Annotated in this window: 49 protein-coding genes and 2 pseudogenes (1 of these 51 only partly in view); 20 read left to right on the top strand and 31 right to left on the bottom strand. The window is 68.8% G+C overall.

Going from position 1 to position 43,865, the window contains the following annotated elements; all coding sequences use genetic code 11:
* Window positions 1-27: 27 nt before the first annotated feature.
* The 4 genes from AB0F15_RS23775 to AB0F15_RS23760 all read right to left on the bottom strand — a co-directional run bounded on the left by AB0F15_RS23775 (window position 28) and on the right by AB0F15_RS23760 (window position 3,567).
* On the bottom strand, window positions 28-669 hold the full coding sequence (locus AB0F15_RS23775) for an alpha/beta hydrolase (RefSeq protein ID WP_360274071.1): 642 nt from the start codon (window positions 667-669) through the stop codon (window positions 28-30).
* Window positions 670-919: 250 nt separating this feature from the next.
* Entirely contained in the window at window positions 920-1,609 is a 690-nt protein-coding gene (locus tag AB0F15_RS23770) for an NAD(P)-binding domain-containing protein (RefSeq protein WP_360274068.1), read from the bottom strand.
* Between the two features lie 75 nt (window positions 1,610-1,684).
* Complete coding sequence (locus AB0F15_RS23765; protein ID WP_360274064.1) at window positions 1,685-2,827, bottom strand: MFS transporter; 1,143 nt, start codon at window positions 2,825-2,827, stop codon at window positions 1,685-1,687.
* 56 nt (window positions 2,828-2,883) lie between these two features.
* Window positions 2,884-3,567, bottom strand: a complete 684-nt coding sequence (locus AB0F15_RS23760; RefSeq protein ID WP_360274062.1) for an SDR family NAD(P)-dependent oxidoreductase — start codon at window positions 3,565-3,567, stop codon at window positions 2,884-2,886.
* Window positions 3,568-3,697: 130 nt separating this feature from the next.
* Here AB0F15_RS23760 and AB0F15_RS23755 point away from each other — a divergent pair, with 130 nt between their 5' ends.
* Entirely contained in the window at window positions 3,698-4,351 is a 654-nt protein-coding gene (locus AB0F15_RS23755; protein WP_360274059.1) for a TetR/AcrR family transcriptional regulator, read from the top strand.
* A 4-nt stretch (window positions 4,352-4,355) separates the two neighbouring features.
* Here the strand turns inward: AB0F15_RS23755 and AB0F15_RS23750 are convergent, their stop codons facing one another.
* Window positions 4,356-4,505 (bottom strand): hypothetical protein, encoded by a 150-nt coding sequence (locus tag AB0F15_RS23750; RefSeq protein WP_360274056.1) that lies wholly within the window; start codon window positions 4,503-4,505, stop codon window positions 4,356-4,358.
* A gap of 230 nt (window positions 4,506-4,735) precedes the next feature.
* Here AB0F15_RS23750 and AB0F15_RS23745 point away from each other — a divergent pair, with 230 nt between their 5' ends.
* Both AB0F15_RS23745 and AB0F15_RS23740 read left to right on the top strand, forming a co-directional pair.
* Window positions 4,736-4,933, top strand: coding sequence for a hypothetical protein (locus tag AB0F15_RS23745; RefSeq protein WP_360274053.1), 198 nt, complete (start codon window positions 4,736-4,738; stop codon window positions 4,931-4,933).
* On the top strand, window positions 4,933-5,670 hold the full coding sequence (locus tag AB0F15_RS23740; protein WP_360274051.1) for a spermidine synthase: 738 nt from the start codon (window positions 4,933-4,935) through the stop codon (window positions 5,668-5,670). The genes AB0F15_RS23745 and AB0F15_RS23740 overlap by 1 nt, the downstream gene beginning before the upstream one ends.
* Window positions 5,671-6,290: 620 nt before the next feature.
* Here the strand turns inward: AB0F15_RS23740 and AB0F15_RS23735 are convergent.
* Entirely contained in the window at window positions 6,291-6,959 is a 669-nt protein-coding gene (locus AB0F15_RS23735; protein ID WP_360274048.1) for a TetR/AcrR family transcriptional regulator, read from the bottom strand.
* An 81-nt stretch (window positions 6,960-7,040) separates the two neighbouring features.
* Here AB0F15_RS23735 and AB0F15_RS23730 point away from each other — a divergent pair, with 81 nt between their 5' ends.
* Window positions 7,041-7,775 (top strand): alpha/beta hydrolase, encoded by a 735-nt coding sequence (locus tag AB0F15_RS23730; protein ID WP_360274046.1) that lies wholly within the window; start codon window positions 7,041-7,043, stop codon window positions 7,773-7,775.
* On the opposite strand, the gene AB0F15_RS23725 is transcribed toward AB0F15_RS23730, so the two are convergent.
* The 3 genes from AB0F15_RS23725 to AB0F15_RS23715 all read right to left on the bottom strand — a co-directional run bounded on the left by AB0F15_RS23725 (window position 7,699) and on the right by AB0F15_RS23715 (window position 10,983).
* Window positions 7,699-8,688 carry a recombinase family protein gene (locus AB0F15_RS23725; RefSeq protein WP_360274043.1) on the bottom strand — a complete coding sequence of 330 codons (990 nt, stop codon included), beginning with the start codon at window positions 8,686-8,688 and terminating at the stop codon, window positions 7,699-7,701. The genes AB0F15_RS23730 and AB0F15_RS23725 overlap by 77 nt on opposite strands.
* A 608-nt stretch (window positions 8,689-9,296) precedes the next feature.
* Window positions 9,297-9,980, bottom strand: a complete 684-nt coding sequence (locus tag AB0F15_RS23720) for an EthD domain-containing protein (protein ID WP_360274040.1) — start codon at window positions 9,978-9,980, stop codon at window positions 9,297-9,299.
* Window positions 9,981-10,242: 262 nt separating this feature from the next.
* Window positions 10,243-10,983 carry an SDR family NAD(P)-dependent oxidoreductase gene (locus tag AB0F15_RS23715; RefSeq protein WP_360274037.1) on the bottom strand — a complete coding sequence of 247 codons (741 nt, stop codon included), beginning with the start codon at window positions 10,981-10,983 and terminating at the stop codon, window positions 10,243-10,245.
* A 120-nt stretch (window positions 10,984-11,103) separates the two neighbouring features.
* Between AB0F15_RS23715 and AB0F15_RS23710 the strand changes: the two genes are divergently transcribed.
* A complete protein-coding gene (locus tag AB0F15_RS23710; RefSeq protein WP_360274034.1) occupies window positions 11,104-11,700 on the top strand; it encodes a helix-turn-helix domain-containing protein in 597 nt (198 codons plus the stop codon).
* 9 nt (window positions 11,701-11,709) lie between these two features.
* On the opposite strand, the gene AB0F15_RS23705 is transcribed toward AB0F15_RS23710, so the two are convergent.
* From AB0F15_RS23705 to AB0F15_RS23695, 3 genes are all read right to left on the bottom strand, one after another.
* Window positions 11,710-13,470, bottom strand: coding sequence for an MFS transporter (locus tag AB0F15_RS23705; RefSeq protein WP_360274031.1), 1,761 nt, complete (start codon window positions 13,468-13,470; stop codon window positions 11,710-11,712).
* Between the two features lie 4 nt (window positions 13,471-13,474).
* Window positions 13,475-13,636 (bottom strand): hypothetical protein, encoded by a 162-nt coding sequence (locus AB0F15_RS23700; protein WP_360274028.1) that lies wholly within the window; start codon window positions 13,634-13,636, stop codon window positions 13,475-13,477.
* 227 nt (window positions 13,637-13,863) lie between these two features.
* The gene (locus AB0F15_RS23695; protein WP_360274026.1) at window positions 13,864-14,877 is read right to left on the bottom strand and encodes an NAD(P)/FAD-dependent oxidoreductase; all 1,014 of its coding nucleotides are present in this window, start codon (window positions 14,875-14,877) and stop codon (window positions 13,864-13,866) included.
* A gap of 182 nt (window positions 14,878-15,059) precedes the next feature.
* On the opposite strand from AB0F15_RS23695, the gene AB0F15_RS23690 reads away from it, so the two are divergent.
* A complete protein-coding gene (locus AB0F15_RS23690; RefSeq protein WP_360274023.1) occupies window positions 15,060-15,683 on the top strand; it encodes a TetR/AcrR family transcriptional regulator in 624 nt (207 codons plus the stop codon).
* A gap of 523 nt (window positions 15,684-16,206) precedes the next feature.
* Here AB0F15_RS23690 and AB0F15_RS23685 read toward each other — a convergent pair.
* The 11 genes from AB0F15_RS23685 to AB0F15_RS23635 form a co-directional block, all read right to left on the bottom strand.
* Complete coding sequence (locus AB0F15_RS23685; RefSeq protein ID WP_360274020.1) at window positions 16,207-17,052, bottom strand: class III extradiol dioxygenase subunit beta; 846 nt, start codon at window positions 17,050-17,052, stop codon at window positions 16,207-16,209.
* On the bottom strand, window positions 17,045-17,425 hold the full coding sequence (locus AB0F15_RS23680; protein ID WP_360274017.1) for a protocatechuate 3,4-dioxygenase: 381 nt from the start codon (window positions 17,423-17,425) through the stop codon (window positions 17,045-17,047). Before AB0F15_RS23680 ends, AB0F15_RS23685 begins: the two co-directional genes overlap by 8 nt.
* A 48-nt stretch (window positions 17,426-17,473) precedes the next feature.
* The gene (locus AB0F15_RS23675) at window positions 17,474-18,487 is read right to left on the bottom strand and encodes an amidohydrolase family protein (RefSeq protein ID WP_360274014.1); all 1,014 of its coding nucleotides are present in this window, start codon (window positions 18,485-18,487) and stop codon (window positions 17,474-17,476) included.
* On the bottom strand, window positions 18,484-18,879 hold the full coding sequence (locus tag AB0F15_RS23670) for a RidA family protein (RefSeq protein WP_360274011.1): 396 nt from the start codon (window positions 18,877-18,879) through the stop codon (window positions 18,484-18,486). The genes AB0F15_RS23675 and AB0F15_RS23670 overlap by 4 nt, the downstream gene beginning before the upstream one ends.
* Window positions 18,876-19,559, bottom strand: coding sequence for an RraA family protein (locus AB0F15_RS23665; RefSeq protein ID WP_360274007.1), 684 nt, complete (start codon window positions 19,557-19,559; stop codon window positions 18,876-18,878). The genes AB0F15_RS23670 and AB0F15_RS23665 overlap by 4 nt, the downstream gene beginning before the upstream one ends.
* A gap of 5 nt (window positions 19,560-19,564) precedes the next feature.
* Window positions 19,565-20,236, bottom strand: a complete 672-nt coding sequence (locus tag AB0F15_RS23660; RefSeq protein ID WP_360274004.1) for a 4-carboxy-4-hydroxy-2-oxoadipate aldolase/oxaloacetate decarboxylase — start codon at window positions 20,234-20,236, stop codon at window positions 19,565-19,567.
* Between the two features lie 55 nt (window positions 20,237-20,291).
* Window positions 20,292-22,001, bottom strand: coding sequence for an AMP-binding protein (locus AB0F15_RS23655; RefSeq protein WP_360274001.1), 1,710 nt, complete (start codon window positions 21,999-22,001; stop codon window positions 20,292-20,294).
* Between the two features lie 67 nt (window positions 22,002-22,068).
* Window positions 22,069-23,034: a PDR/VanB family oxidoreductase gene (locus AB0F15_RS23650; RefSeq protein ID WP_360273998.1), complete on the bottom strand. Its 966-nt coding sequence runs from the start codon at window positions 23,032-23,034 to the stop codon at window positions 22,069-22,071.
* Window positions 23,035-23,086: 52 nt separating this feature from the next.
* On the bottom strand, window positions 23,087-23,287 hold the full coding sequence (locus tag AB0F15_RS23645) for a ferredoxin (protein ID WP_360273995.1): 201 nt from the start codon (window positions 23,285-23,287) through the stop codon (window positions 23,087-23,089).
* Window positions 23,288-23,353: 66 nt separating this feature from the next.
* Window positions 23,354-24,535: a cytochrome P450 gene (locus AB0F15_RS23640; RefSeq protein WP_360273992.1), complete on the bottom strand. Its 1,182-nt coding sequence runs from the start codon at window positions 24,533-24,535 to the stop codon at window positions 23,354-23,356.
* Between the two features lie 51 nt (window positions 24,536-24,586).
* On the bottom strand, window positions 24,587-26,494 hold the full coding sequence (locus AB0F15_RS23635) for an FAD-dependent monooxygenase (protein ID WP_360273989.1): 1,908 nt from the start codon (window positions 26,492-26,494) through the stop codon (window positions 24,587-24,589).
* 335 nt (window positions 26,495-26,829) lie between these two features.
* On the opposite strand from AB0F15_RS23635, the gene AB0F15_RS23630 reads away from it, so the two are divergent.
* From AB0F15_RS23630 to AB0F15_RS23610, 5 genes are all read left to right on the top strand, one after another.
* Window positions 26,830-27,960: an NAD(P)-dependent alcohol dehydrogenase gene (locus tag AB0F15_RS23630; protein WP_360273986.1), complete on the top strand. Its 1,131-nt coding sequence runs from the start codon at window positions 26,830-26,832 to the stop codon at window positions 27,958-27,960.
* Window positions 27,960-29,417 carry an aldehyde dehydrogenase family protein gene (locus AB0F15_RS23625; RefSeq protein ID WP_360273983.1) on the top strand — a complete coding sequence of 486 codons (1,458 nt, stop codon included), beginning with the start codon at window positions 27,960-27,962 and terminating at the stop codon, window positions 29,415-29,417. Before AB0F15_RS23630 ends, AB0F15_RS23625 begins: the two co-directional genes overlap by 1 nt.
* Window positions 29,418-29,476: 59 nt before the next feature.
* Window positions 29,477-30,091, top strand: coding sequence for a hypothetical protein (locus tag AB0F15_RS23620; protein ID WP_360273980.1), 615 nt, complete (start codon window positions 29,477-29,479; stop codon window positions 30,089-30,091).
* Between the two features lie 95 nt (window positions 30,092-30,186).
* A complete protein-coding gene (locus AB0F15_RS23615) occupies window positions 30,187-30,903 on the top strand; it encodes a GntR family transcriptional regulator (protein WP_360274077.1) in 717 nt (238 codons plus the stop codon).
* Window positions 30,904-31,083: 180 nt separating this feature from the next.
* Window positions 31,084-31,485, top strand: a complete 402-nt coding sequence (locus AB0F15_RS23610) for a nuclear transport factor 2 family protein (RefSeq protein ID WP_360273977.1) — start codon at window positions 31,084-31,086, stop codon at window positions 31,483-31,485.
* A gap of 336 nt (window positions 31,486-31,821) precedes the next feature.
* On the opposite strand, the gene AB0F15_RS23605 is transcribed toward AB0F15_RS23610, so the two are convergent.
* Window positions 31,822-32,586, bottom strand: a complete 765-nt coding sequence (locus AB0F15_RS23605) for an SDR family NAD(P)-dependent oxidoreductase (protein WP_360273974.1) — start codon at window positions 32,584-32,586, stop codon at window positions 31,822-31,824.
* 99 nt (window positions 32,587-32,685) lie between these two features.
* Between AB0F15_RS23605 and AB0F15_RS23600 the strand changes: the two are divergent.
* Window positions 32,686-32,835, top strand: a pseudogene (locus AB0F15_RS23600) (transcriptional regulator); the annotation flags it as partial.
* A 574-nt stretch (window positions 32,836-33,409) separates the two neighbouring features.
* Entirely contained in the window at window positions 33,410-34,573 is a 1,164-nt protein-coding gene (locus AB0F15_RS23595) for an IS110 family transposase (RefSeq protein WP_360273971.1), read from the top strand.
* A 118-nt stretch (window positions 34,574-34,691) separates the two neighbouring features.
* On the opposite strand, the gene AB0F15_RS23590 is transcribed toward AB0F15_RS23595, so the two are convergent.
* Window positions 34,692-35,513: an MBL fold metallo-hydrolase gene (locus tag AB0F15_RS23590; RefSeq protein WP_360273968.1), complete on the bottom strand. Its 822-nt coding sequence runs from the start codon at window positions 35,511-35,513 to the stop codon at window positions 34,692-34,694.
* A 54-nt stretch (window positions 35,514-35,567) separates the two neighbouring features.
* Here AB0F15_RS23590 and AB0F15_RS23585 point away from each other — a divergent pair, with 54 nt between their 5' ends.
* The 3 genes and pseudogenes from AB0F15_RS23585 to AB0F15_RS23575 form a co-directional block, all read left to right on the top strand.
* The gene (locus AB0F15_RS23585) at window positions 35,568-35,897 is read left to right on the top strand and encodes a metalloregulator ArsR/SmtB family transcription factor (RefSeq protein WP_360273965.1); all 330 of its coding nucleotides are present in this window, start codon (window positions 35,568-35,570) and stop codon (window positions 35,895-35,897) included.
* Between the two features lie 46 nt (window positions 35,898-35,943).
* Window positions 35,944-36,189, top strand: coding sequence for a hypothetical protein (locus tag AB0F15_RS23580; RefSeq protein WP_360273963.1), 246 nt, complete (start codon window positions 35,944-35,946; stop codon window positions 36,187-36,189).
* A gap of 470 nt (window positions 36,190-36,659) precedes the next feature.
* Window positions 36,660-36,821, top strand: a pseudogene (locus tag AB0F15_RS23575) (transcriptional regulator); the annotation flags it as partial.
* Window positions 36,822-37,099: 278 nt separating this feature from the next.
* Here the strand turns inward: AB0F15_RS23575 and AB0F15_RS23570 are convergent.
* Complete coding sequence (locus tag AB0F15_RS23570; protein WP_360273961.1) at window positions 37,100-37,516, bottom strand: hypothetical protein; 417 nt, start codon at window positions 37,514-37,516, stop codon at window positions 37,100-37,102.
* A 558-nt stretch (window positions 37,517-38,074) separates the two neighbouring features.
* On the bottom strand, window positions 38,075-38,266 hold the full coding sequence (locus AB0F15_RS23565) for a hypothetical protein (RefSeq protein WP_360273958.1): 192 nt from the start codon (window positions 38,264-38,266) through the stop codon (window positions 38,075-38,077).
* Window positions 38,267-38,480: 214 nt separating this feature from the next.
* On the opposite strand from AB0F15_RS23565, the gene AB0F15_RS23560 reads away from it, so the two are divergent.
* Entirely contained in the window at window positions 38,481-39,905 is a 1,425-nt protein-coding gene (locus tag AB0F15_RS23560; protein WP_360273955.1) for an MFS transporter, read from the top strand.
* 66 nt (window positions 39,906-39,971) lie between these two features.
* Here AB0F15_RS23560 and AB0F15_RS23555 read toward each other — a convergent pair whose 3' ends face one another.
* On the bottom strand, window positions 39,972-40,388 hold the full coding sequence (locus AB0F15_RS23555) for a MerR family transcriptional regulator (protein WP_360273953.1): 417 nt from the start codon (window positions 40,386-40,388) through the stop codon (window positions 39,972-39,974).
* A gap of 28 nt (window positions 40,389-40,416) precedes the next feature.
* Here AB0F15_RS23555 and AB0F15_RS23550 point away from each other — a divergent pair, with 28 nt between their 5' ends.
* Entirely contained in the window at window positions 40,417-41,184 is a 768-nt protein-coding gene (locus AB0F15_RS23550) for a methyltransferase domain-containing protein (protein ID WP_360273950.1), read from the top strand.
* A 10-nt stretch (window positions 41,185-41,194) separates the two neighbouring features.
* On the opposite strand, the gene AB0F15_RS23545 is transcribed toward AB0F15_RS23550, so the two are convergent.
* Window positions 41,195-41,776, bottom strand: coding sequence for a TetR/AcrR family transcriptional regulator (locus AB0F15_RS23545; protein WP_360273948.1), 582 nt, complete (start codon window positions 41,774-41,776; stop codon window positions 41,195-41,197).
* A gap of 99 nt (window positions 41,777-41,875) precedes the next feature.
* Here AB0F15_RS23545 and AB0F15_RS23540 point away from each other — a divergent pair, with 99 nt between their 5' ends.
* Window positions 41,876-42,490, top strand: coding sequence for a class I SAM-dependent methyltransferase (locus AB0F15_RS23540; RefSeq protein WP_360273945.1), 615 nt, complete (start codon window positions 41,876-41,878; stop codon window positions 42,488-42,490).
* Window positions 42,491-42,493: 3 nt separating this feature from the next.
* A complete protein-coding gene (locus AB0F15_RS23535; protein ID WP_360273943.1) occupies window positions 42,494-43,123 on the top strand; it encodes a DUF2218 domain-containing protein in 630 nt (209 codons plus the stop codon).
* A 36-nt stretch (window positions 43,124-43,159) separates the two neighbouring features.
* Here AB0F15_RS23535 and AB0F15_RS23530 read toward each other — a convergent pair whose 3' ends face one another.
* Both AB0F15_RS23530 and AB0F15_RS23525 read right to left on the bottom strand, forming a co-directional pair.
* A complete protein-coding gene (locus AB0F15_RS23530; RefSeq protein ID WP_360273940.1) occupies window positions 43,160-43,858 on the bottom strand; it encodes a cation transporter in 699 nt (232 codons plus the stop codon).
* Window positions 43,855-43,865: the end of a metalloregulator ArsR/SmtB family transcription factor gene (locus tag AB0F15_RS23525; RefSeq protein WP_360273937.1), read on the bottom strand. It continues 352 nt past the right edge of the window; the window shows 11 of its 363 coding nt (coding positions 353-363); the start codon falls outside the window, past its right edge; it ends in the stop codon at window positions 43,855-43,857. The genes AB0F15_RS23530 and AB0F15_RS23525 overlap by 4 nt, the downstream gene beginning before the upstream one ends.

The following is a 43,865-nucleotide window of genomic DNA, read 5'->3' as shown; positions in this document are numbered from 1 at the left end:
AGCCGGCCACCAAGCGTCACGCTACGATCAACCCTTCGAGCCTGCCCGGGCTCGGTGACAGACAACAGGACCTGCACCAGACCCGGAGCGCATCAGGTACTGGGCAGCCACGGCGTAGGCGACACCCACACCGATGTCATGACTGACCAGCTGCACGTTGCGCGTCAGACCCAGACGGTTGAGCAGCAGGTGAATGTACTCTGCCATGACGTTCGTCGTCATAGAGCGCGGCGTACCGGTCGAGTCGCCCAGTCCCGGCTGGTCGATCGCGATGACGGTACGGCCTGGGAGCAGTTGCGGCATGATGCCGCGGTAGGCGTACCAGCTCTCCGGCCATCCGTGCAGCAGCACCATCGGGTTCGGTCCGTGACCGCCGATGACGTAGTGCATCTGAACGCCGTTGATCGTGGTGAAACAATGCCGGAATGTCTCGTTGAACGCGGCGTCCTTCCGGGTGGCGGCGTCGTAGTCACGGCTGAGCGGACGCTCCGGGGCCACACAGGCCGGGGCGCTGGAAACAGTGGCCGACGTCGACACTGGCGCCGGAATGTTCGCGGAGACGCTGGTCGTGCCGCCGATCAGGGTGGCGGCAGTCAGTACGGCGGCGCGAACGATGACGCCGAGGCGTCGGAGCCGTGAAGATTTCCGGGGCATTGCGGGCTCATCCATAAGCCGAGTCCTCTCTGTTCATGTCGATCGCGACGTGTCGGCGTCGACGAGGATGTCGAGGCCGAGCGGGTGCCGCGAAGCGTTGTGACCGCGGATCTGGTGGGGCGGGTGATGATTGGAAGCGCCCGTCCCGTCGGCGGCCGCGACACGCGAGCATGCGCGGACCGTCGCAACACGTTTCTGACACTCGTCGAAGGAGGGGCGGGTCTTCGAATCGGGATCGCGCCGGCCGGCGGCTACGTCCGGCTCATCAGAGGACGCGCTGTGCGCGTTGCAGGTTTTTGACCAGCTCTGCTCGGCTCTGTCCGTCGACGTGGTGACGCCACATCGGCGTGCCGGGGGCGCTACGCCACGACTCGCTCAGCGGGCTGTTGTCGACCGCGTCGAACCCGAGATCGTTGTAGAACCGGGTCGCCACCTCGACGGCCTCCGGGTAGTCGCTCGAGACGACCAGCGCCTTGCGGTCGGCTGCGCCGGCCGGCCTGGCCAGCCGGAAAACGGCAGGTAGCAGGTCACCGGGAACGCGGATCTCGGAGCGCTCGTGGAACTGGATGTGGGTGAACGCCTTCGCCACCTTCGAGGTGGGCAGCTGCTCCTGACGCAACTCGTGAATCGTCTTGAGGCCGGAGTCGACGTCGGGATAGTTCCCGTCGCGCCAGCTCATGTAGTTGTTGGTGTCGAGCACGACCTTCCCGGCGAGTTCCTCGACCGGCAGCCGGTCTGCGGGTCTGTACGGGAATGCCGTGACCGCGATATCGGCTGCCGCCGCGGCCTGCGCCGCGTAGGCGGCGCGCGCCCGCGGGCCCAGCTGGGCGACCAGCTCCTGCAGTGTTTCGGGGGCTCGCGAGTTGGCTATGACGACGTCGTAGCCTGCCGCGATCGAGGCACGGGCCAGCGTGCTTCCCGCCTGGCCGGCACCGAGAATGCCAACAGTAGTCATGAAAACTCCCCACTTTGAGACCGATCCGGCGCGGCTTGCTGCCTCGGCCGTCCGGGCCGGGGCGACGTATGAGCGTCAGTGCTGCCGCCGCAGGGACACCAGCACGGCGGCGCCGACGACGGCTGCGACACCACCGACCGCCAGCGGTGTCCCGGCCGACACTCCGTCGACCAGAAGGCCGCCACCGACCGCACCGAGCGCTATCCCGATGTTGCACACCATCACGATGAGCCCGCCTATCTGCTCCAACCGGACCGGCTCGGTCCTGGCGCCCCAGCTCAAGACCGTGGTCGGCACACCGCCGAATCCGAATCCCCACACCGCGGCGGCGACGAACAGGCCGACGAACGAGCCTCCGGTCAGGTACATCATGAGCATCCCGGCGCCCAGCACGGCCGGGAACAACAACATGCCCGCCCGCGGGGCCCGGTCGGCGACAGGGCCGCTGAGCACCGTGCCCAACAGGCCGGCGACACCGAAGACGACCAGCAGCATGGCGAAGCCGGCGCTGTCGATGCCGGACAGGCCCTGCGCGGCGATCCGGACGTACGTGAATCCGGTGAAGTGGCCGCCGAAGGCCAGCAGGAGGGCGAACAGACCGGCCAGGACGACACCGGAGCGCAGGACCGCTGCGAACGCACCCAGCGCGCTGGCCGCTTCGGCCGCGACGCTCGGCAGCGTCGCCGCCTGCGCGATCACGGCGAGTACGGCAACGCCCGCAGCCAGGAGGAAGACACCACGCCAGCCCCACACGCCGCCGAGCCAGGCGCCGAGCGGCACGGCGGCGACGGTGGCTGCCGCGACGCCGGAGTTGATGATGGTCAGGGCTCGGCCGACGTGGTCCGCGGGCACCAGTTTCGCGGCCATCGCGGTGGCCATGGCCCAGAACCCACCGATGGCCATGCCCAGCAGCAGCCGGGCGCCCAGCAGCACGTAGACGTTCGGGGCCAGGGCCACGATCAGGTTGGAGACGGCAGCCAGCAGGGTGAGGCCGATCATGACGCGGCGCCGGTCCGCCCGCGGCAGGACCACCGAGATGAGCAGCGCCGACAGGACCGCGGCGAAGGCAGTGCTGCTGACGGTCTGTCCCGCGGTGCCCTCCGACACCCGCAGGTCGCCGGCGATGACCGGCAGCAGGCTCGCCGGCAGGAACTCCGACATGACGATCGCGAAGATCCCCAGACTCAGTGAGACGACGCCGGTCCAGGACGGGCCCATCCTCTCCTCGCCGCTCCCGGGGGGCGCCTCGCACGGCCGGGCCTCGGTGCTCGGGCTCACCACGGCAGGTGTCCGGCTTCGTCCTGGAAGGTGCCGGACGGCCCGGACTCATCGAGGACGGCCAGGCCCACGACGACTCGGGCGCTCTGCTCGACCGGTCGTCCGATGCCGAAAGCGGCGGTCATATCGGTGGCGGTGGTGCCCGGTTCGACGGCGTTGAACTTGATGCCCGGCTGCGACTTGGCGTAGTGCACCGTCAGCATGGTGGCCGCGGTCTTCGATGCCGAGTACAGCGCGAGCGGGAGGTTGAACTCCGGCCGCTCAGGGTTGTTCACCGCCCAGAACGACCCAGCGCTGCTGGAGATGGTGACGACGTTGGCGTTCGAGGACCTGCGCAGCAGCGGCAGGGCCGCCTCCGTGACCCGGACGATGCTGACGGCGTTCGTATCGAAGGAACGCAGGGCCGCCGGGCCGTCGAGCGCGGTCTCGAGGACGCCCGCGTTGTGGATCAGGACGTCGAGCCGGCCCTCTGCCGCGTCGATCGTGGCCAGGGCGCTGCGCACTGAGGCGTCATCGGTCACGTCGAGCTGGACGAACCGCGCCCCGAGCTCGGCGGCGGCTTTCACGCCGCGTTCGGTGTCACGCGCGCCGACGTAGACCGTGTGTCCCAGTTCCAGCAGCTGCCGGGCGGTCTCGTAACCGATGCCTTTGCTGGCACCGGTTATCAGTGTGACAGTCATGTCTCTCCCTAAGCCGTGCGACCGCCGAACTTGCTTCTGTACCGTTCGGTTGGAGTCACGCTATCAAGGTTTTGTACCGATCGGTCGGTGAGCTGGATCATATTTTGTACCGAGCGGTAGAATGGAGTCCATGAGCACGAACTCGCCGACCACGGGACGACCACGGGCCTTCGACACGGAAGCGGTCCTCGACCGCGCCGCCGAGGTCTTCTGGCAGCGCGGCTACGAGGGTGCGTCGCTGAGCGCGCTCACCACCGCGATGGGCATCAACCGCCCCAGCCTCTACGCCGCGTTCGGCAGCAAGCAGGAGTTGTTCAGACGCACGTTCACCCGTTACCACGACGCACAGGTGGCCACCGCCCGCGCCGCGCTCGACCAGCCGACCGCGTACGCGTCCGTCGAGGCATTCCTGCGCAGCAGCGCCGACGGCCTCACCGCCACCAACCACCCACCCGGCTGCCTCTCCATCCAGGGTGGCCTGGCCTGTGCGCCGGAAAACGCCCCCATCTCCCAGGCACTGGCCACCGGCCGCGCCGCCACCGAGACCGCGCTGCGGGAACGTCTGTCCCGCGCGGCGGCCGACGGCGACCTCCCGGACGGCGTCGACCCGCACGCACTCGCCCGCTTCGTCATGGCGCTCAGCGAAGGCCACGCCGTCCACGCCGCCGCCGGCGCCAGCCGCGCCGACCTCCACGCCTCCATCGACGTCGCCATGCGCGCCCTGCACATCCCCCCGCCGCAGGCGAGCCCACCGCCCACCACAACACCGACGTCGCACCCCTGAACACTCACCACAACCGGGCACCCGAGGGGGTGTGTGGCCGGTCCGGGGCCGGGGACACCTCGGCCCGGCCGCCGTTGTCCTCGATGCGGTTCAGCCCGCCCCTGGACGACGACAACGCCGAGCCGGCCGGAGTCCTGGCCGTGACGGCGGTCACCGCGGAACAGCCGACCGACCCAGCCCGACACCGAAGCAGGCTCGCAGCGGATTGGACGACCAGGTCATTGCTGAGGGGGCTGACCCGTAGACCGGTGGCTGTAAGGCGGGATGCATCTGCACGCGCTGCCGGTGGACCTCAGATGAAGCTCCTTCGCCTGGCTCCAGAGGGACTCAACAGCGCGGCAGCTGCGAACAGCAGCCACGCGGCGTGCCGGGCACCAAGTACTGATGACCATCTCGGCGTATTCGTCGTTGTCGGTGTCGATACTCATCGGCTTCGTGCGACTCGCCACGGCGCCCAAGGGCTACCGTGCGGTCGCCGGCACGGAGGTCTGTGATGACGCGGACGCGGCGCGCCGGCTGATCCCCGACGACAGCAGCCGCACTCGCGAAACCGATCACCCCTCGCCTAGTAAGTTCATGTGATGAGCAGACGTTTCCAGGAACTCGATTGGCGTCCGACCCCGCTGGGTGAGCTGGTCCTGCGCCGCCGCCGGGATGTCACGGTGGATCGGGACGTACTGGAGATCAAGCTTGGTGACGAGTTCCTGATGTCGGACCTGTTCACCGTCGCCGAGGTGGAACTGGCACGCCGCGGACTGGCGGAACTGACCGGGACTGACCTCGATGTGGTGGTCGGTGGCCTCGGTCTCGGTTACACGGCGCAAACCGTGCTGGCTGACCCGCGGGTGCACTCGATGGTCGTGGTGGATGCGCTCGAGGCGGTGATCGAGTGGCATCGCGACGGGCTCATCCCGACCGAACCCGAGTTGACCTCGGATCGCCGGTGCACGTTCGTCCACGGCAACTTTTTCGAGCTGTTGCGCTCACCGGACGGACTCGATCCGGTCGCGCCGGGACGGCGGTTCGACGCCATCCTCGTGGACATCGACCACTCCCCGCGGCATCTCTTGCACCCGAGCCACGGGTCGTTCTACGCACCGGAGGGACTGCGCCGCCTCGCCGGGTGGCTGCACTCCGGCGGCGTGTTCGGGCTCTGGTCCAACGACCCGCCCGACGAGGAGTTCCTCACGGCACTGTCATCGGCTTTCGCTCGGGCACGAGCCGACATCATCACCTTCGCAAATCCCCTGCAGGGCAACGAAGCGACCGCCACCGTCTATCTGGCGTCAACTGCTGCCGACACGCCGCGCTCCTCCTGATTCTGACGTTACTGGTCAAACCGGCGACGCCAACACGGCCACCACGTCCGAGAGTTCGTAGGTCATCAGCTGATGACGGCCTGCCACGCCGCGCGGAAGGAGATGTTCTTGGCCAGGATGAACAGGTCCCGGGCCTCAGTGGGTCGCCTGAGCGTGCAGGCTGTGGAGAGTGCTATGTCTCGACGCCGACGCAAGGGTGGCTGCCGCGCTCTGCATCACGGCGTCCTGCAGTATGTGACACGCGGCAGCCAACGAGCGGGCCTATGATGCCCAGCGCGAGTGGAGCGCGGCGGCCAAGACCCAGCCGATCACCCAGGCGCAGCTGCGCTACCTGAGCAAGCTGATCACGAAGGCTCGTAAGGACAGGTTCAACGCCGAGTTCGCCGCGGCGATCAAGGACCCGCTCGGCCAGACGTCCGATGCTGCCCTCGGGAGCGACCGTCCGGATGGTCGGGATACCGCGGCCGCCGTGGAGGTGGCGGGGGCGTCCAACTCGAGGGCACCAAGGTGCCGTTGCCGGTTCGGTAGCGTCGCTCCGAGCGCGGTGCTGGGCGAGTGGTCTGGTGAGAAGGTAGGGCTCGGCGGCGCTACTCGTCCTGTGCTGAGATCGTGTCGATACATCACTGCAAGACAACGGAACTTTCAGGGCTTTCACCTTGTTGGGTCGGCGGGCGGAGGACTGCCGTTCGCAGTGACTCGAGCAGCCACTCCTCGGCCTTGTCGAGTGACCAGTGGTTGTCGTCGGTCAAGGTGAAGTAGGCCCCATTGCTGAGGTAGAACCACAGCGTGTCGGTGGCCGACTCGACGTCGACCCCGTCGCGCAGTGCGTTCAGGTCGGCCAGGCGCTGCGCGGTGAGGTGGAGGCCGGTGCGCAGGCTGGCGTGTGCGGAGCGCAGTGCCTGGGCCGCGGCCGGTTCGTGGGGAGCGGTGTCGATGACGACGCGCATCAGGTCTCGGGCGTTTTCGAAGCGGACGCGCGTGGCGTGGATCATGAATCGGAGCAGTGCGGTGGCGTCATCGTGGCCGGTGATGCGGGCGTAGGTCTCTTCGACGTCCGGCGCGGTCGTGCGGGCTTCGATGATCGAATTGAGGAGCCCCTGCTTCCCGCCGGCCACGGCGTACACAGAGGCGGGCGCGACCCGGGCTGCGGTGGCGATGTCGTCGACCGTGGTGGCGAAGTATCCCTTGGTGACGAACAGTTCTCGGGCGGCGTCGTGAATCGCTTGCCGGGTCGCCGCGGCGTATTCCGCTCGACGGCCGCCGATGGTCCTCGAAGGCTTGCTGGGCACGGTGGTAGCGTAGCGGCATACTCGCTGGAGTATGACTCCAGTGACTAGGTCTCTACTTCATCAACGATCTGAGGAGCAACCGTGGAGTACGTCTTCGTGCCCGGCGCATGGCACGGCGGCTGGTCTTGGCACCCCGTGGCGCAGCGAGTCGCGAGAGCGGGGGACCGGGCCGTCGCGCTGACCATGCCCGGGTTGTCGGCCGGTGACGATCCGCGCGAACTGCGGCTGGCGGACGCCGTGGCGTACCTGGTCGACCAGGTCGAGCGGCGGGACTTGACCGACGTCGTGCTGGTCGGCCACAGCTGGGGCGGCATCCCGATCGCCGGCGCCGCTCGACAGCTGGGCCGGCGGCTGCGGGCCATCGCCATGGTCAGCGCGTTCGTGCCGCGCGGTGGCGAGTCGATGGCCGAGGCCATGGGACCCGCGGTCGGTGAGTACGTCCGCGCGACGATCGAGGCGGCGCCGGACCACGCGATCGGCGTCGACTTCGCCGCGTTCCGCGAGTCGCTCATGCAGGACGAACCGGAGAACCTCCAGCGCTTGGTCCACGAGCTGCTGGTGCCGCAGCCCGGCGGCTACATGCTGGACTCCCTCGACGTGGTTGATCTCGCCGGCCTCGACGTGCCGATGACGTATCTGCTCGCCGAACGGGATCGCGCCCTTGCCGCACCGGGCGCGGAACTGGCTGCCCGCCTCGGCGTTGAGCCGGTGCTCGTGCCGGGGACGCACGAAGCGATCATCACGCACGCTGACGACGTGGCGAAGGCACTGCAGGCATCCCTGGAGAGTTGCGGGTCGGTACGCCGGCGGCGGTGAGCCGGTCTCGGTAGATCCGGTACACCTTGCGATCGGCGGGAGTCTGCTCGACGAGGTCGTCAACGGCGCGCAGCAGAGCCTGGTGGGTTCGCGGGGTGGCGGTGATGTGGAGGCTGTAGCCCTGGCCGCGGCGGACGGCCCGGCCCTGGGTGACCGCGTGCCGCTCCGCCTCGCTCAGGTCGCGGAGAGCGGGTAGCCGGTGGGCGATCTTGCCGGGGACCTCGATACGGACGAGAACCTGTTCGGTGAGCTCGGTCGTGTCGCTGGTGCTGCCGGCCGGGGTGGGTCGGCCTGGGAGGAGGTCGGCGACGGCGGTGCGGATCGCGACCCGGCTGACCTGGTGGGTACGGGCAAGCGCGGCGACGCTGGTTCCGGCGCGGAACCCGGCGCGGACCTCGTCGAAGACACCGAGCTGCTTGACCTGCGGGCGGCGACCGGAGCGCGCGCCGGCGGCGCCCGCGGCGGCTACGCCGTCGCGGGTGAGCTCGTTCTGCAGGTCGCGTTGGAACTGTCCGACCGAGACGAGCACGTTGACCAGCATCGTGGTGGTCGCGTCGGTCGCCGCGAGGTCGACGATGCTCGACAACGGTCCCGACAGCACCCGCAGCGCCACCTCGTGGCGGCGACACCAGTCGCGGACGGCGAGGATGTCGGTGAGGTCGCGGCAGAGTCGGTAGAGCTCGGAGGCGGTGATCTGGTCACCGGGGCGGGTGTAGCGGGCGAGCTCGCGGAACCCGGGCCGTTCCAGGGCAGGGATCTTCGACGAGGTGGCCGGGTCGGAGAACATCGGCACACCGGCTGCTCCGCCGCCACCGCCGGTGCCGTCGGTGAGTCCGGCGGTGGCGAGCAGGTGGGTCTGGCGCTGGGTGCTCTGCTCGTCGGTGGACACCCGTGTGGAGACCGGATCCGCCATGTTAGCGCTCTCCCCATCGCCGCCGGCGCGCCGGCAGTGGCACAGTTCGCCCGGACAGAGGGCCGCTGTCGCCAAACCCTGTCGTCAAATCGGATCGGATCCCATTGGATCGTGGCGCCGGTTTCCGCAGGATCTGACCGCTTGGTCCATCGGCTCCGTCAAGTGTCGTCATAGGACCCATTTGACGACACCGCCGGATAGATGCAGACGCACCATCACGGGTCTGCCCGAAGATTGGCCGGCGGCTGGCAGGCTCGCCACCGTGGAACCCGACGCGCGCGCCACCTAGGCCACCCTCGCCCGCCAGCGGCTCGCCGCCCTCACCGCGCTCCAGACCGGGGCTCGACCACTACCTCGGCCGCCGCTCGGGCCCGTACCTCGTCGGTGGCGAGGTTGAAGGCGCTCAGCTCGTCGTCGGGGCCCCAGTGACCCCAGTTGTCGGGCAGCGTGGGGTCCGTCCTGGTCGTCCTGGTCGTGCACGGTTCGGGCCTCTCGTCGTCCGGGCTCCGCGTCGGGCCACGCCAACCGGCCGCGGGCCGGGCGCGCGTCCTTCCTGTGGAGGAGATGCGGCCGCGATCAGGCCCCTCCGCAGGGAGGACGCCCCCGGCTCAGCGCAGGAACCGTTCCGAGACCGCCAGCATGGTGACGGCGTGACCGGCCCGGGCGAGGAGCTCGTCGAAGGCGGCCGGATCGGCGTCCACGCCGTCCTGGAACGCCGTCAGGGTAGGCCACCACAGCTGGCGGGCGCCGAGGAACGGTGCGCTGTCGCTGTGCACCTCCGCGCTCGGCCGGTTCACCGCGTGGCGCAGCGCGCCGATCCGCAGGCCGAGCTCGGCGTCGTCCGCGCCGGCCCAGCCGGGATTGCCGTCGAGGTGCACGAACTGCAGGAGATGGATGCTGGTCGGCCGCTCCAGCACGTCCCACTGCCGATCGGCCGCGGAGCCGGCGCCGATGGCGGGCCGCGAGACGATCACCTCCTCCTCGGTGATGAAGAAGACGACCCTCGGCAGGTCCTGGAACAACGGCTCGTCGGGGCGGATGTTGTCGACGAACAAGGGCTCGTCGACCAGTGCGGCGGCGTCCTTCGCGGAGTCGAACGAGGGCATGGCCACGCCGTCGAACTCGTCCTGGCCGGGGCCGAGGCGGTCGGTGTCGAACTGGTGCGCCTGGACGTAGGTGAGCATGCCCGGGATCTGGCGGCCCAGGGTGCCGTGCGGGTGGCGCCAGTGGTCGTGGAAGCGCTGGCGGTCGATGTCGGGGAGGCGGGGGATGAGGGAGAAGAAGCGGATCACGGAGAGCTCCTGACTTGGTTGATTCGGTTGACTTGGTCACGGGTGGTGATCACGGCGCGATGATCGCGAGCGGGCGAAATCTGCTGTCGTTCTGCTGCGAGCTGGTGGCCGAGGTGTCGGGCTATGCGGTGAGCAGCACCTGGGCCGCGCACGTGGAGCCCGCCGACCCCGACCGCACCGTCGGTGCCGTCGCCGCGTTCCCCGAGCTGCGCATATGCTTGTCGACCACCGGGAGACCCCACTCCACGCCGAACGTGAACGCCTACCGGGCGGCGTTGGCACCGGCGGCGCTCAGATCGAACTGGGCCGGCGGCCCAGCCAGACGAGCCTTCGCCTCGACAGCGGACTCATCGAGGATCTCGATCTCCCCGGCGGCGATCCCGTCCAGAGCTCGACGGACGAGATCCGCCGGATCGTTGAGCCGCCGCTCGGGCAACACGATCCCGGACCCGCGCGCGTAGTCGCGCAGCGTCTCGGTGTCGATGAGCCCCGGAACCAGCGCGCAAACCAGCGTGTTCTGCCCGGCCAGCTCGACACGAACCCCGTTGGTCAGCCCCCACTGCGCGGACTTCGCCGCCGCGTAGGAGGTATTGCCATCGACGGTCATCCACGCCACCGTCGACAACACGTTGAGAATCGCGCCACCGCCGTTGCGCGCCAGGACCGGGGCGAACGCACGGATCATGGCCAGCGTGCCGTAGTAGCTGGAATCCATCACCGCTCGGATCGAGTCGAGATCTCCACCGATGAAGTTCCCGCCACCGGTGAACGCAGCATTGTTGATCAGCAGGTCGACATCGGAGGCAGCCTCCGCCGCCGCGGCGACCGATTCCTGGTCGGTGATGTCCACCCGCAGCACCTCGGCACCGGGCACGTCGACGAGTTCGGGGCGGCGGGCGGACGCGTACACCTTCGCGCCCCGCTTGAGCAGCTCCACCGCGAAATGGTGGCCCAGGCCCCTGTTCGTCCCAGTGACCAGGGCTGTCGCGCCGTTCAGGTTCATCAGGTGTCCTCCCGCTTGGGGATGACCGGCCGAACCCCCTTAACTTGATCGACCGGTCACGTTAGTTCGCCGAGCTTAAGACGAAGATGACCGGGCGATCAAGTTGCTAGGCTGTGATCTGTGACCTCCTCGGCTCGCCCACTCCGCGCTGACGCAGCCCGCAATCGTGAACTCCTCCTCGCTGCGGCCGAGGAGGAGTTCGCCGCGCGCGGCATCGACGCCTCGATCGCAGATATCGCAGACCGGGCGGGTGTGGCGAAGGCGACGGTGTTCAGCCACTTCGCCTCGAAGGAGGAGCTGATCGCCGCGATCGTCGGCGGCCACTTCGCGGCGCTCACCGCTGTGGCCCGACGGTTGCTCGCGACAGCCGACCCGGAGGCCGCACTGTCGGAGTTCCTGACTGTCGCCGCCGACGGGATCAAGCAGCAGGACCTCACCTTCCTGCGAGCCGACGACGACTCCCGAGTGACCGAACTGCGCAATGACCTGCACGTGGCCGTCAGCGCACTCGTCGACCGGGCCCGTGCGGCGGGGGCCATCCGAGCCGACATCACCGGCACCGACGTCTTCCTGCTGATCTGCGCACCCGTGCACATTGCCGGCTGCCACCCCAACGCGCACCCGGACCTGTGGCGTCGCTACCAGGCCATCATCTTCGACGGATTGCGTCCCTCCGGAGCCAACCCACTGCCACAACCCCCACCAAGCTGGCCGTGATCGAGAAGTTCAGAACAGGGTGTCGCCCGCGCGCAGCGGTCGGTACCCGGTCGGGCCGAGCTGGGCGAGTTCGGCGTCGATGTCGACCTCGATGGCGCCGAAGTTCACGTTCTCGCTGTGGGCCGGGGAGATGTGCGCGAGCACCTCGTCGTCGACATGGCGGCCGCCGCGGCGCAGCAACTCGACGGCGAGCCCGAAGTGCTCCTTGAGTGCCGCCGCCAGGGCGTTCTGCCGCCCGGACGCCGAGAGCTTCCCGACCGGCAGCGACGCGGTCGCGTGCCCGAACTTCAGCGACCCGGCCAGGCGCAGCAGATCGAAGGGTCCGAAGTTGACCAAGGTCACGCCATGCGTGTCCGTCGCGTGCTCGGTGATGGGGCGATCGGTGGCGTTGCCCAGGATCTCATCGAGCACGTAGTGGGCCTTCCACCTGTGGGGTTCCAAAAGTCGGTCACCGGCGTTGACCAGTGGGTTTACGCAGCTCGTTCGTACTCGTTGACCAAGCCTCCGAGCAACCGGCGTCGCTTGATCCGCTGACAGTTGACGTCTGCCGCAGACGCGGCGCCATTGCTGCCGATCATGCCCTGGCCGTCGAATCCGCCTGTCGCCGCAGGTCAGATGCACGGGCCGGCTTCTGGAACCCCACAGGGTGGCCGTGTAGCCCTCGACCCCGGCCTGCGCCGCGGCCGGCGCGCTGGGCTTGTGCGAAGTCAGGTAGTCGGTCGTGGCCGACGAGGCAACGGTGGTCAGTAGCGCCGTACTGATGGAGCCGCCGATTTGCTGACCGGTGTTGATCAGCGTCGAGGCGACGCCCGTGTCATCGCGGTGCAGGCCTGAGGTCGCCCCCTGGAACGCGGTGGTCATCACCCCGCCGATGCCGAGACCCAGCAGGATCAGGCCGGGCATGATGTCGGCGGCGTAGGTGCTGTCCAACTTGAGCCGGGTCAGCAGGGCCATACCGGTTGCGGCGACCAGGAAGCCGGCGCTGACGACGATCTTCGGGCCGGCCTTGGGCAGCACCAGCAAAGACATCGTGGTCGACGAAACGACGACGCCCGCGACCATCGGCAGGAACGCCAGACCGGTCTTGATCGGCGAGTAGCCGAGGCTGGCCGCAAAGTAGTAGGTCAGGAACAGGAAGATCGAGAACATCTCCATGCCCAGGACGAACGCCGCCGCGAACGAACCACCGCGGGTCCGGTCCAGCACGATTCGCAGCGGCAGCAGCGGATGCGCGACCTTGGACTGCAGCCATACGAACACCACGAGCAGGACCGCGCCGACGATCATGGAGCCGAGGGCGACCGGGTCGGTCCAACTGGTGGACTCTACGTGCGCGAACCCGTAGACGATGGCGAACAGCGCGGCGCTCACCACGACGATGCCCGGAATATCGAGTTTGGGCTTCTTGGTGATCACAGGCTTGGCCAGCAGCAGCAATGCACCGATCAGGGCGGGGGCCGTGAAGGCGACGTTCACGTACATCACCCAGCGCCACGACGCCCATTCGGTGAGCATGCCGCCGAGCAGCAGCCCGATCGCGCCGCCCGCACCACCCAACGCACTGAAGATACCGAAGGCCTTCGCCCTTTCCGACGGTTCGGTGAAGGTCACGCTGAGCAGGGAGAGTGCCGCGGGCGCGAGCAGTGCCGCGAAGAGGCCTTGGGTCACACGTGCCGCGACGAGGATCTCGAAGCTGGAGGCCGAGCCGCCGAGAATGGATGCGGCCCCGAAACCTGCCAAGCCGATCACGAAGAGGGTACGTCGGCCCAACAGGTCACCGAGTCGGCCGCCGAGCAGCAGCAGGCTGCCGAACGCCAGGGCGTAAACCCGTGATGACCCACTGTCGGCTGCCGTCGCTGAAGCCGAGGTCTTGCTGCGCCTCGGGCAGCGCGATGTTCACGACGGTCGCATCGAGCATGACCATGAGCTGTGCCATGCCTAGCACGACCAGCACACGGCATGTGAGCCGCGAAGGCCCGAGTCTGTCTTTCCGGAGGCGAGTGCCCCGCGGTCGATGGTGGTGTTCATTTTTCCCCTTGCCTGCTGGGCATGGTTGAAAACCGTCTGGAAACTGATCGGTTTCCAGACGGGAAAACAGATCGGTTTCCTCACCGACGAAGGTGGGGCGAGCGGGTGAGGGGCTGGGATCTCAGGGCTTCAAGGTCATCCTGTGGCCACTTTTGGGCTTACCTCGGCGATCCCCTGGAGGGCGGCGTCGGTGTCCGCGGTGGCCAGCATCCTGTTGATGTCGGCGCCGGCCAGTGCGCCGGCCGCTGCGGAGGCCCCGACCTGGGCGACCAGATCGGTGGCGTTGCCGGCCACCCACACACCCGGCACCTCGGTGGTGCCGGCCGTGCCGGAGGCGAAACCGCGGCCCTTGTTCGGCACGTCTTGCACCGGCAGGCCCAGACCTTCCAGGCCCTGGGTGCGGGCCTGCATCGGCGCGGCGATCGCGAGGACGCGGCGGGCCACGACCTGGCCGTCGGCCAGGCGCACCCCGGCGAGGGCACCGTCCGCGTCGTTGACGACCTCGGAGACCGGAGTGTCGATGATGCGGATGCCGCGGGCGGCGAAGCGGGCGCGGCTGTCCTCGTCCAGGTCGGTGCCGTGGGTGAAGTAGGCGAGGTCCTCGGTCAGCTGACGGAACAGCAACGCGTGGCCGATGGAGACCGGTCCGGTGGCGAGGACACCGATGGGCTCATCGCGCACCTCCCAGCCGTGGCAGTACGGGCAGTGCACCACACTGTGCCCCCAGTGCTCGGCGAGCCCGGGCACCTCCGGCAGCACGTCCGTGAGGCCGGTGGCGACCAGGATGCGGCGAGTGGTGATGCTGCGGCCGTCGGCCAGGGTGACGGTGAACCGCAGGTCCCCGTCCGCCGACGGGGCGGCAGACTCGGCCGAGACCACCTCGCCGTGGACGACGCGTCCGCCGTACTGGCGCACCTGTTCCCGGCCCTGTCGAAGGATCTCCGACGGCGGGATGCCGTCCAAGACGATGAAACTGTGCACGGCCTCGGCGGGCGCGTTGCGCGGGGAGCCGCTGTCGATCACGACGACCGAGCGGCGGGAGCGGGCGAGGATCAATGCACCGTTCAGCCCTGCGGCGCCCCCGCCGATCACCACCGCGTCGACGGTTCCCTCGGCCAGTGCGTCGCTCGCGTACGGAGGAGTCGCCACAGCCATCGCCTCCTGCCTTTCCTTGTCAGTCATGGTTCGGTCGACCCTTCGAGTTCTGGGTGGTTGGAGGAGGTTCCTGCCCTGTCCGGCGAGCTCAGGGGGGTTGTGTACTGAACTGTCAGAAATCTAGCCAGTTCTGTACTGATTTGTCAACTACGGCAGGTCGGCGCTACCTTCGGGGTATGGCAAGACCACGAAGCTTCGACCGCGACCACGTCCTGCATGCCGCCGAGCGGCAGTTCCGCACCTCGGGCTACAACGGCACGAGCGTCGACGACCTCAGCGCCGCCACCGGCCTGGGCCGCGGCAGCCTCTACGCCGCGTTCGACGGCAAGCACGGCGTGCTGCTGCAGGCGATGGCCGGGTACTTCGGCCGGCTGGGGCAGTTTGCGCCGCAGGCGCTCGCCGGACCGGACGAGGGCGCCCTGGAACGACTGCACGGGTACTTGCTCCGCGCCGTCCACGGGGTGCCACTCGCCGACGACGTACCCCCCGCCCCCGACCGGGCGGCAGCGGCCTGCTTCGCCGCCAAAATGGCCCTGGAGATCGGCGCCTCCGACCCCGAAGTGCAACGCCTGGCCAACGACTGCTTCTCCGCGGTCGTGACAGCGGTGGCCGAGTGTGTGCGAGCGGCGCAGCGCAACGGCGACATCGACCCCGACGCGGATCCCGACGACCTTGCGCAGCTTCTGCTGACCATCATCCGCGGGATCGATGTCGTAGGCGCATACGGCCACAGCCCCGCCCGCCTGACCTCGATCGCGGAGAGCGCCTTCGCATTGTTGCCTCGCCCGCGCCACCGCTGAGAAGGACACGGCCGGCCTCGTTGCACAGGCATCTGATGCGGTCGGCCCACTTCGACGCCGCGGAGGACGGCCCGAAGGTTTACGCGCCGCCGGGCGGTCGTCTGGGCGATTGGCGAAGAACTGCGCCCGCATCCAATCGGGTCGCTCCACCGCCTGCGCGGTGTCGCCCGACTTGAACTGCACGGTCAGTCGCCAAACGCCTCGCCGCCAGCAGACGGTGGTACTTCGGCCCCCGCTCCGCCAACTCGGACCGCGTTTGCAGGTGCTCCGCCTCGGTGCCCTCGTATAGCTGGGTGCCTTCCCCGCGGATGCGGGCAGCAGTACGGACTCCCGCCGGGCGTCGACGAGTCGGCGACTGGCCCGATCGTCGCCATCCTGCACGAGCGACCAACACGGGCAGGATGTAGCCGTCTCCGCGGGGATGGCGGCGACCCGCCTTTGATTTCGATCGGCAAGCAGGCCCTTGCGCGGCATGCACTTCGGTGACCGGTGCGTGCCGCACCTGCCGTCGGCTTCGGACGGATCAGCGTGTGGCCGTGCGGCTATCGATGGCGATGAGGCCGGCCGCGGTGTTCGAGACCGGTACGTGGTAGGCCGAGTGCACCTCGGTCACGTTGTCGCCGAGTGCGCCGCGCATGACCAGCCACATCACCAGTTCGGCGCCCTCGGATCCCGCCTCCTGGATGAGGTCGGTGTTCGACAGCTTCGCCAGCCGCCGGGGGTTGTCCACGATGTCGGTGAGGAACGTCCTGTCGAACTCGCTGTTGATGTGTCCGGCCCTTCTGCCCTGCAGCTGGTGCGACATCCCTCCGGTACCGACGACCCCGACCCGGGTGCCGCCCGGGAAACTCGCGATGGCCCGGCCGATCGCCGCGCCGAGGTCGAGGCAGCGCTGCGCGGACGGTGTGGGCTGCTGCACCACGTTGACCTCGAGGGGGACGATCTTGACCGGCCACTCCGGTGGCGAGCCGAACAGCACCGTCAGCGGCACGGTCAGCCCGTGGTCGACGTCGAGCTTCTGGGCGACGGCCAGATCGAAGCCTTCGGGGATCACCGACTCGATCAGGTGCCACGACAGGTCGGCGTCGCCCTGGGCGACCGGTACGTTGCGGGCGCCGTAGCCCTCGTCCGCCGGCGCGTATGCCTCGGCCGCGCCGATCGCGAACGTCGGGAGCAGTTCGAGCGAAAAGGACGACGCGTGGTCGTTGTAGATCACGATGACCGTGTCGAGTTCGAGCGATCGCACCCACTCGCGGACGGGCGCGAACTTTTCGAAGACCGCTGCCGCGGGGCCTGTCCCGTCGCCTTCCATCGCGACGCCCAGTGCGGGGATGTGTGAGACCCCGAAGCCGGCGATGACCTCAGCCATGAGGGTTCCTTCCACCGTTGCGCATCATTTCGACGAACTCCTCGGTGCTCATGCCCGCCATCGTCGCGACGATGTCCGGCACCTTGAGGCCGTCGACCATGCCTATCTTGTAGATGAAGAAGATGTTCCCGCCGAGCTCGATCATGCGGTGGAAGTCCCGGTTGCGGACGGCCTCCTTCTGCTCGGCGGACAGCCCGAACCGCTCCATGAACGCCTCGGGGTCCGCGACGAACGCGTCGCGCTCGGCCTTCTTGTTCAGGGTGATCGCGAGATTGTTCAACGGCAGGCCCTCCCGCGAGCGTCGTCCGTCGAAGACGATCGTCCCGGGGATTTCCGTGGTGTCCGCCGGCGGTCCCGTAGGGTCGTCTGCCATCGACCGGGCTCCTTTCCTCCACCCGCTGGGGTACGGGTCGGCTTGCGATCAGGACTTGTCGAGTCGTGCCACGAGCCGCGGGAACAGGGCGCGGGCGTTGTCCTCGTAGATCGCCTTCCGGTCCGCGTCCGAGAGGAAGCCGATCTTGTCGATGACCGGTTTGATGTCATCGAAGTGGTGGCCGGTGTCCGGGTTCATCGCCGAGCCGCTGCCCGGGCGCTCGGTGCCGAACAGCACCCGCTCCGGCCCGACGACCCGGAGCAGCAGCTCCAGCGATGGCGGGCTGTGCAGCACGCTGTCGAACCAGAACCGCTTCAGCGAAGTCTCGAACCGTTCGGACTCCGGGCCGCCGCCCAGCAGCGGGAGCAGCCGCTCGGCCTGCCAGCGTCCGATCTGGTAGGGCACCGAGCCGCCGCCGTGCGAGACCACGATCTGCAGGTCCGGGTAGCGTTCGAACACGTCGCTGCGCAGCAGGGACAGGATCGCGATGGACTCCTCGGTGATGAAGTGTTCGCTGTAGGACTCCCGGCCCGAGTAGCAGCCCGCGGAGTGGATCTGCATCGGCACGTCGAGCTCGATGAGCTTCTCGTAGAGGGGGTACCAGTACGGCTCGTTGAGCGTCGGCGCTTGGCCGGTGCCTTCGTACGGGTCGGGGTTGACGATGACACCGACGAAGCCGAGGTCGTTGACCGCGCGCTCCAGCTCGCGGAACCCTCGCTCGACGGGTTCGCCCGGCAGGATCGGCACCCCGGCGACACCCGCGAACCGGGTCGGATGCAGCTCCACCGTGCGGGCGATGGTGTCGTTCCAGGCCGCGATCCACGGTTCGACGAGCGACGCCGGCGTCATCGAGTGACCCTGCTGGTACGGCCGCGGTGACAGCAACTGCACGTCCGTGCCGACCTCGTCGAGCGCGGCGACGTTGGCCTGCGCGCAGGCGGCCAGGGCCTCGTCGGCGATCTTCGGCTTGCCGAAGTGGTAGCCGCCGTTGGCGATCAGGTTGGCCCGGTAGGCGTAGAGGCCGTCGGGGGCGACCAGGTGGGCGTGAGAATCGATGATCACTTCGCGAGCCTCTCGATGTTGGCGACGATTTCGCACTGCAGGGCCTGCACGGTCAGTTCCTGGACCAGCGTGTGCCGCGCCGGCCGGCCGGCCGGGTCGGGGAACGCCTTGACCCAGTGCTCGTCGATCAGGGATTTCAGGGAGCGGTCGCGCACGAAGAACGTGCACTTGACGATGTCACCGAGGTCGCCGCCCGCGGCCTCCACGATTCGCCGGATGTTGTCGAAAACGAGGGCGGCCTGTCGCTCGGGCTCCTCCGGGATGGAGCCGTCCGCGGGGTCCATCCCGTTGATCCCGCTGGAGAGCAGCAGTGACCCGACGAGGCTGGCCTGCGGGATCGGGGCGCCACCGTGGTGCAGGCCCTCGACGTCGATCGAGTTGCGCCACCTCATGATCGGTCCGTCCGGGTCTGCAGGGCGTGATAGCCGTTGGCCTGCCGGGCCTCACGCAGTGACGCACCGGCCTCGACCGCCTTGCGGATGGCCTCCTCGGCCTCGCGGATGCCGGTGGCGACGTCGATCACCTCGTGCACCCGGGCAGCCGGCACGCAGACGACGCCGTCCCCGTCGCCGACGAGGTAGTCGGCCGCCTCGATGCACACACCGCCGAGGGTGACCGGCACGTCGTAGCTCTCGACCCGGACCCGGTCCTTGCCCGTGCGCATCCAGCGCGACCGGGCGTAGAGGGGGTAGTCCAGCTCGACGGCGCGGTCGGAGTCGCGGCAGACCCCGTCGATGACCGTGCCGGAGATGCCCCGGCGAGCGGCGGTCGCCGTCAGCAGGTCTCCCCACACCGTCGCGTCGAGCCGCCCGGCGTTGTCGATCACCACGACGGTGCCCGGGGCGAGGTCGTCGATGTAGTCGCCGACGGTGCCGCCGGTGCCGCTGATCGGGACGTACCGGACCGTGAACGCCCGCCCGGCCAGGCGCGAGGTCCGCTGCAGCGGCAGCAGCCCGGCGATCTGCCCGTTGATGCCGAGCTTGTCCAGTGCGTCGCTGACGTGGCTGGTGTCCAGCAGCGCCAGTTCCCGCACCGCGGGGTCCGTGGCGGACCCGGGAAGCGTCTCACTCATGTCCATCAGCCCTTCAGCAGGTTTTCGTAGTCGGCGCCCATCACGTCGACCATCGGCACGCCCTCGCGCACCCTGGCGACCATGGCGCGCTCCTTGGCCGCCACGGTCTCGGCCTTGGCGAGCACGGCCTCGATCTCGGCGGCGGGGACCACGACCACCCCGCTCCCGTCGGCGAGCACGTAGTCGCCCGGGTGCACCGGCACGCCCGCCAGCTCGACCTCGACGTTCCAGGCCCGCTCGACCACCCGCGCCCTGGCCGTGCGCGGGACCCCGGTCCGTGCGAACACCGGGAGTCCGAGATCGGTAGCCTCGTCGACGTCACGGACCGCGCCGTCGACGATCACTCCCTCGATTCCGGCCTGCCGGGCGCCCGCACTCAGCACGCCGCCCCAGCCGGCCACGGTGGTCCTGCCGTGGTGAGCGACGACAAGCACATCTCCGGGGCCCGAGGCGTCGACCGCGGCGGTTCCGAGGTGCCGCGGGCTCTCGACCTGTCCCGCGTCGACGAGATCGATCGTCACCGCCCGACCGGCCAGGCGGTGCCGTCCGGTGACCGAATGCAGGCCGAGCGCGGCGCCGTGGAGACCCAGTGCGTCGAGGGCATCGGACACCGCGCAGGTGTCGAGCGCCCCCAGACGTCGGAGCGTGTCTTCGCCGGCCGGTTGGTGTTGGTTCACGGACTGCTCCTTCGTATCGCTTCGGAAGTGGCCATGGGGCTGCCGGACGCGGACCTCACCGGCGGAGCTCGGGATACTGGTCATCGCGGTACTCGGTCACGGCGATCTCGCCGTTGGCCGCGTGTTCTTCCCGGCTGCGCAGCTCGACCCGGCGGATCTTGCCGGAGATGGTCTTGGGCAGTTCGGCGAACTCGAGGCGCCGGACGCGCTGGTACGGCGCCAGGTTTTCGCGGGCGTGCCGGAGGATCTCGAACGCCGTCTTCTCGTTCGGCTCGTACCCGGCGGCCAGGGCGACGTAGGCCTTCGGCACCGCGAGGCGCACCTCGTCCGGGGCGGGGACGACCGCGGCCTCGGCCACCGCCGGGTGCTCGATCAGCACGTTCTCGAGCTCGAACGGGGAGATCTTGTAGTCGCTGGCCTTGAACACGTCGTCGGTGCGGCCGATGTAGAAGATGTAGCCGTCGGCGTCGCGGGAGGCGACGTCACCGGTGTGGTAGTAGCCGCCGGCCATCGCCTCGGCATTGCGCTCCGGGTCGCCCGAGTACCCGGTCATCAGGCTCATCGGCCGGCGGGCGAGGTCCACGCAGATCTCGCCCTCGTCGGCGGGGCGCCCGGTGAGCGGGTCGACCAGCACGATCGGCACCCCGGGCAGCGGCAGTCCCATGGAGCCGGGTTTGACCGGCATACCGGGCACGTTGCCGATGGCCAAGGGGAGCTCGGTCTGCCCGAACCCGTCGCGGATGGTGAGCCCCCACGCCTTCTCGACCTGGTCCATCACCTCGGGATTGAGCGGCTCGCCTGCCGACATCAACTGGCGCAACCCGCCGGGGCCGCCGGACAGGTCGGCTTTGATCAGCATCCGCCACACCGTCGGCGGGGCGCAGAAGGTGTTCACCCCGGCCCGGCGGATCCGGTCGAGCAGTGCGGCCGGGTCGAAGCGGGAGTAGTTGTAGACGAAAATCGTGGCCTCGGCGATCCAGGGGGCGAAGAAACACGACCACGCGTGTTTGGCCCACCCGGGGCTGGAGATGTTCAGGTGCACGTCCCCCGGCTTGGCCCCGACCCAGAACGACGTCGCGAGGTGCCCGACGGGATAGGACACCTGGGTGTGTTCGACCAGCTTGGGCCGGCTGGTGGTGCCGGAGGTGAAGTACAGCAGCTGGGGGTCCGACGGCGCCGTCCCCGGGTGTTCGGCCGGCGGTACGACCAGCGCGTAGGCGTCCCGGTAGGCCACCCATTCCCCCGGAACCTCGGCCGTCTCGCCGACGGCGAAGCGGGCGTAGTCGCCGGGCACGGAGTCGAACTTGCCGGTGTCGGCGGCGTTGACCAGCACGTGTTTCGCGCCGCCCCGGCTGATGCGGTCCGTCAGCTCGGCCGGGCCCAGCGCAGTGGTCGTCGGGAGGACGACCGCGCCGAGCTTCATCACCGCGAGCATGGCCTCCCACAGCTCGACCTGGTTGTTCAGCATCACCAGCACCCGGTCGCCACGGCGCACACCGTGGCGGGCCAGGTGCGCGGCCACCTGGTCCGAGCGGCACGCCATCTCGTCGAAGGAGTAGCGGGCCTGCGACCCGTCCTCCTCCACGATCCACAGCGCCGTCCGGTCGACGCCTCGCGCCACGGCGTCGAACCAGTCGATCGACCAGTTGAACCGATCACCGAAATCCGGCCAGGCGAACTCCGCCACGGCTCGTGCGTAGTCGGTGGACAGGTTCTGCAGCAGATCGCGAGCAGCGCGATATTTCTGTGTGGTGTCGTGGTTCATGACGCGTCTTTCGCCTTTCGTCGGCCTCGGCGGAAGTGGCCGATCGCCCGCCGGATCGGTGCGGGGGTCACAGCTCGAGTACCAGTCGCGGGCAGGTGGCTGCGGCTCGCGAGACGCACACCATCAGCGATTCGCCTTTTTCTCGTTCGGCCGCGCTGAGGACGGCGTCGCGATGTTCGACGTCTCCGGCGAGCACGCGGGTCTCACAGGACCCGCATGTTCCTTCCTCGCAGGAGGAATCGACGTAGACGTCGTTGTCGAGCAGGACATCGAGGATCGACTCCTGTGGCGATACCGAGAGGACTCGACCGGACGAAGCCAGCTCGATGTCGAAAGCCCTGTTCTCGGACGGATTCGCCGGCTCGACGGGGGCGAAGCGCTCGACGTGGAGCTGTTCGGGACACGCGGCTGTGCGTTGGGCGAGCGCGTCGAGAAGCGGACCGGGACCGCAGGCGTAGATGTCGGTGCCGGATGAGAGCCGCGCGAGCAGCCCGTCGAGATCGATGAGGCCACAGACGTCCTGCGGGTGATATGTGACCTTTCCCGGGTAGGTCTGGCCGAGTTCGTCGGCGAACGCCATGGACTGCCTGCTGCGGCCGCCGTAGGTCAGCTGCCAGTCGACTCCGTCGCGGGTGGCCTGCGCCATCATGGGCAGGAGCGGGGTGATGCCGATCCCTCCGGCGACGAAGTGGTAGCCGGCCGCCGGCCGCAGTGGGAAATGGTTGCGCGGGCTGCGAGCGAGAATCCGTCCGCCCTCTCGGATTTCTTCGTGGATGTAACGAGACCCGCCGCGACCGTTCTCCTCCCGGAGCACCGCGATCCGCCACGTCATGCGATCAGCGGGGTCCCCGCACAGCGAGTACTGGCGTGTCACGCCCCCGGGGATGAGGAAGTCGGCGTGCGCGCCAGGCTCCCATTCCGGAAGCGGTCCTTCGTCGGCCGCGCGTAGCCCGAGCACGACGATGTCAGCCGTCACCTCACGGCGCTCGTGCACCGTGAGAGCGAACTGGGTGTCAGCTGCGAGGTGGTCCATCGCAGTGCCTCACTTGTCCTCGATGTCTTCGTCCGCAAGCGTTCTGCGTCGCCTAGCTGGTCACGTGTATCGCTGCCACGGGACACGCCAGGGCCGCCGCGGTGGCCGCGGCCTCGATCGCGTCGCCCGCGACGGATTCCTTGATCAAAACCTCGACGGCGCCCTCGTCGTGGAGCGCGAAGACGTCCGGCGCGATTCCTTCGCACAGTCCGTGGCCCTCACAACGGGACGTATCGACGACGATCCTGGGCATGGGTGCCTTTCCGGTCGGTTCGGAATGGGGAGGGGATCGCACTCCGGGAATTGCCGCGCGAACGCGTCACACCCGGACAGTCACGGGCAACGTGGCGATGCCGCGGAGGATGTTGTGGACGTTCCAGACCGGCTCGCCGGTCAGCTCGAAGCGCGTGACCTTGTCGGCGAGTGCGGTGAAAAGCGCGGTGGCTTCCAGCTTCGCGAGTCCCTGCCCGACGCAGCTGTGGATGCCGGAGCCGAAGCCGACGTGGCCCGCGGTGTCGCGGTGGATGTCGAAACGGCCGGGGTTCTCCCAGCGTCGCTCGTCGCGGTTCGCGGAGGCGTAGCTGACGAAGACCCAGTCGCCGGCGGCCAAGGTGACGCCGTCGGCGTCGAAGTCATGGGTGAGATGCCGGCCGAAGCCCCGGATCGGTGCTTCGAGCCGGACCGCTTCGTTGACCACGTTCGCGATCAGCGTGCGGTCGCTTCGCAACGCATCCCATTGGTCAGGATGGAGGGCGAACTGCCAGATCGCGGTGGACAGGGCGCTGATGGTGGTGTCGATCGAGGGGCCGAGGTAGTCGAGGAGCAGCGGGGGCAGCATCTTTTCGTCGATCTCGCCGGCGCGGGCCTCGAGCAGCATCTGGTGTCCCCAGCTGCCGGAAGCCAGCTTCTGCTCGCCGGCGACATCGGTGATGTATCCGAGGAACTCCTGCAGGTCCGGCAGGGAGGACTGGGTCCGCTCGTTCATCGGGCCCTCGGCCTGGAACGCCGCCGACGCCCACTTCAGCAGGTGCTCACGGCCGTCCTCGGGGACGCCGAGCAGATCGGGCACGACGGAGAGCGGGAATGCCGAGGAGAAGTCCGCGACCGCGTCGAAGGAACCCTTCTCGATGAGCTCGTCGACCAGCAGGTGAGCCCGCCGCAGGAAGTCCTCGCTGTGTCCGCGCAGCGCCCGGGGGGTCAGCCGGGAACCGAGAATCCGCCGCAGGTGGTCGTGCTCGGGCGGGTCGGTGCACAGGACGCTGCCGCCCTTGGTGGCCTGGTTCATCACGTCGTTGAGGCCGACACCGGAGGCGGAGGAGAAACGGTCGTGGTCGCGCAGCGCGGCGAAGACTTCGGCGTAGCGGGGGAGGAGCCAGCAGTCGTAGCGGGACATCCACAACGCGGAACCGGCGTCGCGCAGCTCGCGGTACGTCGGATGCGGGTCGGCGATCACTTCGTCGGCAAAGAGATCGATATCGGTGCTGGGCAAGGTCTGCGTCATCGTTGACTCACTCCTCGGGTTGTCGGCTGCGGTTCGATCGGCCGGTGTGGGCTAGGCCGGGGTGGTGCTGGTGAAGATCCGGGCTTCGCGGGCCCCGCCGGTGCGCAGGGCCTCGCCCGCTTCGGTGATCCCGGCCAGCGGGTCGTCGCCGGGCCGGATCTCCCGTCCGCCGCCCGCGAGCAGCAGCCGCACGATCCTGGTCAGTTCGGCCTCGGGCTCCGCCGGGCCGTCCGCGGCGCGCCATGCGACGTGCCGATCCGGGCGTACCAGCAGACATCCGCCTGGCCGGGTACCGGACACCGCGAGCCACTCGCCACCTGGGTCGGTGACGTCGCCGCCCAAGCCGATCGTCACGACTGTCACGGGGCAGCCCGTGGCGGCCGCGGCCTGTTCCGCGGCGTCGTTCCACGACGTTTCCGCGGCCACCGGCGCGAACACGGTGAAGCCGGCCGGGGCGACGAGATCGACGGTCGACACGGTCTCACCGCGGCGCTCGAGCCGGCAGTTCGGGATGTGGTGGCCGGGCCGGGCACTGGGTTCGAAGATGGTGGCCGTGTGGTGGTGGGGCGGCGGGGCGGTTCCGTCCGGAACCACGGCGCCGAACTCGTAGGCGAACCCGGCCTCGATGTTGAGCTGGCTGTAGTCCTCGGCGTTCGCCGCGACGGCCTGCGCGCTGGCGGCCCGGCGACGCTCCCCTTCGGGCGTGTCGCTCGCCCAGACGGCGATCTCGCGCCACCCCTCGTCCTCGCCGATGCCCGCACGCAGACCGAGCGACGCAGCGACCGGACCGTGGCGGCCGGCGTTGCGAAGCGAGTGCTCGATGTTGCGGGCGGCGACGGGCTTTCGCTCTGCTTCGTAGGTGTCGAGCAGCGAGTCGTCGGCGTAGCCGTCCAACACCGCGGCGAGCTTCCACGCGAGGTTGCCGACGTCGCCGATGGCCGTGTTGAGCCCCAGCCCGCCGGTCGGCGGGTGCCGGTGCGCGGCGTCGCCGACCAGCAGGACGGAGCTCACGCGGAAGCGCTCGGCGACGACACCCTCGAACTGCCAGTGGCTGATGGCGTGCAGATCGATGTCGAGGTCCGGCACACCGAGAGTGCGACGCACCCGTCCGATCAGCGAGGCTTCGTCCTCCCCGGCCGGGTCGCCGACGCGAAACGCCATCGTCATCGACCACTCCCGGCACCGGGCGCCCCACGGCCCGGGGCCGAGCCCGAGCAGTGCCCCCGAGAAGCTGCCTTGTCCCTCCGGGTTGACGAAGTAGGTGATCAGCGCTTCCTCGTCGGCGTGAGCGGCGAGGTCCGCCGAGAAGTAGACGTTGACCAGATCGAGCAGCGCGCGCGGCCCGAGCAGTTCGACGCCGAGCAGGTCGGCGCACGTCCGGCCGCCGTCGGCGGCGACGACGTACCTGGCCTGCACCTGGTAGGTCTCCTCACGCTGCGTGTCGCGGATCGTGGCCGTCACTCCCGATCCGTCGTGCTCGAGCGCGATCAGTTCGCTGTGGCCGCGCACCCGGCCGGGCCACGATCGGTCGGCGTGCTCCCACAGGATCCGATCGAGCCGGATCTGGGGCAGGTTCGCGAACGGACGCGGGCTGGCCAGCCGGTAGTTGCCGAGATCGGTTCCGCCGCCCCACGCCTGAACGTGCCCGATCTTGAGCCCGTGCTGGGGTGCCGGCCCGGCGAGGGAGGTGTACCAGGCGACGCGATGCCACTGATCCTCCGGCGGGGACTGCGCGTAGATCTCCTCGGCCACGCCGACATCGTGGAAGGTCTCCATGGTGCGCACGTTGAGCAGATGGGCACGTGGGTAGTGGTTGGTGAAACCACGCCGCTCGATGAGCAGGCCGTCTATCCCTCGCCGAGCGAGCTCGAGGGCCATGGTCAGTCCGGCAGGCCCGCCGCCGACGACGAGGACCGGTACCTGCAGCGGCTCACGAGTGCCGCCGTCGCTGTCCAGCATGGGTGCCGCCTCCTTGCGGTTCAGACCCAGGATATTATCCAATCTTGGCGCCGTGGCAAGCCCTAAGGCTGAGGCTGTTCCGGTGACGGGTGGCGCCAGGGGGTGGCGTCGATCGAGTTGCGCAGCCGAATAACACCAGTTCAAAGGCTGTTTGCGCATGATCAACTTGCCTGACGTAAGCCTTTGCCTTTGCTTCGTGGTCTGACTGAAGGCAACAAGGTTAGGCGGATCCGTCTAGCAATTCGGTCAAGATGGTTATACGATCCTGAGCCTTGCGGCACCGCGGAAGTCTCGGATCTTGCCGCCGCAACCCCACGAGCCGGACGGAGTGGTCCATGCGCACGACAGCAGCTGTCCTCGCCAGCCGAGCGGAACGGTTCACGGTCGAGGAGGTCGAGATCGACGAACCCCGGGCGGGTGAGGTACTCGTCCGCCTTGTCGCCTCGGGCGTCTGCCACACCGATGCCGTCGCGCAGCAGGGTGACCTGCCGTTCCCGGTTCCCGGAGTGCTCGGCCACGAGGGCGTCGGACGGATCGAAGCGCTGGGCGACGGCGTCACCGGTCATGCGGTCGGCGACACCGTCCTGCTCGGGTGGCCGTGGTGTGGACAGTGCCGCAACTGCCTCGCCGGGCAACCCCGTTATTGCCTGCAGCTCGCGCCGCTGCTCATCGGGGGCGGACGGGCCGACGGTTCGACGTCGCTGCGCAGGCTCGATGGCACCCCGCTGCACAGCCACTTCTTCGGCCAGTCCTCGTTCGCGCAGCACGCGATCGTCGGCCCGAGCAGCCTGGTCCCGTTCTCGACCACCGCACCGACGGAAGCCGTCGGCGTACTGGCATGCGGGATCGCGACCGGAGCGGGAGCCGTGCTCAACACCTTGAGCCTCGGTCCAGGCGACAGCCTCGTCGTCTTCGGCGCCGGCGCGGTCGGTCTCGCCGCCGTGATGGCGGCCCGGCTGACCCCGGCGACCGCGATCGTCGTCGTCGAACCGAACGCGGCTCGCCGCGCGCTGGCGTCGAAGCACGGGGCGACGGAGGTCCTCGATCCGGCCGGCGTGGACGTCGTTCCGGCGATCCACGAGATCTGCGGGGGTACCGCGGACGCGGCCCTGGACTGCACGGGCATCCCGGCCGTCATCAGGCAGGCGATCGACAGCGTCGGAATGCTCGGCACGGCCGTGCTGATCGGGGCCGCGCCGGCGGGCGCGGAATTCAGCGCCGACCATCTGAGCACCCTCTGGGGTAAGCGCATCGTGGGCACGCTCGGCGGGGAAAGCCAGAGCCCGCGACTGGTGCCCGCGCTCCTGGCACTGCACGACCAGGGCCGCTTCCCGTTCACCGACCTGATCCAGTACTTCCCCCTCGCCGAAATCAACGAGGCGATGGAGGCGTCCAGGGCGGGCGACGTCGTCAAGCCGGTGCTCCAGCTCTCAGAACCTGCTCACGACACGAAAGGCCGACACTGATGTCGCTGCTGGAACTCGCTGCCTGGCAAGGACTCATCCATTCCGATGGATGGGTCGAAGGGAGCGCGGGGCAGGCCCTCGTCGTCGAGCCCGCGACCGGAGCCGAACTGGCCCGGGTGGGCGTCGCCGCGCCATCCGACGTGAGCAGGGCAGCCCGCCTTGCCGCGAACGCCCAGCGGGACTGGGCGGCGCAGCCCTACGTCGCGCGGGCCGCGGTCCTGCGACGGGCGGGACAGCTGTTCATCGAACACGCCCAGGAGATCGCGGACTGGCTCGTGCGCGAGTCCGGTGCGGTCCGGCCGTTCGCCGAGTTCCAGACCCAGGTCGCCGCTGAGGAGTGCTTCGCGGCCGCGGCGCTGGCGGCGGAACCTTACGGGCAGCTGCTCCGCACGGCGTTGCCGCGGCTGTCGATGGCCCGTCGCGTGCCGGTCGGGGTCGCCGGGGTGATCGCGCCCTTCAACGCGCCCATCGTGCTCGCCATCCGCGCGATCGCCCCGGCGCTGGCCCTCGGCAACGCGGTGGTCTGCAAGCCCGATCCGCGGACGGCCGTCAGCGGGGGAGTCGTCTTCGCCCGCGTGTTCGAGGAGGCCGGGTTGCCCGCCGGGGTGCTGCACGTCCTGCCCGGTGACGCCGCCGTGGGCGCGGCCGTCGTCGAGGCGCCGGAGATCCGGGTGATCGCCTTCACGGGATCCACCGGAGCCGGTCGCGCCGTCGCCGGGCTCGCCGCCAAGCACCTCAAGCGGGTCCATCTCGAGCTGGGCGGCAACTCCGCCTTGATCGTGCTCGACGACGTCGACCTCGAGACCGCCGTTTCCGCCGGAGCGTTCGGCTCCTTCAACCACGCCGGACAGATCTGCATGGCCACCAGCCGGCATCTCGTCCACCACGCCGTAGCCGACGACTACGTCCGTGCCCTCGCCGCGCATGCGGAGAAGCTTCCCGTCGGTGACCCGACGGGCCCCGTGGCCCTCGGACCGATCATCGACGCGGGTCAGCGGGACCGAGTGCACGCCCTCGTCACCGGCAGCGTCGAGGCGGGCGCCGAACTGGTGACCGGCGGGACCTACGACGGCCTCTTCTACCAGCCGACCGTCCTCGCCGCGGTCACCCCGGACGTACCCGCGTTCTCCTCGGAGATCTTCGGCCCGGTCGCCCCGGTCACCGTCTTCCACGACCTCGACGAGGCCGTCCGGCTCGCGACGGCGACCCCCTACGGGCTGTCCCTCGGGATCCTGACCCGCGACGTCATGGCCGGCCTGGCGCTGGCCGAGCGCATCCCGACCGGCCTGGTCCACATCAACGACCAGACGGTCAACGACGAGTCCAACGCCCCGTTCGGCGGGCTCGGCGACTCCGGCACCGGCTCTCGGCACGGAGGCGCGGCCGCCAACCTCGAAGCGTTCACCGAGACCCAATGGGTCACGGTCCGGGGAGATCTCCCGCAGTACCCGTTCTGAGCTCGGCCGGGCGGGCATGCGCGCCCAGCACTGACACCGAAGAAAGTGAGGACTGCTCCATGCCGGATTCCGGCTCCCAGCCCAGCGGGGTCTCCTCGGCCACGGTCCACGAGGCCTCGGGCCGGCGCGGTGCGCTCCCCTCGCGCATCAAGCCGATCTCCGAGAGGATGTACGTCAACGCTCCCGCCTTCACGGTCCGGCTCGCGCCCGGTGACAACCTGGGCCTGCACCGCGCGATCCTCGCGGCGGAGCCGGGCCAGGTGCTGATCGCCGACACCGGGGGCCATCTGGAGTACGGCTACTGGGGAGAGATCCTCAACGAGGCGGCGATGGCCCGCGATCTGGCAGGTCTCGTCATCGACGGGGGAGTCCGCGACGTCGGACGCCTCCGCGCGGCCGGGTTTCCGGTGTTCGCCGCCGGGATCTGCATCCGGGGCACGGTGAAAGACGCCACTTCGGCGATCTCCCTGTCGACGACGATCCGGATCGGAGAGGTCGCGATCCGGCCTGGAGACGTCGTCGTCGGTGACACGGACGGAGTCGTGGTGATCCCGGCCGCCGAAGCGGACGACGTGCTGCGCGCGTCCACCGACCGCGATGCCCGCGAGGAAGCCATCATCGGCCGCGTCCGTGCCGGGGAGCCGACCCTGCGGATCTACGGCCTCGAGACGTGACGGGCGGGGCCGGGTATTTCGACGTGGACCGGGCAACCGGTGCACGCCAAGTATCATGGCGTCCTCCGTGGTCTGCCGGCCCGTGGGGCGCACCGATGGGAGGTCGAGTGGCAGGGGTGGAAACGTCAGCGAAGGTCGACGGAGCAGCGCCGGGTGCTGCGGGTACCGCCCTTCGAAAGCTCCGCGCCCTCGTGGTGACGGGCGAACTCAAGCCCGGTGACCAGATTCGCCAGGACGAGATGGCCGCGAGGCTGGGCGTGAGCCGGGTTCCCCTGCGCGAGGCACTCCGCGTCCTGTCGACCGAGGGCCTGCTGACCCACCGGCTCCACCAGGGCTACTTCGTCGCCGATCTGAGCACGGACGAGTTCCGCCAGATCGTGGCTCTGCTCGAGTTCCTCGAGACCGAGCTCATCCGCACGGCGCGCTGGCCCACGAACGAGGAGATCGCGCAGCTCCGCGAGATCAACGCGAGGCTCTCGACGACGGCGTTGTTGTCCGATCCCGCCGCGTCGAACGAGGCGAACCGGCTCTTCCACTTCGCGGTGTTCCAGCTGTCACCGCTCAAGGTGTTCGTCGCCGAGGCGGAACGGTACTGGGCACTGGCCGAGCCGCTGCGCCTGCTGCACGTGGTCACGACCGCCGAGGAAGAGATCAGCGACCAGCACGAGCAGCTCATCGACGCGCTGGCCGCACAGGATCGCGCCTTGTGCATCCGGGTGCTGAACGAGCATCGCCGTGCCACGCTCGCAGCCGCCCTGAACGCGGTGAGCAGACGTGATGAGCAGGTCACGGAGCAGCGTTCCGCCGGCTGACAGGACTGTGACAGCGCGGACCTGCGGTTCGATATCGACCTTGCCGGTGACCGACGGGGCGAGCTCACCCGCCGCCGCCTCGTCCACGTCGCGTACTGACCGGCTCACACAAACGGAAAAGTTGGCACGTCACCGGCACGTGCGGTGTGGGTTGCCAACCGAATATCAGAGGAGCACCACATGACGAACAACAACAACAGCACCGCCGACGCGGTCGGCGTAGTCGAGGCGTACATGCAAGCAATGCAGATCAAGGACACTGACACGATCTTGCGGCTCTACGCCGACGAGGCCGAGATCATCCCCGAGAACCGGCCCAGCCTGCGCGGCCGCGACGCCGTTGAGTCCTTCTACGCCAACACCTTCGCCGCCGTCGGGATGGAGGTCAACGTGGAGGTGGTCTCGACCGAGGTCTACGACGAGATCGCGATCGTCCGATCCGAGCAGCCCGTCACGGTGATTGCCGTGGCCGACGGCACTCGCACCCAGGCCTACTTCCGCGAGCTGTTCGTGCTGCGTCGCACCCCGGACGGGTGGCGCATCCACAAGTACATGTTCTCCCAGAACCCGGCGCAGGCCTAGCAGCCGGCGGTCACCGACCACGGTCGCGAAAGGCGCACATGCCCGAGGATATGGGCCGACTGTGGCTTGAGCGCGCCGAGGCCGGGGACACCGACGGCGTGCTCGCGCTGTACGAGCCCATCGGGGCCTCACCCTGCCCAGAGGTCCGCCGGCGGCAACGCTCGGGAACTCTGCGCGCAGGAACTCGATCGCTGCAGCGGTTCGTCACCACCTCGACCTGGGATCACGTCGAGGCCCAGTGACGCCGTGCCACCGAACTTCTCGACCGCCGGGGTCCGCCGGCCCCCGCGCGGCAGCCGGGGGCCGAAGTCAGTCTGGCCCGCCGGGCCCCTGGCCTCAGCCCTGATGCGGGTCGGTGCCGTTGAGTGCCGCGACGACCTGGTCGTAGTCGCCGCGGGCTTCGCCGTAGCGGAGGAATTTGACCCGCTCGACCTGGATTTCTGTCGCCTCCGGCTGGGTCTCGAGGATGCCCATCACCTCGGCGACGAATTCACCGAGCGGCATCGCCTGGTCGTTTTCGGCGTGGCCCGGCAGCAGGTCGGTCTGCACCGCGGGCGGTTCCAGTTCGAGGACGCTCACCGAGGTGTCGGCCAGTTGCAGCCGCAGCGACTCGCTGAGCATGTGGATCGCCGCCTTGGACGCGTTGTAGCTCGGCGTCACCTTGAGCGGGGTGAAGGCCAGTCCTGAAGAGACGGTCACGATGGTGGCGTCCGGCCGGGTGCGCAGGTGCTCGACGAAGGCGGCGATCAGGCGGATCGGACCGAGCACGTTGGTCGTCACGACGTTTTCGGCCGACTCGAGGAACGTTTCGGACTGGTGCCAGTCCTCGACGCGCATGACGCCGGCCATGGTGACGAGCACGTTCAGCCCGGGGTGGCGGGCGAGGACGTCCTTCGCGGCCACCTGAACGCTCGCGGCGTCGGCGGTGTCGATCCGGACCGTGTCGATGGCGGGGTGCTCGGCCGCGATCTTCTCCAGCAGTTCGACGCGGCGTCCGCCGACGATCACGGTGTTGCCCCGCTCCTGGAGGGCGAGTGCCAAGGCCAGGCCGATGCCGCTGGTGGCGCCGGGGATGAAGAGGATGTTTCCGGTGATGTCCATGCCCCGAGTCTCGGCGTCCCGGCCGCGTGGTGGCAGAGAGCGCTCATCGGGGGATCGGCGATCCCTGGTTCGCGCCCGGCGGCGCGGGATACTGGGGGTATGGATCGAGCGGAACTGGCGGCCTTCCTGCGGCGGCGCCGGGAGCAGCTGCAGCCCGAGGACGTCGGCCTCCTGCCGGGAGCCCGCCGCCGGACGACCGGGCTGCGGCGGGAGGAGGTTGCGTCGCTGGCCGCGATGTCGACGGACTACCTCGCGCCGGCCTCGTAGCGGGCCATCCGGACCAGTTCGTCGAATTCGGTGTCTCCGCCGGTCGGCCCGGCCGAGACGACCACTGCTTGCGGTCGCCGAGAACTACGGTGCCGTGCATCGCGCCTATCACCGGATCTCCTGGCCGGTGGAAGTTCCGGTCACCGTCATCGTGTCCGCGAAGACGCCGTTTGAAACCGCGGATGATGCGCAGCTGTGGTGTGACGCGCAGGCACGGTTCGCACGACATCCGGCCGACCCTGTCCGGACGTCGTGCTCAAGGCGGTCGGCGACCTGGTGGACAAGCTCCGCTGAACCAAGCGACCTGTCCGGCCGCGACCGCTCATCGGCTTCTTATCTACTGGTGGCACGACCGCAGCCGGGCCAGGCTTGGTCGAGGTGATCGGCAGGGTCGCTCTCTCATCGGCTGCCCGCTGCTGTCTGGTGTGGCTCTCATTTGGCATGCGTCCTGCCGGTTACCGCGGCGTGGAGAGGCTCCAGAGGGGTTTGCCCAGCTCGAAGAAGCGCTGCCCTCCTCGCTGACATCAGTATCTGTCAGATCGAGGAGAGGGACGGCGTGGCACGCGTCATCATCGGCATGGACCCGCACAAGCGGTCCGCGACCATCGAGATCATCAACAGCCGGGAGAAGGTCCTGGCCCAAGGGCGGTTCGGCACCGACCGCGACGGCTACGCCACGATGCTCAAGCTCGGCCGGCAGCACAAAGACCGGGTTTGGGCGGTGGAGGGCTGCAACGGCATCGGCCGGCACATCGCCCAACGCCTGGTCGCAGACGGCGAGATCGTGCTCGACGTACCAGCGAAGCTGTCCGCGCGAGCTCGGCTGTTCGACACCAGCCAATCCCGCAAAACCGACCCCGCCGACGCGCACTGCGTTGCGGTGGCAGCATTGCGCTCCGACGGTTTGCGGCAGGTCACCATCGATGACGTCACCGCGGCGTTGAAGCTGCTCGTCGATCGCCGCGACGGCCTGGGCCGGGCCCGGACCGAAGCGCTGAGCCGGCTGCACCACCTGCTGCTCGAGCTCGTTCCCGGCGGGGCCAAACAATTTCTGTCCGCACCGCAAGCCCGGGCCTTGCTTAACACAGTCCGGCCCCGTGACCTTGTCGGGCGCACCCGCCGGCAGCTGGCCTCTGAGCTGGTCACCGAGGTCGCGGTTATCGACAAGAAGATCAAAGCCGCCAACCAGCAACTCACCGAGCTCGTCGCCTCGACCGGCAGCACGCTGGAGCAGCTCAACGGTATCGGTCCGTCCGGCGCCGCCCGGCTTCTGGGTGACATCGGCGACATTGGGCGGTTCGCCAGCCGGGATCACTTCGCGTCCTGGAACGGCACCGCGCCGATCGACGCGTCCTCCGGCGACCACCGCCGTCATCGGCTGTCCCGGGCCGGGAACCGGCGCATCAACCGGGTCCTGCACATCATGGCCATCGTCCAGCTCCGCAACGACACCGAAGGCCGCGCCTACTACCGCCGCAAACTCGCCGCGGGCAAGAGTCCGATGGAGGCCATGCGTGCCTCGAAACGGCGACTGTCCAACGTGGTCTACCAGCGGATGATCCAGGACGACGAACGTGTCAAGACGGGCCGGGGAGGGCAGGTGGGAGCTGCTCTGCAATCCAGCGCAGTCAGCCCGATCCCGACAGTCGGCACTTCGGAGAAGCCACTTTCCGGACCCGCCGGAACCCACTTGAGAACACCGCATCCGGCGGTCTCTTGACACAGAGGGGTGCCAGAAGAGGACCTTCGGGCGGCGGTGTGGTTCTCGCAAGGTGAACGTTTGGACCGGCAACCCGCGAGTCAACCAAACGCGTGATCGATCGGCCCCGGCCCGTGGCTCACTGTGCGTCGTCGTCGAGGGCGAAGCGCAGGTAGCGTTCGGCGGAGCGGCGTACTGTGGCCGCGCCGTCGCTGGTGACGACACGTCTCCAGAAGGCGCCGTAGATGCGTTCGAAGGTGAACGGTTCGACCAGTGTGAGTGCACGGCGGATGGTGCGTGGGCGTTCCGGGATGAAGTTGGGGACGCTGTACATGAAGCTGACCGACCGCCGGTCCATCGTCACCATGAAGATGTCGCCACTGAACAGCGCGCCGCGTCCTGCGGGGTCCTGACTCCAGTGGAGCACCGTGCCGCCGGCGAAGTGGGTGCCCGCGTTGATCAGTGTCATGCCGGGGGCGATCTGGTGGGTGTCGCCCGTCCAGTACTCGATCAGCGGATCGGGCCGCGCGACCCAGTCGCGGTCCGCGGCGTGGACGTACACCGGGGCGTCGAAGATCCGGCCCCACTCGATCATCGTGCCGTAGAAGTGCGGATGGCTGACGGCGATCGCGCTGATCCCACCCAGCTTCTCGATCTCGACGGCGAGATCGTCGTCGAGGTAGCCGACGCAGTCCCACAGCACGTTGCCGGATGGTGCTCGAACCAGCAGTGCACGCTGGCCGACACCCACAGTGGGCACCGTACCGACGCCGAACACACCGGGTCCCTCCTCGTCGATCCGACCGCGGTGGCCGTCAGCGCGCAACTCGGCGAGCGTGGTCCACCGCTGGCCGTCCCAGCCGACGTACTGCCGCTCGTCCAGGCAGATCGGGCAGTCAGCGCGCGCCGCGCCGTACTGCACACCGCAGGTGCGGCAGATCGGCAGGCGGGGGTCGGCCACACGACGAATGTTAGTCATTTGCCTATATAGTCAGATGGCTAATAAGATGTCAACGTGGAGAACACAGAGGCGCGGTGGGCCGGGATGCTGCGAGCACTGGGTCATCCGGTGCGGCTGGGCATCATGCGACGACTGGCGGCTGAGCCCGAGACCTGCGCATGCGACTTCAGCGACGTGTTCACGCTGAAACAGCCCACCGTCAGCCAGCACCTCAAGGTGCTCCGCGAGGCCGGCCTGGTCACCACACGCCGCCGCGGCACACAGATCTGCTACTCTGTGCAGCCCGGCGCGATCGTCGAGATCACCGATATGCTGGGCGCGCTCACGGCCCACCCCGAACCAGGGCCGACCCACTTGCCGGAAACTGCGCGCTCGTCGGCATGACCGGACATTAGCGGCATGTGCGGACGCCGGCGAGGACACTGGCCGAGTGTCGAGCAGCGAACGAAGGAAGCGGGCGGCCACGCGCCGCGCCGCGGTCGAAGGCGTAGCGGCCTACCTTGCCGATGAGGACGCGGATGTCTACAACATCACCGATGCCGCCGCCCGGGAGGACGCGGTGATGGCTGCTCTGAACCTGACTGCGCTGGCGGCAGCGGCTGTCACGGCCCTGGCCGAGGCGACGGGCCGTACGCCGTTGGAGGCTTTGCGCTCGATCGACCGCGAAGGCCGTTGACGAGCTCCCGGCAGAGCATCAGCCAGGCGCCGGGGTACTCGCCGGAGGTCACCCGGTGCAGGCCTCCAGAAACTGAGTCGCCTCGGGGTCGTCCGCTCGTCGGCTACTTGTTGAATGGCGGTACGACCGATGCCGGGCCAGGCTTGGTCGAGGTGTTCGACGGGTGGCTCTCTCATCGGCTGCCCACCACGCTGTCGGGTGTGCTCACTCATGGCGTGCCTCCCGTCGAGCACCGTGGCGGGGTGTGGCTCAAGAGGGGTCTGCTCAGCTCGAAGTAGCGCTGCCCACCTCGCCTGATACCAACCCAGGTACAGCGAGGAGTACTACGTGACACCAGCGATCATCGGCATGGATCCGCACAAGCGGTCTGCCACCATCGAGATCATCGACGAACGCGAGACTGTGCTGCACACCGGCCGGTTCGGCACCGATCAGGACGGCTATCACCGCATGCTGGCCGCCGGTCGCCGGGACGCCGCGAAGGCACGTTCGTGTACTACTCGGCGGCCGACAACCACGTGCAAGGTCTGCTCGCGCAGGCGCTGCACCACGCGGACCACCTCGACCGCGACATATCGGGTGACGTTGAGCAGCACGCACAGGAGCATCGACCGACCAGCGCGAACGCATAGCGCCGCGTACTCCGGCCGGGTGAGAAGCACGTCGACGGGCGACGACTCGGCCTCGTTCGCCCGGACCGCGCATCGGGGAGCGGTCCGGGCGGTCGGGCGTCCTGAACGGATTGACGGGGATCGTGATCCGGCTCGGCTCGCTAGCTCCCTTCTCGAGACGAACTGTCCGAGGTGGACGGCCGGCCTACTTGAAGTCCACTGAATATGGCGCTACCCGACGTGTTTTCTTCGCCGTTGGTTCGGGCACGACCATGAGTCGCCGTCGAGGGTCCGCGCCCCTACGCCGGTTGAGGCGCTCCTGGTGCGGTCCGGAGCGCGAACGGGATCAGCGCCAAGTGGATCTCGCGATCGGGATCGTCCTGAGCGTGCATGGTGAAGTCGATCTGCTCGTCGCCGCGCCGCGTGCCGGTCCGCTTGTAGTTCGGGTGGTCCTCGATCTTCTGGATGGCCTTCTCGATGACGGCCGTGACGTCCTTGTTCCGGATGAACAAGAGGACCGCCGCTTTGGTGTCCCGCCAGACGAGGTAGCCGAAGAGCTGCCTGAGCGCGTCGTCCATCGTCTTGGGGTCTGACCACACCTTGCACTCGCCGATGAAGACGTTGCGATCGTCGACGCGGATCAGGATGTCGGTCTTGCCTTCGCCGTTGAACAGCTCTCCGCCGGCGGTGCCTTCGAACTGGGCGTTGAGGCCCACCAGCAGGATGTCCCGGATCTCTTTCTTCCTGGAGCTTGGCGGCGAGCGAAGGCGTGCGCTCCAGCGCGTTCCGCTGGTTCCGCAGGACGCGTAGCGCGGCCTGGTAATCGTCGTCCGTCATTGCTGGCTCGGGCCGGAACGGGGGCCGGCCGCTGCGCTGTGGCGGCGCCGGGCGGACCGCTCGCCGCCGCATCGGAACGCCATAGGTGTCCGCGTCGGGCCGGCGCCGGACCGGGAATCCGATCTCCGCCTGGAGGTTGCGGACGGTCAGCAGCTCTTCGCGTCGTTTGGTCACCGACGCCGGTACTTCGGCCTCGATCGGCTGATTGTGCTGTTCGATTTGCGCTCGTGACCAGGTCAAGCGTTCTTCGAGCTTGGCAATCTGCTGGTCGAACGCGGACTTGACCTGGGCGGCGTCGCCAGGTGATCCATCGATGGCGAGGTGGATCTCGTCCTTGCGCAGCTGCAGCACCCGCGGCGGGTTGGTTGTGTAGCGGTTGGCGCGCAGCGTAAAGATGATCTTCTCGCCGTCGTAGGGAACGACGAGGACCAGGCGAGTTATCCCCGGGTGTAGCGCCGGCCGAACTGCTCGAAGTTCTCCTGTATTTCGGCGGGCTCGGGCATCCGGGCTTGATCGATGAGCAGCAGGTCGTCCGCGTCCCAGTCCTGCAGGTGCTTCGCCATGGCCTTGGCGGTTTGCCGGAGCGCGTCATCAAGGTCGCCCTGCCAGAACAGGAGTACGTCGTCCATGCCGTCATGGTGAACCCGCGCATTTGAGCTCGGACGCGACACGCCCAAGCGGAGGGAAGTTCGAGCTCGGGCGGGTGATGGAACCGTCGGTCGGCGGGGGTGTGACCCACCAGGCTCTAATACCCCTGGGGGGTAGTTGCGCGACGTCGTGTCGAAGGGTTAACCTCGCCCCATCACATACCCCCTAGGGGTAGCTATAGGAGGGATGGTCGTCATGGCTGAAACCGACTCGAGACGGTGGTGGGCGCTGAGTCTCATCGCGCTGGCCCAGTTCATGGTCATCATGGACACGTCGATCATCGGCGTCGCGCTTCCCGAGATGCAGAAGGATCTCGGATTCTCGCCCGGCGGCCTGTCGTGGGTCTTCAACGCCTACGTCATCGCGCTCGGCGGGCTCCTGCTGCTCGGCGGACGGCTGTCCGACCTGTTCGGGGCGCGACGGCTCTTCACCGCGGGCTGGGTGATCACGCTCGGCGGCTCGGTGGTTGCGGCGCTGGCGGGCACAGCCTGGGTGGAGTTGCTGGGACGCGTGCTGCAGGGCGCCGGCGCGGCCCTCATCGCACCATCGGCGCTGACGCTGTTGATGATGCTGTTCGGATCGCGGCCGCGGGAGCTGACGAAAGCGCTCGCGCTCTACGGTGCTGCCGCACCCGCCGGCGGAACCGCGGGGGTCTTCCTCGGCGGCGTGATCACCGAATGGCTCTCATGGCCGTGGATCTTCTGGCTGTACGTGCCGATCTCACTGGTCGCGATCCTGGCCACCGGACGGCTGATGCCCGCGGTGCCGGCCAAGCGCGGCTCGGTCGACGTCCTCGGGGCCGCGACCGTGACGGCCGGGCTCGCGGTGACCGTCTTCGCGGTGGTTCGTGCCCCGCAGGTCGGCTGGGGTGCGTTCGAGACGCTCGGAACGCTTGCCGGTGGCCTGGTCCTGCTCGCGCTGTTCGTCCTGATCCAGCGCGTCCGGCGGGTGCCACTGGTCCGGCTGGGGATCTTCCGCACCCGCAACCTCGGCGGCGCGAACCTCGCGCAGTTCCTGCTCGGTGCCGCGTGGATCCCGATGTGGTACTTCCTCAACCTGTACCTGCAGCAGGTCCTCGGCTACGGCGCCTTCGCCAGCGGCGCGGCCCTGCTGCCGATGACCGTGCTGATCGTCGTGCTCATGGTCGCGGTCGCGCCGAAGCTGATCGCGAAGCTGGGCGCCAAAACGATGATCATCGGTGGGTTGTGGGCGCTCGCCGTCGGCCTGGTGTGGCTGTCGTTCGCTCGCCCGACCGGCAACTTCATCGTCGACGTCCTGCCGCCCTCGCTGGTCGCGGCGCTCGGCCAGGCGCTGGCCTTCATCCCCTCACTCGGGACGGCGATCTCGAGCGCGAAGCCCGAGGAAGGCGGGCTCGCGGCCGGGATCGTCAACACCGCCTACCAGGTCGGGTCCGCACTGGGCCTGGCCGCGATGACCGCGGTCGGACTGTCCTTCGGCGCCGGTCGGCACGACGACCCGGTCGCCCTCACCGGCGGCTTCTCGGCGGCGTTCCTAGGCGCCGCGGGTATCGCCCTGGTCGGCGGGATCCTCGTCATGGCCACGCTGCGCGGCGACAAGCGCACGGCGGAAGTGCCGCCCGAGGAGGCCGTCGCGCGGTGACCGCCCGCTGTGCGGACTCGTCACCACGAGCCGGGGCGGCACCGCGAACTCGCGGTGCCGCCCCGGTCAAACGTGCGCGTGGTTCGAACTGACCCGGGCGTCGATCGTCGCCTGGAACTGCGGGCATTCCGCGATGTCTTCGTGGTCGCAATGGAGTGCGCAGTCGATGAGGTCCAGCGATGCCTGGGCCGCCGCGATCCGGGCGGCGAGTTCGGCTCGGTGGCGGCGCAGGATGGTCGTACGGCCGGCCGGGTCCTGCGCGGCGAACATCTCCCGGATGTCCTCCAGCCCGAAGCCCGCCTCCTTCGCGCGCAGGATCACGGCGACGCGGTAGAGGTCCGCGGGGCCGTAGCGGCGGCGGGACGCGGTGACCCGCGCCGGAGTCAGCAGCCCCATCGACTCCCAGTGCCGCAGCACGTGCGTGGCGAGACCGAACCGCCGTGCGATCTCGCCGATGCTCAACACCGCCTCGCTTGACTTCATGTCGACATTAAGTCGCAGCATGGCGATCATGTCCAGTACGAAGACCGCCCAGCCCGACGACGCCACGGCGTCGCTGATCCGGCTGCTCGACGCCGTCGACGCGCTGCCCGGCGCGGCCGACCTGCGCGCTCACACCTACGACCTGCTGCGAGTCTCACCCGGCCAGGTGGTCGTCGATGTCGGCTGCGGTGCCGGACGCGCGGTTTCCGAGCTCGCCGACCGAGGCGCACATTCGGTCGGTGTCGACCCGGATCCGCAAATGGTCGCAGCGGCGCGGGGCCGGTGGGCGGACCTCGACTTCCGCGAAGGTTCCGCGGGCGAGCTGCCGTTGGACGACGGTGCTGTGGCCGGTTACCGCGCCGACAAGGTCTTCCACGAGGTCGCCGATCCGGGCGCGGCGCTGGCCGAGGCGCGTCGGGTGCTCGCCCCGGGCGGGCGGATCGTCCTCATCGGCCAGGACTGGGACACCGTCGTCATCGACTCCGACGAACCGGAGCTGACCCGGACGATCGTGCACGTCCGCGCCGGCACGGTGCCCAGTCCGCGCGTCGCACGCGGCTACCGCTCGCTGCTGCTCGACGCCGGCTTCGACGACGTCACCGTCGAGGTCCAGACGGCGATCTTCACCGACCGTCTGGTGCTGGCGATGCTGACCGGGTTCGCCGCCGCGGCCTGCGAGGCCGGAGCCGTCGGACGTGAGCAGGCGGACGCGTGGCTGGCCGGGCAGGCTCAGCGTGCCGAGACGGACCGCCTGTTCGTGGCCGTGCCCCTGTTCATCGCCACCGGCATCGGCTGACCAAATAGCGTCAGTCCGGGCGTCGCAGGCCGTCCAGGGTGAGGGCGGCCAGGCGATGGGTCGCGGCGAGGGAAGGCAGGGTGCCCGCCGCGGTCAGGGCGTGGAGGCAGTAGGTCGCCAGCTCGTCGGCGGCCACGTCGTCGCGGATCTCGCCGGCTTCCGCCGCTTCGGCGACCAGTTCGCGGAACATCGCGTGCAGGTGCTGCTGGGCGTGGGCGACGTGGTCGCCGCCGTGCAGGAGCGTCACCAGCTCGGTGCCGTGGTGGTGCTGGGCTCGTTCGTGGTGGATCACCGCGTAGGCGTCCAGCACCTTCTCGAGCCGTTCGCCCGCCGCGCCGTCCTGGTCGCGGATCTCGGTGAGCTGAGTGAGGTGGGCGCGGATCTGGCGCTCGTGCCACGCGGTCACGATCGCCTCGACGTCGGGAAAGTACTTGTACAGCGTCGCCCGGCCGATGCCGGTCTTCGCGGCGATCTGCGACATCTTCACGCCGGTCAGGCCGTGCTCGGCCACGAGTTCCGCGGTGGCGTCCAAGGTCGCGTCGCGCACCGCCTCCCGGTGCGCCTCGATCGTCTCGTTCCACAGCTTCGGCACGACCTGAGCATACATAACGACGCGTCGGAGACGTTCTGCATTGACAGCGACAGACTGTCTCGATAAAACTGGGCACCTCATGAAGAAGGGCTCATCCCGATGACCGCTGCGCCACACTCGTCCCACCGCCCAGGCGGTCCCGACGACCTCTATCGCACCCCGCCGCCATGGGACATCGGCCGACCCCAGCACGCGTTCCGCGCTCTCGCCGACGCGGGCGCGATCCAGGGGCGGGTCCTCGACGCCGGGTGCGGGACCGGGGAACACGTGCTGATGTGCGCCTCGCTCGGCCTGGACGCCACCGGAATCGACCTGGCGTCCGCCGCCCTGCAGCGCGCCGAAGAGAAAGCTCGCGAACGGGGGCGCACGGCGAGGTTCCTCCGTCGTGACGCCCGAGAGCTGGCCGAGCTGGACGAGTCGTTCGACACCGTCCTGGACTGCGGCCTGTTCCACATCTTCGACGCGCAGGATCGCGCCACCTACGTCACCGGCCTCGGCACCGTACTGCGACCCGGCGGCCGCTACTTCCTGCTCTGCTTCAGCGATCGCCAGCCGGCCGGTGACTGGCCGTGGGTACATCGCGTGACACAGGCGGACATCACCAACGCCTTCGCCGACGGGTGGCACGTCGACTCGATCGAGCCCGCCACCATCGACATCACCACTGACCCCGACGGCATCCGCGCCTGGTTCGCCGCCATGACGAGGATTTGAACCATGCCGGTCGCCGAAGCGCACATCGTCACTCCCCGCGCCGAACGGTTCCTTACCCAGCTGTGTCGCCACGCCGAGGCCATGGGCGGCAAAGCCCGGCACCTCCACGGCGGGGATGGGCAGGCGCGTCCCGAAGTGGTGAAGGTCGAGTACGCCGAGAATGAAGGAAAGATCACCTTCAGCTGGGGCGAGTGCACCCTCCGATCCACTTCGGACACTTTGGCGGTGCACGTCGAGGCCGGCGACGCGGACAAGCTGGCGCGGCTCCAGGGCATCCTCACCGCGGACCTGGAGAGGTTCGGCAAGCGCGATGGCCTGGAAGTGAGCTGGCTCGGCGGCGCTGCTGTCCAACTTGGCGATCCAGGTCAAGCAGGCGGCGTGTTTCGTCGGTCGCCCGGCATGACGATCGCGCTTGTCATGGCGGTGGCTCTGGCCGTGGTCGCCCACGTCGTCTTCGGTGCCGCGGCATTGTCCGCTTGGCGATGGACAGGTGTTGCCGCCGATATTCTTATAACGCTGATAGTCCTGAAACTAGTCGCCGCGGCGTTGCTCGCCAAGCGTCGGTTCGGGCACGGTGTCGGGATCGTTGCGCACTTCCGACGTCAGAAGCGAAGCTCGAGTTCGGCAGAGTAGGAACTGTTGGTGTGTGCGGAAAATGTGGCCGGTGAATCAGCAGCAGTGCTCGCCGCGCCATGCTTCGCGACCTTCTTTGACGGCGACGGCGGCGATGACCAGCGCGACGACCGGGTCGGCCCACGACCAGCCGAACAGGCTGTTGAGCAGCAGCCCGACCAGTAGTACGCCGGACAAGTAGGTGCACAGCAGCGTCTGCTTCGAATCGGCGACCGCGCTGGCTGAGCCGAGTTCACGACCGGTGCGGCGCTGAGCGTAGGACAGCAGTGGCATCACCAGTAGCGACACTGCGGCCAGGAAGATCCCGACCGTGGAGTGTTCGGCGGTGCCGGTGCCGAACAGGGAGCGTACGGATTCGATGGTGACGTAGGCGGCCAAAGCGAAGAACGACACCGCGATCACTTTCAGTGCGGTCCGCTCACGAGCTTCGGGCTCGGTGCCGGAAAATTGCCAGGCGACCGCGGCGGCGGAGGCAACTTCGATCACCGAATCCAGGCCGAACCCGATGAGTGCCGTGGAGCCGGCGATGTTGCCGGCGGTGATGGCGATGATCGCTTCGATCACGTTGTACGTGATCGTCGCTGCCACGAACAGACGGATCCGCTTGTTCAGTACCGTCCGGCGGTGGGGATCGGTGGTCGTGGAGGAGACCGGGGTGGTGCAGCAGCCGTCTGTGCACCCGCTGTCGGCTGCGGCGATCGGCAGGGCGCGGGAGGGATCCGCCGGGCTGCTCATGAGGTTG

This window comes from Amycolatopsis sp. NPDC026612 (genome assembly GCF_040638285.1).
In the GTDB taxonomy this organism is placed as follows: Bacteria; Actinomycetota; Actinomycetes; order Mycobacteriales; family Pseudonocardiaceae; genus Amycolatopsis.
Note: the sequence above shows the minus strand (reverse complement) of the source record. Positions and strands in the feature narration are given on the sequence as shown.

Excerpts from the sequence above, each read along its gene's own strand:
- AB0F15_RS23775 (WP_360274071.1), bottom strand. The coding sequence starts at position 669 with ATGGATGAGCCCGCAATGCCCCGGAAATCTTCACGGCTCCGACGCCTC.
- AB0F15_RS23615 (WP_360274077.1), top strand. The coding sequence starts at position 30,187 with ATGGGAGGTCGAGTGGCAGGGGTGGAAACGTCAGCGAAGGTCGACGGA.
- AB0F15_RS23655 (WP_360274001.1), bottom strand. The coding sequence starts at position 22,001 with ATGAACCACGACACCACACAGAAATATCGCGCTGCTCGCGATCTGCTG.
- AB0F15_RS23700 (WP_360274028.1), bottom strand. The coding sequence starts at position 13,636 with ATGGCACAGCTCATGGTCATGCTCGATGCGACCGTCGTGAACATCGCG.
- AB0F15_RS23565 (WP_360273958.1), bottom strand. The coding sequence starts at position 38,266 with ATGGACGACGTACTCCTGTTCTGGCAGGGCGACCTTGATGACGCGCTC.
- AB0F15_RS23670 (WP_360274011.1), bottom strand. The coding sequence starts at position 18,879 with ATGAGGTGGCGCAACTCGATCGACGTCGAGGGCCTGCACCACGGTGGC.
- AB0F15_RS23685 (WP_360274020.1), bottom strand. The coding sequence starts at position 17,052 with ATGGCTGAGGTCATCGCCGGCTTCGGGGTCTCACACATCCCCGCACTG.
- AB0F15_RS23760 (WP_360274062.1), bottom strand. The coding sequence starts at position 3,567 with ATGACTGTCACACTGATAACCGGTGCCAGCAAAGGCATCGGTTACGAG.
- AB0F15_RS23765 (WP_360274064.1), bottom strand. The coding sequence starts at position 2,827 with ATGGGCCCGTCCTGGACCGGCGTCGTCTCACTGAGTCTGGGGATCTTC.
- AB0F15_RS23665 (WP_360274007.1), bottom strand. The coding sequence starts at position 19,559 with ATGAGTGAGACGCTTCCCGGGTCCGCCACGGACCCCGCGGTGCGGGAA.
- AB0F15_RS23625 (WP_360273983.1), top strand. The coding sequence starts at position 27,960 with ATGTCGCTGCTGGAACTCGCTGCCTGGCAAGGACTCATCCATTCCGAT.
- AB0F15_RS23540 (WP_360273945.1), top strand. The coding sequence starts at position 41,876 with ATGACCGCTGCGCCACACTCGTCCCACCGCCCAGGCGGTCCCGACGAC.
- AB0F15_RS23635 (WP_360273989.1), bottom strand. The coding sequence starts at position 26,494 with ATGCTGGACAGCGACGGCGGCACTCGTGAGCCGCTGCAGGTACCGGTC.
- AB0F15_RS23550 (WP_360273950.1), top strand. The coding sequence starts at position 40,417 with ATGTCCAGTACGAAGACCGCCCAGCCCGACGACGCCACGGCGTCGCTG.
- AB0F15_RS23645 (WP_360273995.1), bottom strand. The coding sequence starts at position 23,287 with ATGCCCAGGATCGTCGTCGATACGTCCCGTTGTGAGGGCCACGGACTG.
- AB0F15_RS23560 (WP_360273955.1), top strand. The coding sequence starts at position 38,481 with ATGGCTGAAACCGACTCGAGACGGTGGTGGGCGCTGAGTCTCATCGCG.
- AB0F15_RS23680 (WP_360274017.1), bottom strand. The coding sequence starts at position 17,425 with ATGGCAGACGACCCTACGGGACCGCCGGCGGACACCACGGAAATCCCC.
- AB0F15_RS23755 (WP_360274059.1), top strand. The coding sequence starts at position 3,698 with ATGAGCACGAACTCGCCGACCACGGGACGACCACGGGCCTTCGACACG.
- AB0F15_RS23610 (WP_360273977.1), top strand. The coding sequence starts at position 31,084 with ATGACGAACAACAACAACAGCACCGCCGACGCGGTCGGCGTAGTCGAG.
- AB0F15_RS23690 (WP_360274023.1), top strand. The coding sequence starts at position 15,060 with ATGGCAAGACCACGAAGCTTCGACCGCGACCACGTCCTGCATGCCGCC.
- AB0F15_RS23535 (WP_360273943.1), top strand. The coding sequence starts at position 42,494 with ATGCCGGTCGCCGAAGCGCACATCGTCACTCCCCGCGCCGAACGGTTC.
- AB0F15_RS23725 (WP_360274043.1), bottom strand. The coding sequence starts at position 8,688 with ATGGCGGATCCGGTCTCCACACGGGTGTCCACCGACGAGCAGAGCACC.
- AB0F15_RS23715 (WP_360274037.1), bottom strand. The coding sequence starts at position 10,983 with ATGAACCTGAACGGCGCGACAGCCCTGGTCACTGGGACGAACAGGGGC.
- AB0F15_RS23770 (WP_360274068.1), bottom strand. The coding sequence starts at position 1,609 with ATGACTACTGTTGGCATTCTCGGTGCCGGCCAGGCGGGAAGCACGCTG.
- AB0F15_RS23555 (WP_360273953.1), bottom strand. The coding sequence starts at position 40,388 with ATGAAGTCAAGCGAGGCGGTGTTGAGCATCGGCGAGATCGCACGGCGG.
- AB0F15_RS23620 (WP_360273980.1), top strand. The coding sequence starts at position 29,477 with ATGCCGGATTCCGGCTCCCAGCCCAGCGGGGTCTCCTCGGCCACGGTC.
- AB0F15_RS23650 (WP_360273998.1), bottom strand. The coding sequence starts at position 23,034 with ATGGACCACCTCGCAGCTGACACCCAGTTCGCTCTCACGGTGCACGAG.
- AB0F15_RS23605 (WP_360273974.1), bottom strand. The coding sequence starts at position 32,586 with ATGGACATCACCGGAAACATCCTCTTCATCCCCGGCGCCACCAGCGGC.
- AB0F15_RS23640 (WP_360273992.1), bottom strand. The coding sequence starts at position 24,535 with ATGACGCAGACCTTGCCCAGCACCGATATCGATCTCTTTGCCGACGAA.
- AB0F15_RS23740 (WP_360274051.1), top strand. The coding sequence starts at position 4,933 with ATGAGCAGACGTTTCCAGGAACTCGATTGGCGTCCGACCCCGCTGGGT.
- AB0F15_RS23630 (WP_360273986.1), top strand. The coding sequence starts at position 26,830 with ATGCGCACGACAGCAGCTGTCCTCGCCAGCCGAGCGGAACGGTTCACG.
- AB0F15_RS23530 (WP_360273940.1), bottom strand. The coding sequence starts at position 43,858 with ATGAGCAGCCCGGCGGATCCCTCCCGCGCCCTGCCGATCGCCGCAGCC.
- AB0F15_RS23745 (WP_360274053.1), top strand. The coding sequence starts at position 4,736 with ATGACCATCTCGGCGTATTCGTCGTTGTCGGTGTCGATACTCATCGGC.